36 protein-coding genes and 2 pseudogenes (1 of these 38 only partly in view) are annotated in these 41,809 nt (G+C 60.9%); 20 read left to right on the top strand and 18 right to left on the bottom strand.

Annotated features, from left to right (window positions below; translation table 11 throughout):
* The first annotated feature begins 421 nt into the window (after positions 1-421).
* The 5 genes from ACYQ47_RS06415 to ACYQ47_RS06395 all read left to right on the top strand — a co-directional run bounded on the left by ACYQ47_RS06415 (position 422) and on the right by ACYQ47_RS06395 (position 6,695).
* Positions 422-1,159, top strand: a complete 738-nt coding sequence (locus ACYQ47_RS06415; protein ID WP_250493007.1) for an SDR family NAD(P)-dependent oxidoreductase — start codon at positions 422-424, stop codon at positions 1,157-1,159.
* Between the two features lie 67 nt (positions 1,160-1,226).
* The gene (locus ACYQ47_RS06410; RefSeq protein ID WP_459904803.1) at positions 1,227-2,888 is read left to right on the top strand and encodes a rhodanese-like domain-containing protein; all 1,662 of its coding nucleotides are present in this window, start codon (positions 1,227-1,229) and stop codon (positions 2,886-2,888) included.
* Positions 2,885-4,096 carry an LLM class flavin-dependent oxidoreductase gene (locus ACYQ47_RS06405; protein WP_459904801.1) on the top strand — a complete coding sequence of 404 codons (1,212 nt, stop codon included), beginning with the start codon at positions 2,885-2,887 and terminating at the stop codon, positions 4,094-4,096. The genes ACYQ47_RS06410 and ACYQ47_RS06405 overlap by 4 nt, the downstream gene beginning before the upstream one ends.
* Positions 4,093-5,424 (top strand): LLM class flavin-dependent oxidoreductase, encoded by a 1,332-nt coding sequence (locus tag ACYQ47_RS06400; protein ID WP_459904799.1) that lies wholly within the window; start codon positions 4,093-4,095, stop codon positions 5,422-5,424. The genes ACYQ47_RS06405 and ACYQ47_RS06400 overlap by 4 nt, the downstream gene beginning before the upstream one ends.
* Before the next feature lie 32 nt (positions 5,425-5,456).
* Positions 5,457-6,695, top strand: a complete 1,239-nt coding sequence (locus ACYQ47_RS06395) for an SfnB family sulfur acquisition oxidoreductase (RefSeq protein ID WP_459904797.1) — start codon at positions 5,457-5,459, stop codon at positions 6,693-6,695.
* Positions 6,696-6,732: 37 nt separating this feature from the next.
* Here ACYQ47_RS06395 and ACYQ47_RS06390 read toward each other — a convergent pair whose 3' ends face one another.
* From ACYQ47_RS06390 to ACYQ47_RS06365, 6 genes are all read right to left on the bottom strand, one after another.
* On the bottom strand, positions 6,733-7,731 hold the full coding sequence (locus ACYQ47_RS06390; RefSeq protein WP_459904795.1) for an ABC transporter substrate-binding protein: 999 nt from the start codon (positions 7,729-7,731) through the stop codon (positions 6,733-6,735).
* Positions 7,732-7,761: 30 nt separating this feature from the next.
* Positions 7,762-8,541, bottom strand: coding sequence for an ABC transporter ATP-binding protein (locus tag ACYQ47_RS06385; RefSeq protein WP_250466340.1), 780 nt, complete (start codon positions 8,539-8,541; stop codon positions 7,762-7,764).
* On the bottom strand, positions 8,528-9,436 hold the full coding sequence (locus ACYQ47_RS06380) for an ABC transporter permease (RefSeq protein ID WP_250466342.1): 909 nt from the start codon (positions 9,434-9,436) through the stop codon (positions 8,528-8,530). The genes ACYQ47_RS06385 and ACYQ47_RS06380 overlap by 14 nt, the downstream gene beginning before the upstream one ends.
* Positions 9,437-9,562: 126 nt before the next feature.
* The gene (locus ACYQ47_RS06375) at positions 9,563-10,933 is read right to left on the bottom strand and encodes an LLM class flavin-dependent oxidoreductase (protein ID WP_459904793.1); all 1,371 of its coding nucleotides are present in this window, start codon (positions 10,931-10,933) and stop codon (positions 9,563-9,565) included.
* An 11-nt stretch (positions 10,934-10,944) separates the two neighbouring features.
* The gene (locus ACYQ47_RS06370; RefSeq protein WP_250493015.1) at positions 10,945-11,892 is read right to left on the bottom strand and encodes a TauD/TfdA dioxygenase family protein; all 948 of its coding nucleotides are present in this window, start codon (positions 11,890-11,892) and stop codon (positions 10,945-10,947) included.
* A gap of 45 nt (positions 11,893-11,937) precedes the next feature.
* Positions 11,938-12,954 carry an ABC transporter substrate-binding protein gene (locus ACYQ47_RS06365; RefSeq protein WP_459904791.1) on the bottom strand — a complete coding sequence of 339 codons (1,017 nt, stop codon included), beginning with the start codon at positions 12,952-12,954 and terminating at the stop codon, positions 11,938-11,940.
* A 260-nt stretch (positions 12,955-13,214) separates the two neighbouring features.
* Here ACYQ47_RS06365 and ACYQ47_RS06360 point away from each other — a divergent pair, with 260 nt between their 5' ends.
* On the top strand, positions 13,215-13,853 hold the full coding sequence (locus ACYQ47_RS06360; protein ID WP_459904789.1) for an NADPH-dependent FMN reductase: 639 nt from the start codon (positions 13,215-13,217) through the stop codon (positions 13,851-13,853).
* Positions 13,854-13,940: 87 nt separating this feature from the next.
* Here ACYQ47_RS06360 and ACYQ47_RS06355 read toward each other — a convergent pair whose 3' ends face one another.
* Both ACYQ47_RS06355 and ACYQ47_RS06350 read right to left on the bottom strand, forming a co-directional pair.
* Positions 13,941-14,534: a nitroreductase family protein gene (locus tag ACYQ47_RS06355; protein ID WP_459904787.1), complete on the bottom strand. Its 594-nt coding sequence runs from the start codon at positions 14,532-14,534 to the stop codon at positions 13,941-13,943.
* Positions 14,535-14,635: 101 nt separating this feature from the next.
* Entirely contained in the window at positions 14,636-15,865 is a 1,230-nt protein-coding gene (locus ACYQ47_RS06350) for a multidrug effflux MFS transporter (RefSeq protein WP_244828984.1), read from the bottom strand.
* Positions 15,866-16,022: 157 nt separating this feature from the next.
* Here ACYQ47_RS06350 and ACYQ47_RS06345 point away from each other — a divergent pair, with 157 nt between their 5' ends.
* The gene (locus ACYQ47_RS06345; RefSeq protein ID WP_244829738.1) at positions 16,023-16,259 is read left to right on the top strand and encodes a DUF1272 domain-containing protein; all 237 of its coding nucleotides are present in this window, start codon (positions 16,023-16,025) and stop codon (positions 16,257-16,259) included.
* A 35-nt stretch (positions 16,260-16,294) separates the two neighbouring features.
* Here ACYQ47_RS06345 and ACYQ47_RS06340 read toward each other — a convergent pair whose 3' ends face one another.
* Positions 16,295-16,813 (bottom strand): hypothetical protein, encoded by a 519-nt coding sequence (locus ACYQ47_RS06340; RefSeq protein WP_459904784.1) that lies wholly within the window; start codon positions 16,811-16,813, stop codon positions 16,295-16,297.
* 149 nt (positions 16,814-16,962) lie between these two features.
* Here ACYQ47_RS06340 and ACYQ47_RS06335 point away from each other — a divergent pair, with 149 nt between their 5' ends.
* The gene (locus tag ACYQ47_RS06335; protein WP_459904783.1) at positions 16,963-17,595 is read left to right on the top strand and encodes a YceI family protein; all 633 of its coding nucleotides are present in this window, start codon (positions 16,963-16,965) and stop codon (positions 17,593-17,595) included.
* An 11-nt stretch (positions 17,596-17,606) separates the two neighbouring features.
* On the opposite strand, the gene tdh is transcribed toward ACYQ47_RS06335, so the two are convergent.
* On the bottom strand, positions 17,607-18,638 hold the full coding sequence (gene tdh / locus ACYQ47_RS06330) for an L-threonine 3-dehydrogenase (RefSeq protein WP_250509749.1): 1,032 nt from the start codon (positions 18,636-18,638) through the stop codon (positions 17,607-17,609).
* A gap of 115 nt (positions 18,639-18,753) precedes the next feature.
* Positions 18,754-19,956, bottom strand: a complete 1,203-nt coding sequence (locus tag ACYQ47_RS06325) for a glycine C-acetyltransferase (protein ID WP_459904782.1) — start codon at positions 19,954-19,956, stop codon at positions 18,754-18,756.
* A gap of 158 nt (positions 19,957-20,114) precedes the next feature.
* On the opposite strand from ACYQ47_RS06325, the gene ACYQ47_RS06320 reads away from it, so the two are divergent.
* Positions 20,115-20,717, top strand: a complete 603-nt coding sequence (locus ACYQ47_RS06320) for a helix-turn-helix domain-containing protein (protein ID WP_250466360.1) — start codon at positions 20,115-20,117, stop codon at positions 20,715-20,717.
* A gap of 300 nt (positions 20,718-21,017) precedes the next feature.
* Entirely contained in the window at positions 21,018-21,374 is a 357-nt protein-coding gene (locus ACYQ47_RS06315; RefSeq protein ID WP_250493021.1) for a DUF2471 family protein, read from the top strand.
* A gap of 34 nt (positions 21,375-21,408) precedes the next feature.
* Here ACYQ47_RS06315 and ACYQ47_RS06310 read toward each other — a convergent pair whose 3' ends face one another.
* The gene (locus ACYQ47_RS06310; RefSeq protein ID WP_250509750.1) at positions 21,409-22,851 is read right to left on the bottom strand and encodes a DUF2252 domain-containing protein; all 1,443 of its coding nucleotides are present in this window, start codon (positions 22,849-22,851) and stop codon (positions 21,409-21,411) included.
* A 178-nt stretch (positions 22,852-23,029) separates the two neighbouring features.
* Here ACYQ47_RS06310 and ACYQ47_RS06305 point away from each other — a divergent pair, with 178 nt between their 5' ends.
* Complete coding sequence (locus ACYQ47_RS06305) at positions 23,030-24,058, top strand: tyrosine-type recombinase/integrase (protein ID WP_250466365.1); 1,029 nt, start codon at positions 23,030-23,032, stop codon at positions 24,056-24,058.
* Positions 24,059-24,079: 21 nt separating this feature from the next.
* On the opposite strand, the gene ACYQ47_RS06300 is transcribed toward ACYQ47_RS06305, so the two are convergent.
* On the bottom strand, positions 24,080-25,198 hold the full coding sequence (locus ACYQ47_RS06300; protein ID WP_459904780.1) for a DNA-binding protein: 1,119 nt from the start codon (positions 25,196-25,198) through the stop codon (positions 24,080-24,082).
* A 1,795-nt stretch (positions 25,199-26,993) separates the two neighbouring features.
* Here ACYQ47_RS06300 and ACYQ47_RS06295 point away from each other — a divergent pair.
* Positions 26,994-28,358, top strand: coding sequence for a RepB family plasmid replication initiator protein (locus ACYQ47_RS06295; protein WP_459904779.1), 1,365 nt, complete (start codon positions 26,994-26,996; stop codon positions 28,356-28,358).
* Positions 28,359-28,384: 26 nt separating this feature from the next.
* On the opposite strand, the pseudogene ACYQ47_RS06290 reads toward ACYQ47_RS06295, so the two are convergent.
* The 3 genes and pseudogenes from ACYQ47_RS06290 to parA form a co-directional block, all read right to left on the bottom strand.
* A pseudogene (locus tag ACYQ47_RS06290) lies at positions 28,385-29,257 on the bottom strand (ParB/RepB/Spo0J family partition protein); the annotation flags it as partial.
* An 83-nt stretch (positions 29,258-29,340) separates the two neighbouring features.
* Positions 29,341-29,446, bottom strand: a pseudogene (locus ACYQ47_RS06285) (ParB/RepB/Spo0J family partition protein); the annotation flags it as partial.
* A gap of 24 nt (positions 29,447-29,470) precedes the next feature.
* A complete protein-coding gene (gene parA, locus ACYQ47_RS06280; RefSeq protein ID WP_459904778.1) occupies positions 29,471-30,133 on the bottom strand; it encodes a ParA family partition ATPase in 663 nt (220 codons plus the stop codon).
* An 816-nt stretch (positions 30,134-30,949) separates the two neighbouring features.
* Here parA and ACYQ47_RS06275 point away from each other — a divergent pair.
* A complete protein-coding gene (locus ACYQ47_RS06275; protein WP_459904843.1) occupies positions 30,950-33,346 on the top strand; it encodes a bifunctional acetate--CoA ligase family protein/GNAT family N-acetyltransferase in 2,397 nt (798 codons plus the stop codon).
* Positions 33,347-33,360: 14 nt separating this feature from the next.
* Here the strand turns inward: ACYQ47_RS06275 and ACYQ47_RS06270 are convergent, their stop codons facing one another.
* Together ACYQ47_RS06270 and ACYQ47_RS06265 are read right to left on the bottom strand one after the other, a co-directional pair.
* Entirely contained in the window at positions 33,361-33,906 is a 546-nt protein-coding gene (locus tag ACYQ47_RS06270) for a hypothetical protein (protein WP_459904776.1), read from the bottom strand.
* 88 nt (positions 33,907-33,994) lie between these two features.
* The gene (locus tag ACYQ47_RS06265) at positions 33,995-34,783 is read right to left on the bottom strand and encodes an IclR family transcriptional regulator (RefSeq protein WP_250509754.1); all 789 of its coding nucleotides are present in this window, start codon (positions 34,781-34,783) and stop codon (positions 33,995-33,997) included.
* Between the two features lie 203 nt (positions 34,784-34,986).
* Here ACYQ47_RS06265 and ACYQ47_RS06260 point away from each other — a divergent pair, with 203 nt between their 5' ends.
* The 7 genes from ACYQ47_RS06260 to ACYQ47_RS06230 all read left to right on the top strand — a co-directional run.
* On the top strand, positions 34,987-36,018 hold the full coding sequence (locus tag ACYQ47_RS06260; protein WP_250526484.1) for a sugar ABC transporter substrate-binding protein: 1,032 nt from the start codon (positions 34,987-34,989) through the stop codon (positions 36,016-36,018).
* Positions 36,015-37,520 (top strand): sugar ABC transporter ATP-binding protein, encoded by a 1,506-nt coding sequence (locus ACYQ47_RS06255; RefSeq protein ID WP_459904773.1) that lies wholly within the window; start codon positions 36,015-36,017, stop codon positions 37,518-37,520. The genes ACYQ47_RS06260 and ACYQ47_RS06255 overlap by 4 nt, the downstream gene beginning before the upstream one ends.
* A complete protein-coding gene (locus ACYQ47_RS06250; RefSeq protein WP_244829002.1) occupies positions 37,510-38,532 on the top strand; it encodes an ABC transporter permease in 1,023 nt (340 codons plus the stop codon). Before ACYQ47_RS06255 ends, ACYQ47_RS06250 begins: the two co-directional genes overlap by 11 nt.
* Positions 38,533-38,675: 143 nt before the next feature.
* Complete coding sequence (locus ACYQ47_RS06245) at positions 38,676-39,005, top strand: UxaA family hydrolase (protein ID WP_244829003.1); 330 nt, start codon at positions 38,676-38,678, stop codon at positions 39,003-39,005.
* Between the two features lie 5 nt (positions 39,006-39,010).
* On the top strand, positions 39,011-40,303 hold the full coding sequence (locus ACYQ47_RS06240; protein WP_309850272.1) for a UxaA family hydrolase: 1,293 nt from the start codon (positions 39,011-39,013) through the stop codon (positions 40,301-40,303).
* A gap of 22 nt (positions 40,304-40,325) precedes the next feature.
* Positions 40,326-41,375: an aldo/keto reductase gene (locus tag ACYQ47_RS06235; protein WP_459904770.1), complete on the top strand. Its 1,050-nt coding sequence runs from the start codon at positions 40,326-40,328 to the stop codon at positions 41,373-41,375.
* A protein-coding gene (locus ACYQ47_RS06230) for an amidohydrolase family protein (RefSeq protein WP_459904768.1) crosses the window boundary here: on the top strand, positions 41,372-41,809 show its 5' portion. Its footprint extends 396 nt past the window's final position; 438 of the gene's 834 nt are visible here — the first part of the coding sequence; its start codon is at positions 41,372-41,374; its stop codon lies beyond the right edge, outside the window. Before ACYQ47_RS06235 ends, ACYQ47_RS06230 begins: the two co-directional genes overlap by 4 nt.

The following is a 41,809-nucleotide window of genomic DNA, read 5'->3' as shown; positions in this document are numbered from 1 at the left end:
TTTCACGATGCTGACATGGGCCAACAAGATGAGCATCGAAGTGCCGGCAAAGCTCAAAGCGTTCTACGAGCGCATGCGCGAGCGACCCGCTGTCAAGCTCGCCCTCGAACACGAAGGCATTTCGCTTTGAACCTGACCATCTAACCAAATACGAAATCAGGTAAGAAGCATCGTTGAAATGATCGGTTTGCGATGACCGCAAGCAAGGCGAAGATGGGCGACTCCGCTTTCGAAACACTTCGTCCATGCTCCTTTCCGCCATCGCCACCAACACACCGGGGCGGCGCGCATGAACGCGTTGCCCCGGCGCCTGCCCGCCTCGTTCCCTGACGTTTTCCGCGAATCTTCGGCCGGTCGCCTCGACAACCGGCTGTGTGGGCGCGCGCGCCGCGTACTTTCCAACCATTCATCGGAGTAAGCCATGAGCAGCACATTCAAGGACCAGGTTGTCTGGGTGACGGGCGCTTCCGGCGCGCTGGGCGCGGCCACCGCGCGCACGCTCGCCGATGCGGGCGCGACGGTCGTCGCATCGTCACGCAGCGTCGATGAGCGATTGTTCGCAGCGTCGCCGAACGTGGTCCCGCTCAAGGTCGACATCACCGATGACAAAAGCGTGAAGGCGGCGTTTGCGCAGATCGAAGAGCGCTTTGGGCGCCTCGATGGCCTCGTCACCAGCACCAACGTCTCCACTTTCGGCGACTTCCTCGAACTCACCGACGACGACTGGCAAAGCGTGATCGATGCCAAGCTGCTCGGCTCGGTGCGCCCGATTCGCGCCGCCTTGCCACTCTTCATCAAGCAAGGGCGCGGCGCGATCGTGGCGATCTCAGGACGCGGCGGCATTGCGCCGCCGCCGAATCATTTCCCCGGTTCGAGCGTAAACGCGGCTATCGATCTGCTCGTGCAAGGTCTCGGCCGCCGCTACGGTCCGCAAGGCGTGCGCGTGAATGCCGTCGCGCCCGGTCCGATCCGCTCGCCGCGCTTCGATGCGCTCGCCGGCGCGCAAAGTCAGAACGAGCCCACGCGCCTGACCGCGCTCGAAGGCCCCGGCACGCCGGAAGACGTCGCGGCCGCGGTCGCGTATCTGCTTTCGGACGATGCCCGTTTCGTCACCGGTTCGCGTCTCTATGTCGATGGCGGCGGGCCGCCCTACGCGTAACTCGTAACGCGTAACGCATAGCGCCCGATTCGCCGCGTCAACCGAAACCCATCCAAGGACCTTCTTCATGTCACGTTTCGTTTCTCCCGCGCAATTGCGCACCCTGATCGCTCAACACAATGAACTCGCGGTGCTCGACGTGCGCGAAGAAGGCGTGTCGTCGAAAAAACGCCTGTTCTATTCATCGGTCGCGCCGGTCGGACGCCTGGGTCTCGTGATCGATCGGCTCACTCCACGGCGCGGCACGCCCGTCGTTCTCGTCGATGCCGAAGGCGCCGAGGACGGCTATGCGCAACGCGCCGCCGCATTGCTGGCGCGCTGGGGCTACACGGACGTGTCGATTCTGGATGGCGGCGTGGAAGGCTGGGCGCGCGCCGGCTTCGAAATTTTCAGCGGCACCAACGTGCCGGGCAAGGCGTTCGGCGAACTGATCGAGCATCGGCTGCATACGCCCAACATCGACGCCGAAACGCTTAAGGCGCGTCAGGATGCGGGCGACGATCTGGTCGTGCTCGACTCGCGCCCCTTCGGCGAATTCAACAACTTCAATATTCCCGGCGGCATCGACTGCGCGGGCGCGGAGCTGGTGTATCGCGCGCTCGCGGCGGCGCCTTCGCCGGATACGCTGATCGTCGTCAATTGCGCCGGGCGCACGCGCAGTATTCTCGGCGCGCAATCGCTCATCAATGCGGGCGTGCCGAATCCGGTCGCCGCACTCACGGGCGGCTCGATGGCTTGGCTGCTCTCGGGCCTCGAACTCGAACACGGCGAGATTCGCACCGCACCGCGTCCCGAAGGCGCAAGCCTCGCGACCGCGCGCGAACTTGCGGCGGCCGCCGCGCGCAAGGCGAACGTGCCCGTGATCAACGGCGAAACGCTCGCGGCGCTCGAACGCGAAAGCGGCGAGCGCACGCTGTATCGCTTCGATGTGCGCGATCCGCTCGAATACGTGGCGGGGCATCCGGCAGGCTGGCGTTCGGCGCCGGGCGGTCAACTGGTGCAGGCGACCGACGAGTACATCGCCACGCTGCATGCACGCGTGGTACTGCGCGACGACGATGGCGTGCGCGCCCGCATGACCGCGTCGTGGCTCAAGCAACTCGGCTATCTCGATGTCCGCGTGCTCGACGATGCCGCCAGCGCCGCCCTCACCCACGACGCGCTCGAAGCCGGTCCCGAGCCGTTGCGCGTGCGTCCGCATGGCGCGCGCACGCGCTGGATCGAGCCGGATCATCTGCAACGCGCGCTCGATGCCGGCCGCGCGCAAGTGATCGATATCGACGCGAGCATTGCGTATCGCAAAGGCCATGTGCCGGGCGCGCGTTTCGTGGCGGCAAGCGCAGTGGAAGACCACCTGCGCTCGGGCGTTTTCAAGCGCGATGCGCCCGTCGTGCTGACTTCGGAAGATGGCTTGCTCGCCGGACTGGTCGCCGCCGAACTCGCGCCGCGCTGGCCGGAGATCGCCGCGCTCGTGGGCGGCACGGCGCGCTGGAGCGCGATTGGCTTGCCGCTCGAAACCGGCGACGCGCACAACCTGACTGGCGACGACGACGCGTGGTATAGCCCGTATCACGTCGAGAAGGAACGCGTGGCCGAGCAAATGAATGCGTACCTCGCGTGGGAGCTGCAACTGGTCGAACAGGTGGAGCGCGACGCGATTGCATCGATCAATGTGCTGGACTTCAAGACGGCCACGGACAAGCGCAGCCGCGAACGCCTGGCATCATGACTTCACCGACGATACGCCCTGTCTTCGACGGTTCGACGAGTCCCGCCGACATTCCCGGCAGCGCGCTTCACGGCGCGTTTCAGCAACCGTTGATGCTCGGCCTCTTCTTGCCGATTCAGAACGGCGGCTGGTCCATCTCGACCTTGCCGCGCTCGACCGACTGGCGCTTCGACTACAACTCGCGGCTCACGAAGACAGCGGAAGCGCTCGGCTTCGATCTGGTCTTCGGCCTCGCGCAATGGCTTGGCAAGAACGGGCATGGCGGCGCGCTCAAGTATCGTGAGCAATCGCTCGATGCGTTCATCGCGACGAGCGCGCTTGCCGCCGTCACCGAGCGCATTTTGCTGATCTCGACGGTGCATGCGCTCTATGGTCCGTGGCATCCGCTGCATCTCGCCAAGTTCGGCGCGACGCTCGACCATATCTCGGGCGGACGCTGGGGCATCAACCTGGTGACGGGTCACGTCAAAAGCGAATGGGCGATGTTCGGCCAGCCGATGATCGAGCACGACACGCGCTATGAACGCGCGGCCGAATTTGTCGCCGTGCTCGATTCGTTGTGGCGCAGCGATGCGAATCAGAACATCGATTCGCCGCACTGGCAGTTGCAGGACGCGTTCGTGAGTCCGCGACCGCGCTTTCATCGGCCGGTGCTCGTGAATGCGACCGGGTCGCCCGCGGGGATTGCGTACGCGGTGCGTCACTCGGACCTGATCTTCATCACGAGCCCCGCAGGCGCGGATTTCAACGACGCCATCGGCGCTCTGCCTGCGCATACCGCGACCATTCGCGAAGAGGCTGCGCGGGTGAAACGCAACGTGCGCACGCTCATCAATCCGACCATCGTATGCCGGCCGACCGAACGCGAGGCGCGCGAGTATCGCGATGCCATCGTCGCTCACGCCGATGAAGGCGCGCTCGATGGCTTCGTCGGCCAGCACGGCCGCAGCGACGCGAAGGCGTGGGCGAATCACAAGCGCGAGCAGCGCATTCTCGGCGGCAATCTGCATCTGATCGGCTCGCCCGAGCAGATCGTCGATCAGTTGCTTGCATTGAAGCGCGCCGGTTGCGATGGCGTGCAACTCACCTTCTTCGACTTCGAACCGGACCTCGCGTATTTCGGCGAGGCCGTGTTGCCGCTTCTCGTCGATGCGGGCTTGCGACTGCCCGTGCCCGCAGCGAACTCCTTACCTAGGACGACGTCATGACCAAACATCGCCAATTGCATCTGAACACCAACATCACGGGCGTCGGGCGGCATCCCGCTGGATGGCGCACATTGGACAACCCGCGCGCGATCATCGACTTCAAGTTCTTTAGGGAGATTGCAACGACAGCGGAGCGCGGCAAGCTCGACGCCGTGTTTCTCTCGGATGCGCTCGCCCTGCGCAATCACGCCGAAGGTCCGCAGCAATCGTTCGAACCCACGGTGCTCCTCACCGCGCTCGCGGGCGCGACCGAGCATGTCGGTCTCATCGGCACGGCATCGACCACGTTCAACGATCCGTTCAATCTGGCGCGGCGCTTCGCATCGGTCGATCACCTGAGCGGCGGGCGCGTCGCGTTCAATGCCGTGACGACCTACGACGCAGCCGCCGCCGCGAATTTCAGCTTCAACACGCCGCTTTCCACGGAAGAGCGCTATGCACGCGCGCAAGAATTCGTGGATGTGGTGACGAAGCTCTGGGATAGCTGGGAAGACGACGCGCTCGTCGCCGATCCGCCCACGGGACGTTATGCGGACCCGTCGCGCGTGCATGCCATCGAGCATCGCGGTCAGTACTTTTCGGTACGCGGCCCGCTCAATGTGCCGCGCAGTCCGCAAGGAAGGCCCGTGCTCGTGCAGGCGGGATCGTCCGAAGGCGGACGCGCGCTTGCCGCCCGTTTCGCCGATGCGGTCTTCACCGCGCAAACCACCTTGCCGAGCGCGCAGGCGTTCTACAAGGAGATGAAGGAACGCGTGGCGCGGCATGGGCGCAACCCCGATCACTTTCTGCTGTTGCCGGGCCTGTATCCGGTGGTCGGCGGAACCGAACAGGAAGCGCGCGCGCATAAAGCCGAACTCGATGCGCTGCTCGACACCGACCGGGAAGTCGCGCGCCTGGCAGGCGCGCTCGGGCTCTCGCCGGACGATCTGCATATCGACAAGCCGCTGCCTTATGAGCGCATCGAAAAGGTCGTGCGCTCGGACTTGCCGCGCGGCTTCATCGACTCGACGGTTGCGCTTGCCAAGGCCGAAAACCTGACCGTACGCGAGTTGCTCGATCGCAATCCGGGCGCGCATCGAATCATTGTCGGTACGCCCGAGCAGATTGCCAACGACATCGCGCAGTGGTTCGAGGAGCGTGGCGCGGATGGCTTCAATCTCAACGCGGATGTGTTTCCGAGCGGCCTTGCGGCGTTCGTCGATCACGTCGTGCCGCTCTTGCAGCGCAAAGGCATTTTCCGCACCGATTACGAAGGCACGACCTTGCGCGAACATTATGGTTTGCCGCGTCCCGACAGCCAGTATGCAAAGAGGCGCGAGGCCGCCTGATCTTTTATCGTCCGAGCCTCTAAGGGAGTTTCATGTCTTCTACTCTGGATCAACCGACTCGCGCGCAAGAAGCGCATCGCATTCGTACCGATGCAGAAGCGCTGGAAACGGCACAACGTCTCGAACATGCGTTCGCGCAGGAAGCGTCGGAGCGAGATCGCGAGCGGCGCTTGCCGCGTGAAGAACTCGAAGCGTTTAGCGCATCGGGACTGTGGGGCATCTCGGTTCCCAAGGCATTCGGCGGCGCGGATGTTTCCGTATGGACCATCGCGCAGGTCTTCGAACATATCTCGGCAGGCGATCCATCGCTCGGCCAGATTCCGCAGAATCACTTCGCCAATCTGGAACGCCTGCGGCACGACGGCACGCCTTCGCAGCAGGCGTTTTTCTTCGAACGCGCGCTTGCAGGCGAGCGACTCGGCAATGCGACGGCCGAACCCGGCGATCGCTTGCCGGGCTCGCATGAAACACGCGTGCGGCGCACGACGCGCGGGCTCGTCGTATCGGGCAAAAAGGTGTATTCCACAGGCGCGCTCTTCGCGCACTGGATACCCGTCGCCGCGCGCGATGACGATGGCTCGCCCGTGTTCGTCTACGTGCCGCGTCATGCGCGCGGCGTCGAAGTGATCGACGACTGGTCGGGCTTCGGGCAACGCACGACTGCAAGCGGTCGGGTGCATATCGACAATGTCGAAGTGGACGCGGTGCAAGTGGTGCGTCGCGAGCCAGGCGGCGAGATCGATACGGGCAACGCGGTTTCGCAGCTGATTCATGCGGCGATCGACTTGGGTATCGGCCGTGCCGCGCTCGATGAGACGAAGCGCTTCTTGCGCACGCTTGCGCATCCGGCACGAGGAAGTGGCGCCGCACATGCCACGGACGATCCGTTCACGTTGCGCGATATCGGCAAGCTGACCGTGGACCTGCACGCTGCGCGCGCGTTGACCGAGCGCGCAGCGGTGTTGATCGAAGCGGCGCGTGTGCCCGGTTCAGCGCGTGACAAAGTGAGCGCGGCCATCGTCGCGACGGCGGAAGCCAAGATTCTCACGACACACCTCGCGCTCGATGCATCGAACAAACTCTTCGAGCTTGCAGGCACGCAATCGACACGGGAAGAGCATAACCTCGACCGCCACTGGCGCAATGCGCGCACGCATACGTTGCATGACAGCGTGCGCTGGAAGTATCACGCGGTGGGGCAGTATGCGCTGAACGACTTGCTGTGCGATCCCTTCAGCTACGCGCATCCTTATACGGCGGTGAAGGAATGAACAAGCGGGCGTGTTCTGCGCACGCCCGCTTCAGGCATTATCGCGCGGCGACTGCTTGCGAATCGAATACCGGATTGAACTCGATATCCACCTTGATGTTGTTCTTGATATCGCCGGACTTGTAGAGCGTGTCCGCAATCTTCTGCTCGCGCGCGACAAGCGTCTTGTCGAGCGGATAAAACACGGAGCGTCCATTTTCCGCCGAGAACTTCGCTCGTGCCGGCGACTGCTTCATTTTCTCCGCATAGATCTTCTCGACGGCCGGCACGTTCTGCGCCCACCACGTCCACGAGCTCTTGAGACGTCCCAGGAAGTCACCGATGGCCTTGCTCTTCGCGGGATCGCGCAAGACATCGGTGCGGGCCGCGAACACCGAGAGCGCGGGGATATCCAGTTCGTCGCTCTTGACGATCACGCGTGCATCGCCCTTGTCGACCGCTTCCTTCACCGGACCAAAGCCGCCCGAATAAACCGACACCTGTCCCGCGTTGAAAGCGGAAGCCGACACGTTGCCATCGCCGAACTTGACCGCTTGGAAGTCCTTCGGCTTGAGATCGGCCTTCACATACGACAGCACGTATTGCAGATAATTGAAGCCGCCGAAGTTGTAGCCCCAGGTCTTGCCGCGCAGGTCCGCGAGCGTCTTCACGTTGGCTTCCTTGCGAACCACGGTGACGATAGGCGGATACGCGTTATCCGGGTTGCGCCATCCCGCGATGATCTGCAAGGGCGCGGTCTCCGGCGTCCATGTCTGACGCGCATTCCCCTGTTCGATGATGAGCGAGGTATCGCCCATCAGACCCACGTCGAGCACTTTCGAATAGAGCGCGGACAGTTGCGCGGCGGGTCCCGTGAGCACGGCCCACTTGACCTTGTACGGCGCGCCATCCAGCACGTGCGATGCCTCGACGATCAATGGCCACGCGGCATCCTGCGTGCCGATCTGAATGGTGAGCGGCTCTTCCGCGAACGCCGAAGTCGATAAAGCGAGGGAGCCCGTAATGAAGAGTGCGGTTAAGCTTTTCTTGATGCGCATGAAGTGAGTGGTCGGTTAAGGAAAGGAATGTCAGGCCGCGCTTGCTGTCGCGGCTCGTTGTGGTTCTTCTGTCGTCACGCCGAGCGCTTCGAGCAGTTTTGTTCTGAGTGCTATGGCGTTGGCGTCCGCACGCGAACGCGGCCGCGGAAAGTCCACGGTGAAGTCCGCGCTTATCTCGCCTTGCGACAACACGACAATGCGGTCCGACAAGAGAATGGCTTCGTCGATGTCATGCGTCACCAGCACGACCGCCGGCGTATGCGCGCGCCACAAGCGTGCGACGAGGTCGTACATGCGGATGCGGGTCAATGCATCGAGTGCGGCGAAGGGTTCATCGAGAAGCAAGAGACGCGGCTCGCGCACGAGCGCTCGGGCCAATGCGACGCGTTGCGCTTCGCCGCCCGAAAGCGTCTTTGGCCAGCCTTCCGCGTGACTTGCAAGACCCACTTCGTCGAGCGCGGCGAGTGCGTCGTTTTTTGCGGCGCCCAACCTGTCATGGCCGATGACGACGTTCTCCCACACGCGCCGCGCCGGCACGAGACGCGGTTCCTGAAACACGACGGAGCGCGCATTCGCCACGCGCACGCGTCCTTCATCGGCCTTGTCGAGGCCCGCGAGAATACGCAGTAGCGTGGTCTTGCCGGCGCCCGATGCGCCGAGCATCGATACGAATTGGCCGCGCCTTATGTTCAGCGATACGTCCTTGAGTACTGCACGTCCGCCGAAGCGACGGCTCACGCCTTGCAATTCGAGTGCGATTTCACGATGATCGCGTACGTTCTTCAAGGCATCGATATCAGGCGAGTTCAAAGCGCGGCCTCCACGGAAGCGCGACATGTTCGAGACCGCGCATGATGAGATCGGTGAGAATGCCGAGCGCCGCATAAACCAGAATGCCCGCGATGATGATGTCCGCGCGCTGGTTCTGGTTCGCATTGACGAGGATGTAGCCAATGCCGTTCTGTGCGTTGATCTGCTCCGCGACGACGAGCGCAAGCAGCGCCACGGCGGACGCATAGCGCAAGCCGACGAGTATGGAAGGCAGCGCGGTCGGCAGAATGATGCGCAACGCTACTTGCCGGCTCGATAGCCCGAACACGGTGGCCGCTTCGAGCAGCTTGGGATCGACACCGCGCACGCCCGCGTAGGTGTTGAGGTACATCGGGAAGATGGTCGCGGCGAGAATGACCGCGATCTTCGCGCCCTCGCCGATACCGAACCACGTGATGAAGAGCGGAATGAGCGCGATGAATGGAATCGTGCGCAACATCTGCAAGGGCGCATCGACGACTTCTTCGCCTACGCGCCACAGTCCCGCGAACAAGCCCGCAATCAGGCCGATCCCGCCGCCAATGGCAAGGCCGGTCGCCGCACGCGCAAGCGATACGCCGATAGCGCTCTGCAATTCGCCATCCGCGACGAGTTCCTTCAATGCAGCAAGAATGACGGTCGGCGGCGGCAGCGTTTCGGGCGCGATGAGTTGCAGCGACGACACGAGTTGCCACAGCACGACAATCGCAATGGGCACGCCCACGCGCAAACTGCGCGAGCGGATGAGCTTCCAGTTCAGTGTCGTGGTACGGGCACGTTCGCGTGTGGGCAGTTCGACCAGCGTCTGTGCGCCGGATGCGCGTGGCGCGGGCTGTTCGAGCGGCGTGCCCGGATCGAGCTCGAGTGTCGCCGAGGAAAAGCGAGGGGCATTCATGGGCATTCTTCGAGTGAGAAAGAGAACACCCGATACTACGTTCGTGTTTGCCCCACGCAAACCAACGGTTTGCCAGATGCTATCCAAGGATCGCGCAATATCGTTTTGCGCGCCGCTGGCTCACGTTCAGGCGAGATCCGTGCTGGCTTCCTCTTGCGTCACCGCATAGCGAGAGCGCGGTCTTTCGAGACCAAGATGATCGCGCAACGTGCGCCCTTCATAGCCGTGTCGGAAGAGCCCGCGCCGGCGCAATTCAGGCAGCACCAGTTCAATGAAATCATTCAGCGAATCGGGCAGCAACGCGGCCATGACGTTGAAACCATCCGCCCCGTAATTGACAAAGCGCTCTTCCAGCGCATCCGCAACCTGCACCGGCGTGCCGACGATTTGCCAATGACCGCGCGCGCCCGCAATGCGCAAATAGAGCTGACGTATGGTCAGATTCTCGCGGCGCGCCAGGTCGATCATCAAGCCCTGGCGGCTCTTGCTGGCATTCGTTTCCGGCAAATCGGGAATGGGTCCGTCGAGCGGATAGCCCGAGAGATCGAAGCCGCCCGTGAGCGTCGAGACCATCGCTAGGCCGACCACGGGATCGATCAATGCCTGCAGTGCGTCGAACTTTTCGCGTGCTTCTTCTTCCGTGCGTCCGACTATGGGCATGACGCCCGGCATGATCTTGAGCGATTCGGGACCACGTCCATATTGCGCCATGCGTCCCTTTACATCGGCATAGAACGCAACGGCATCTTCGAACGTCTGCTGCGCGGTGAAGATCACTTCGGCGGTGCGCGCGGCAAGCGCCCTGCCCGCTTCGGACGATCCCGCCTGCACCACGACCGGATGTCCCTGCGGCGCACGCGAAACGTTCAGCGGACCATGCACCTTGAAAAACTCGCCGCGATGGTCGAGCACGTGCCGCTTGTCGGGATCGAAATACCGGCCCGATGTTTTGTCGCGCACGAAGGCGTCGTCGTCCCAGCTATCCCACAGGCCCGTCACCACTTCGGCGAATTCCTCCGCGCGTTCGTAACGGTGTGCATGCGCGAGATGCTGATCGAGATTGAAGTTGCGCGCTTCATGCTCGCTCGACGAAGTGACGAGGTTCCAGCCCGCGCGGCCGCCGCTGATGTGATCCAGCGACGCGAACTTGCGCGCGATGTGATAAGGCTCGTTGAACGATGTCGATGCCGTACCGACCAACCCGATGCGCTCGGTCACGGCCGCGAGCGCGGACAACAGCGTAAGCGGCTCGAACTGCGCGACATAGCTGTGCGCGGTGCGGCTCAGGAACGCGGCATCGTCGCCGCGCGTGCCGGAGCCATCGGCGAGAAAGACGAGATCGAAGCTCGCCGCTTCCGCTGCCTGCGCGAGCGCTGTGTAATGCTTGAAGTTGACGCCGGCATCCGCGACGGCATGCGGATGACGCCACGCGGCAATGTGATGTCCCGTCGGATAAAGAAACGCGCCCAGGCGCAGTTGTCCGCTTCGTTTTGCCATGGCGTCGTCGATCAGTTGAGTGCGACAGCGGCCGCGGCACCCACCGGCGAGCCTTCGATTGCCACCGATGATTGACCGTCCGGTCCCACTGGAATATCGCCGACAAGCGTCGTGCGATATAGCTGTCGATCGAAATCCAGATCGAAGATATCGGTCGGCGCGAGATGCGCGGTCGTGCGGTTATCCCAGAACGCGATGCTGCCCGGCTCCCACTTGAAGCGCACGGTGAATTCCGGCCGCGTCACGTGTTCCCACAGCAGTTCGAGCAACGCCTGACTCTCGCGCGGCGCAAGACCCGCGATGTGCTTGAGAAAGCTCGGGCTTACATACAGCGCGCGTTCGCCGGTTTCAGGGTGCACACGCACGAGCGGATGCTCGCTCACGAGCGTGTGCTGGTCGACCGCTTTCGCGAAAGCATCGGTGCCGGCGGCGCCTTGCGGCGGCGCGAAGCGATGCACGCCACGCAGGCCATCGACGAATGCGCGCAGCGGCGCCGAGAGCTTTTGGTACGCGGCCACGAGGTTGGTCCATTGCGTATCGCCGCCATACGGCGGAATGGTCACGCCGCGCAAGATGGATGCATACGGCGGATTCACGGCAGCGGTGACGTCCGTATGCCAACCGGTCCACGGACGCAATACCGACTGCCCTTCGAAGCGCGTGGCCTTGCGGAACTTGGAGATCGAATAAATCTCGGGATGCCCGTCCACGTGACCGAAGACAGGGTGGCCCACCGTCAATTGGCCGAACTGCGCGGAAAACGCGACATGCTGTTCATGACTCAGGAATTGCTCGCGAAAGAACACCACGCGCCACTTCAGAAGCGCGTCGCGAATGGCCTTGACCTCGTCCTTCGACAAGGGCCGCGTAAGGTCGACACCGCTGATCTCCGCACCGATATGCGCGGACAACGGCTTCACTTCGACACGCGCTGCGTGTTCGATGACGGCTGCGTTCATATGCCTGTCTCCTGATTGATGTTGATGCCGGCGCGGATGCTCGCGTCAACTGCCTTGCGCATTTGCATCGTCCACGAAAAAGTAGTCGCACCAGGACTTCGGTTCATGATGAATCACGCCTACGCGATAAAGAAAAGCGCCTAATTGCAGCGTGTTTTGCGGCGTCGTCGTGAAGCTCACGTCTTTGTCGCCGAGAATGCGTGCGACGAAAGCGGGCGTGAGTTTCGACTCGTCCTGACGAAGATAGATGGCTGCGGCCTGTTGCTTGTCGCTCGTAACGAGCTTTGCGGCATCGACAAGTGCGGCGCGTACGGCTGCATAGGTCTTCGGATTGTCCTTGCGCCATTTCTCCGATGTCACGACCACGCTGCCCGTCGATGGACCGCCGAAAATGTCGGTCGAGCTGATGACCTTGTGGATCTTCGGATCGTCGAGCTCCTGATACTGATACGGCGCGTTCGAGAAATGCAGGTTGATGACCGAGTTGCCCGAGAGCATCGCGGTGGTTGCATCGGCATGCGGCATGTTCACTTCGAAGCGGTCGAGTTGCGCGTAGTTCGCGTCGCCGTATGCCTTGGCCGATGCCATCTGCAACAGCCTGCCCTGCTGCGAGACCGCGACGGAAACCACCGCGATGCGGTCCTTTTCGCCGATATCCTTGATGCTGCGAATGCGGGGGTCGTTCGAAACGAGCACGACCGGAACCGAGCTTTGCGCCGCGATTGCACGGAAATTCTGGTGACCTTGCGTGCGGTCCCAGATCGTCATGAGCGGTCCGATGCCGAGCGTGGCGATATCCGCCGCACGCGAAAGCAGCGCTTCGTTCACGGCCGCGCCGCCGGAGAGCGTGTGCCATTCCACGTCGATCTTGATTCCGGCGCGCTCGCCTTCCTTCTCGATGAGCTTCTGGTCCTTCACGACCTTCAGCAGCAGCGAGCCGATGCCGTATTGATCGGCGACTTTCACTTCGCCTTCAGCATGCGCGCATTCGAAGGGAAGCGCGATCGATGCGATCAGCGCGAGCGCGGCCATGCTGCGATTGCTTGAGCCTTTGATCGTCATGCGGGGATTTTTGCCGTGGATTCGTCGCGCCAAGACGATGAAATGTACAAGCCGTCTCGTCACGCGCGAACCAAGAAAACGCCATACGGTTATCTCCGTGCGAGATAAGGTGCGCGGCACGGCACTTGCACATGCTTACTGAATATCCTTAGCGCAAATCATGCGTTCCGATACGCACGTTCGCTGGCTATCATGTTTAGTCTGTCGGCTCGCCGTAAAACGAACGCGCGCGCTGCTTTACCTTTCATGGAGCGTTCACCTTGACTCGAAACACCTCATCGCGTCAGCCGCTGGTCGTCGGTATCGGCGGAACGACGCGGCCGGCATCGTCGACCGAGCGTGCGCTGGCTTTTTCGCTGCGCGGCGCACAGGAATCCGGCGCGCGCGTGCAGTTGTTCGGCGGCGCGTTCCTGCATAGCCTGCCGCACTACGCGCCTGAGCATCGCAATCTGACCGACGAGCAGCACGAACTCGTCGAGGCGGTGCGTATCGCCGACGCAGTGATCATCGCGACGCCGGGCTATCACGGCGGCATCTCGGGGCTGGTCAAGAACGCGCTGGATACGCTGGAAGAGCTGCGTGAGGACGAACGCCCTTATCTGGATGGGCGCGCAGTCGGCAGCATCGTGACCGCTTACGGATGGCAGGCAGCAGGCACCGTGCTGACGTCGCTGCGTTCGATCGTGCACGCGTTGCGCGGCTGGCCGACGCCTTTCGGTGCGACCGTCAACACGCTTGAAACGCGTTTTGAAACCGCCGATACGTGCTCCGACCCGAAGGTCGTCGAGCAGCTGCGCACCGTGGGCCGTCAAGCATCGAGCTTTGCGCTCGCATTCGCCGCGCACGATAGCGACGCTTATCACGATGTCGAACGACGCGTGGCCGTCGCGCAGAGTTAAACGACGTCGCCTTAACGAAAAAGCCTTCGCCGTGCGTGGCGAAGGCTTTTTTTCATGGGCGCTACGGCTTGTTCGCGCTCGCTATCACTAAGCCGATTCGGGCCATCCACCGAACTTGGCGATCTCGTCCAGCGCAAGGCGTGCACGTGGCGCCTGCTCACGTTCGGCAAGCGCTTCGGGCAACGCCTCTGCCTCGCCATGATGCGCGATGGAGATCATGCTCAAAGCCTGATAGCGCTCGGGAATGGCGAAGGTATCGCGCAATTTCGCTGCATCGAAGCCGCCCATCGCATGGGCGGCGAGGCCGAGTGCATGCGCCTGCAACAATACGGCAAGACCCGCGGCGCCCGCGTCGTAACTCGCGCTTGGATTGATGGTGCCTTTGGCCGTGAGCGTGTCCGCAAGAACGGCGATGAGCACCTGCGCATGCGCGTTCCACGACTGATTGAACGGCACGAGCGTGGCGAATGCGCGCTCGAACGCCGCTGCATCTTGCCCCTTCTCGAACACCACGAAACGCCACGGTTGAACGTTATAAGCGGACGGCGCCCAGCGTGCGGCTTCCAGAACCGCGACTACCTGTTCACGCGCTACGGGCTGTTCTGCATACGCGCGCGGACTCCAGCGCCCTGCAAGCAGCGGATGAATGTCGATATCGGTTGGGGCGGGACGATGTGTCATGCGTTTATCTTCGATGGATATGACCATGCTTCATATGCGAAGCTTGGCAGTCAAGGGAATGCATCAAGTGTCGCCGATGCGCGCGGCATGGACAAGTCGCTTCAGGCGTTCATCTGTTCGAGATGCGCGAGCAGCTTCGTCACCATCCACACGACGGTAAGTCCAAGCAACACGAAGAACGCTGCAAGGGGCGCGAGGATATGGACCGATACGAAGCCCGCGAGTCCCATCATCACCGCCGATACGAGCAGCAATGCGCAACCGAGTATCGCGCTCGTCAATCCAGCAATGTGGGGAAACAGCGAGTTGCCCTTGGCCATCAATGTCGGATACATGGCGCCTGCGCAGAAGCCCATTACGAGGACCGGTAGCGCAAGCGTCCACACTTGCAGACCTATCGTCAACGAAAGCAATAGCATCACGATGGATGCGCCCGCCATGATCCGCGAGCCATACTTGAGCCGTTGTTCTGCTGTCGGCAGACGCAGGCTGTGAATACGGTTGGACAGGCCGCCGAGAAAGTACATCAAGCCGATGCCAAGCGCGAGGTAACCGAAGTAAGTCGGCGGCTTATGCAACGTGTTCTGCACCATGAAAGGCCCGACGATGTTGAACACGAGCAGAATGCTGTAGCACAGTCCTTGCGCAAGAAAGCAGCTCTGAAAAACCGGGCTCGACAAGACCTTGCCCGTATTCGCGACGAGCGTACGCAATTCGAGTCGAACAGGCTTGGGTAATGTCTCGCGATAACGCCACACGAGCACCCACATGACGATCGAATACACGAGCAGAAACACGAGACAGGCCTTCCAGCCGAACCACTCCTGCAAGTGCGCACCGATCACGGGCGCAATGATCGGCGCGAGTCCCCAAGCAATCGACATGTAGGTGAATGCGTGCAGCAGCGCCTGGCCTTTGAATGAATCGGTGATGATTGCCTTGGCGAGCAGATTGGTGGCCGCAATGCCGAAGCCCTGCAAACAGCGCGCCAACAGGAATGTTTCGAGGCTCGGCGCGACGAGTGACAGCAGACAGCCGACCGTATAGACGACGAGTCCGAAGGCCAGCACTGGCTTGCGGCCGTATGCGTCCGCTATCGGACCAAATACGAGTTGGCCTAGCGCATAAGCGGCCATGTAACTGGATACGCTCGACTGGATCGCTTGCGGCGAGGTATCGAAGAAGCGCGCCATCGCGGGCAGCGCGGGAACATAGATGTCGATTGCGAGCTGCCCTGCCGAAGCGAACAGGCATACGAGAAACAACAGATAGCGCGGCGAATTCGATACGCGCGCGACGGTACTGGTGCGGCTGGGAATGTCGGATGGCATGGAGGCGTCGGGAAGCGGGTGGCGATGTGCGATGGCATCGCAACGTATTGTGCCTGCATGAGCGGGATTTGGCGTAAATGTCCACTGCACGCGCGGGGATTGGTACGATCTCAGGCTCGAGACCATGAATGCAGCACTGAGGAGAAAGGAGCAAAAAATGCTTGAATTACGGCCCGGTTGCGAATGTTGCGACAAGGACTTGTCGCCCGCTTCATCGGAGGCATTCATCTGCTCGTTCGAATGCACATTTTGCAGCGACTGCACCGAGCAAGTGCTAAAGGGCACGTGTCCGAACTGCGGCGGTGAACTGGTGAAGCGTCCGCGACGACCGGCGGAGAAACTGGAGAAGAACCCGGCATCGACGAAACGAGTCTTTAATCCAGCGTGCCGTTGATTAGTTCGGATGCCGTATAAAATCGAGTTTGACGGTCAAAACTTGACCTTGATCTGAAAGCCGAGCGTGAACGGCAAGTCGCTCGAAGGAATGGGCGGAATGAGGATGATGTTCGCGCCCACGCGCTTATAGTCCACCATGATGAGCGGCGCGGCCACGGGGCCAAGCGTGTGATTGTGCCCAATGCCCCAGCGGCCGTAGTCATAACCGGAGATCAAGCCACCCATGGCTGCGAGCCGCACGAAGCCCCAGTGAAGGAACTCGGGCGCCCAGACGCCGCCGCCGTAAAACGAAGGCTTCGAGAGCGAGTTGCGGAAATAGCCGCCGGTCACTGCCCATTGCGGCGAGACCCAGCATTCCACGCCAATGCCGGGATTGAACTGCTCGAAGTGCTTATCGGGATGAACGTGATGCGAGCCGATCATCGCATCGATCCAAACGCCGTCAGAGCACAGCGCGGCGTGCGCCGACGGCGTCCAAGATACCGTGATGGCAGCGAGCGCCGCCGCACACGCGGCGCGAGCGAATCGGAAACAGAGTGGCCATGAGCGCATGATTTAGGCGTCTTATTTTCGAGATGAAGGTCGTCGCGAACTCTACCTGATCGTGCCATTTTCGTGTGATGAACTGACACGCACGTGACGAATGCGCACTTTCCTTTTTCGGAGGAAACTCGTTTTTCGCGTCGAGGAGATACAGATCGATGAAAGTTTGGAAAATCTTGCAAAGCGTCGCGCTATTCGCGTTGATCGCAACGAGTGGATGCACGCCGCTTGCGGTCGTCACGCACAGTGTGTCCGCGAATGAATCGAGCGTGCCGCCCGGGATCTATCAGTTAGATGCACATCACTGGAATGTGAGCTTCGACGTCGATCATCTTCATTATTCGCGCTTTGTCATGCGTTTCGACAAGACGGCCGGACAGCTCGACTGGAGCGCGGATGGCATGACGGGGAGCACGGTACATGTGACTATCGACGCCGCGAGCGTCAATACGAATGTGCCGTTGCTCGACCGGATGGTGAAGGGCCCCGACATGTTCGATGTCGCGCGTTATCCGAACATCGAATTCGTCAGCACCGGCTTCACGCGTACGGGCAACGACAAGGGCACATTGGCAGGCAATCTCACGATTCGCGGAACGACACGACCCGTCACTCTGGATGTCACGTTCAACGGGCATTCGGTCGATCCACTGACCAAGCTGGAAACGTTAGGCTTCTCGGCCAACGGTCATTTCAGCCGCGCGCAGTTCGGACTGACGACGTGGTATCCGGCAGTCGGCGACGATGTTCACGTCGCCATTCAGGCCGAGTTCGCAAAAGAGAAGCAGTGAAGCGCTGACACTTACGCCGCGGTCCAGTCGAGCACGACCTTGCCGCTGTTGCCCGAAAGCATGGTGTCAAACGCGCGCTGGTAGTCGTCGACGGGGAATGTGTGCGTGAGGATCGGCGAAAGATCCAGACCACTTTGCAGCATTGCGACCATCTTGTACCAAGTCTCGAACATTTCGCGCCCGTAAATGCCTTTGATCTCAAGGCCTTTGAATATAACCTGATTCCAGTCGATCGCAGTTTGCGCGGGTGGAATGCCGAGCAGAGCGACTTTGCCGCCGTGGTTCATCGCTTCCAGCATGGCGGTGAAAGCGCTCGGTACGCCGGACATTTCCAGGCCGACGTCAAACCCCTCGGTCATGCCGAGTTCTTGCATGACATCGCGCAAATTTTCATTGGAAACGTTGACCGCTCGCGTTGCACCCATCTTGCGGGCAAGTTCGAGACGATATTCGTTGACGTCCGTAATGACGACATTACGCGCTCCGACGTGCTGCGCAATGGCGGCGGCCATTACACCGATGGGTCCGGCGCCGGTAATCAGCACGTCTTCGCCGACAAGGTTGAACGAAAGGGCAGTGTGCGTCGCATTGCCGAAGGGGTCAAAGATCGCGGCGAGGTCGTCGGAGATATCGGGCGGAATTTTGAACGCGTTGAAGGCAGGGATCACGAGGTATTCGGCAAACGCGCCTTCGCGATTCACGCCAACGCCAACGGTGTTGCGACACAAGTGACGGCGACCTGCGCGGCAATTGCGGCAGAAGCCGCATGTGATGTGACCTTCGCCGGAAACGCGATCGCCGATGGCAAAGCCGCGGACTTCCTGTCCCATCTCGACGATCTCACCGACATATTCATGGCCGACGTGCATCGGCACCGGTATCGTCTTCTGCGCCCAGTCATCCCACTTCCAGATGTGGATATCCGTACCGCAGATTGCAGTCTTACGGATGCGGATGAGGACATCGTTATGTCCGACTTCCGGCCGCTTGACGTGAGTCAAGGTAAGACCGGGGGCGCGTTCGAGTTTGGCAAGTGCTTTCATTGTTGGTGTTCCAGGCGGTTGTGTCGCGGCGCTGCTTGTGACCGCGCCGTGCATCTGAAGGTCGGGAGACGTGTCCTGACTTTATGCGCATAAAGGACCCTGCGAAGCGTGAGTCCTAACCGATCACACCAAGCGAGCGGCCCACGCGCGCGAAGGCATCGACTGCGCGGTCGATGTGTTCGGCGGTGTGGGCGGCGCTCATCTGCGTGCGGATGCGCGCGCGGCCCTTTGGCACGACAGGGTATGAAAATCCGATCACATAAACGCCTTCGTCGAGAAGCGCGTCGGCCATCTTCGAAGCGAGTTGTGCATCGCCAAGCATGACGGGAATGATCGGATGCTCGCCGGGCACTAGATCGAAACCTAAAGCGGTCATCGCTTGCCGAAACCGCGCGCCGTTTTCGCGGACGCGTCGCCGGAGCGCGGCGCCTTCATCGCTATCCAGCAACTCAAGCACTTTCAGCGACGCAGCCGCAATGCTCGGCGCAAGCGTGTTCGAGAACAGATACGGCCGGCTGCGCTGCCGCAACAAGTCGATGATCTCCTGATGCGCAGCCACATATCCGCCTGACGCACCACCAAGTGCCTTGCCGAGCGTACCCGTAATGATGTCGATTCGATCGAGCACGCCGCAATACTCGGGCGTCCCGCGTCCGTTCTCCCCGATGAATCCAACGGCATGCGAGTCGTCGACCATCACCAGCGCGCCATAGCGCTCAGCCAGATCGCAGATGCCAGCAAGATTGGCGATGATGCCGTCCATCGAGAACACGCCGTCAGTTGCGATCAATTTGAAGCGGGCGCCGGCTGCATCGGCTTCCTTCAAGCGCGCTTCGAGGTCTGCAAGATCGTTGTTCTTGTAGCGCAAGCGCTTTGCCTTGGAAAGACGCACGCCATCGATGATGCTCGCGTGGTTCAACTCATCGCTGATGATTGCATCATCCTCGGTCAGCAACGTCTCGAAGAGCCCGCCGTTCGCGTCAAAACAGCTTGAGTAAAGAATGGCGTCGTCGGAGTGGAGGAACTTCGCGACTTGTTGTTCCAGCGCTTTGTGTACCGTTTGTGTTCCGCAAATAAAGCGAACGGATGCCATGCCAAAGCCATCTGCTTCAAGTCCGGCTTTTGCGGCATCGACCAAGCGAGCGTCGTTCGCAAGACCGAGATAATTGTTCGCGCAAAAATTGAGGACGGTGCTCCCGTTGGCAAGGCGGATCTCCGAGGACTGCGGGCTAGCGATGACCCGCTCGCTTTTGTAAAACCCGGCGGCGCGAATCTCGTTAAGCATAGTTTGCAAATGGGAGAGGTATCGGTCTTTCATCGGCATCTTTCCAGTATCCGGCTGTTCGAGAGTAGATGCAGACCAGCCAAGCTCGGCCACACCTTTAGCCCTGTTATAGTTCATTCATTGCATTGGACAGGTTCGGTATTTCGAACCGATTTCCAATATATCGAACACTCTAAGGGAATGCAGCGTTCATGACAAGTTCTGTCACAAGCGGCAAGGCCGGTGATTCCTCAGCCAGCGGAACTGCGCCACCGCGCGTTGGCGAGCAGATTCAGCGTCTACGCAATGAAAGGAAATTGACACTCGATGACTTATCCAGGGCCGCTGGCGTTTCGAAATCGATGCTATCGGAGATCGAGCGGGACAAGGCCAATCCAACTATTGCCGTGGCGTGGCGGCTAACGAACGCACTGGGTATTAGCCTCGATCAGCTATTTGCGCAGCAGAAGGCCGGTGACGTCATACGCGTTGCAGGTCCGCATGAGATTCCGACGTTGAATGGTGATAACGGCGGCTATCAGCTTCGCGTGTGGGGACCGATTGAGCTGGCTGGAAAATTCGAATGGTACGAGCTCACGTTGCACGCGGGTGCGGCGCTCATCTCGGACGCGCATGAGCCAGGCACGCGGGAGCATTTGACCGTGTTAAATGGCGCGATCGAAATCGAAGCATCAGGTGCTGCGAAGCGACTGAAGGCGGGGGAAACCGCACGTTACGCTGCCGACGACGGTCATGTCATTAGGAATGTCGGGCGAGGCGAAGCAAAGGCTTTGCTCGTGGTTATACATGGGTAATGGCCCGACTCGCGAGTCTGCGGTTTTCCGCGAGCAGGTGCTCCGCCTCTCCTCCAGCGCACAGCAACGGTGGCATGGCACTTCTTTATGCGCATAAATTTCTGGCGCGTCCTGCGAAGACGTAGCATCCGTCTGCGTCGCGCGGCCGCCTTACGTGACTCGCCGCGCACTCCCACGCAGGACTGAACCGCCCATAAGCGAAACCGCACATACACGCAAGGCGACTGGCGAGACCCTACTTTCATGGCGGCAAGTACTGTATATTTATACAGTACAAAGACCAGTCGGAAGGGGCGAATCATGGAGTCGAACGGCGAGCATCTCAGCAGGAAGCAGTTTGCACGTGCGGTACAAGATCTGGACCGCATTACGCGACAGATTGCGGGCCGATACATCGATCTGGGCGTGCCGTTGACCTGGCGTTTGCTGCACGCCATCGAAGCGGAAGCCGTGGCGGACCTGGGCTTCGCTGGCCGGCACGAGGCTGCGTTGCGCGAACTTTTTGCCCGCCCCGACGACTTCCATTTCCCCGAAACCGACGACGTGGTCGATGTCGCCTCTTCCGACGCTTTGCCGGCAGTATTCGCATTCGCCGTCGACGCCTACGAATGCGCTGCACGACAAGGCCGACCGCAACTGGCCATCGCCGCACACTGACATGCGAGCGATGCACGCCGCACATCGCTAGTCATCAGGCGGCAAAGTCCGCCGCCATGTCCGCATCCGTGCGCGCCATAAGTCTGCCGCTGCGGCAGGCCAAGCGGAACGCGTCGTAATCTTTTTCGACTTGATCCGCATAGGAGCTCGCGTATCGGACGAGCACTTCCGCCATGCGATCACCAGAACCCAGATAGCCGGAAATCTCAAGCGCGCAGCCGCTTGCCTTGGCATGCGCGCGCGCGAGCGCCCAGCCGCATAGCGACGCGTATCCGCGAAAGGCCTCGCCGCTGAATGTTTCGAGGTCGGCGGATATTTTCATGTCGCGCAGTTGGCGAACATAAAGCGGGCGTCCAACCGGGCCTGACGCCCAGCCTAGAAAAGGATCGCTCGCCGCCTGCATCAGGCGTTGCCCGTGAACGATGCGATGCCCGTCGTGCGTATGTTTCGTCGCGCCGACGTAGCGCGCCACCACGGACGTCGATGCCTCTTTCAACTGCAGGAAGAGCGCCTTACCAAGATGATCGGTAAGCAACAACACGAAGCATCGCGTTCCGACACTTCCCACTCCAACCACTTTGAAAGCGATGTCCTGAAGCGCGAATTGCGACAAAAGCGCGGCGCGCTCGGATGTCAGCGTCGAAACGTAATCGCGTATGAGCGGAGTCAGGATCGTGTGCGAATCGCCTTCGAGCTTCATCCACTCGTCGTCCTCGTCGACGAGCGTGCTTGCGCCACGAATATGAAAGATCGCGGGCGGCGCGTCGCGAATTCGCCAGGCATCGCCCGATCGATCGGCGAGCTTCGGCAGCAGCTTTTCATGCGTGCGCCGGCTCGCGCGTTCGCTACCGCGCTTGATCCGACGTTTCACGTCTTCGTTTTGCACATCGTCGTACATCCTGTCGAACGTAATTCGTTCGTACCAAAGATCCAGCACGCCCATCTCGGCATACTCGCGCATGTGCTGCTGATAGCTCTGGGCCGCTTCGAAGCAGAGTGCTTCAGAGCCCGCACGCCCGTGGCCCAGATGCCTGCCCGCGACCGCCACGCTCGCGACGAGTCGCTTGACGTCCCATTCCCATGGACCTTGTGCGGTTTCGTCGAAATCGTTCAGATCGAATACGAGCGCACGCTCAGGCGTCGCGAACCCGCCGAAGTTTGATAGGTGGCAGTCACCGCAGATTTGAACGGTCAATCCACTCGAAGGTGTACTAGCCAGATCGTGCGCCTGAACAATCGCGCTGCCACGAAAAAAAGCAAAGGGCGATGCCAACATGCGGCCGTATCGCAGCGGAATCAGCGCAGGGACGCGACCCATGCTGCTTATTCGCAGCAACTCGATGGGATCGCGATCGATGTCGCCGACAGCCTCTTGCGTGCCTCGTGGTGTTCGCTGACGCGCGGCACGTCCGCTAGCCCGGCGTTCCTGCCACGTCGACGTCGATTGCCCCGAGTCTGATGCGAAGCCTTCGCCCATGGATCACCTCTCGTTATTATTCGAAGTACGTCACATCGAAAACAGTAGTCGACGATTGCAAACACCGCTACAAGACACTTCACCACACTTATCCTGAAGAGTGCCCTTGACGGAATCAGTCCGAAGTCCGACGCTGTTCGCAACGCAACATGACGCTTAGAAGCGCACTTTGAACACCATGCCGAACACTACCGATCTCTTCGACCAACAGCGCGCCGACTGGCAAGCGGACCCGCATGCTGCTTTCGATGCGTGGCTCGCGCAACAGCAGTTCCGGGCATCGTCGGCTGATGTCTATCGGGCGCAATGGGGCAACTTTCTTGAATGGCTCGCGGCCAGGCGCACAACGCTTCATACGGTGCAGCGACCGGTCATCGAGCAGTTCGTCTCTCAACTCGAGATTCGGCGGCCACAGCGCATGCGCTATCTACGCTTGATCGAACGCGTGCTGGATCACGTGCGCGAGATCGAATCGGCGTCGACGAATCCGGCTCGATTCATCGCGCAGGACGGCGAGGCGGCGTGGCGCAAGGCACGCGACAACGAGCCGACCGGCTTTCTCACGCATGACGAACGCGGCTTGCTGATCGCGCGACTCGATGCGCCGCTTGGCGCTTTGTCGAGTGTGCAGCGGTGGCGCGAGCTTCGCGATCGAGCGCTCGTCGCGGTGTTTCTAGGCGCAGGGGTGAAGACCGGTGAGGCGGCGCAACTCACTATCGATTGCTATGCGCGCGGCGCGCCGTATGTCACCGTCGACGCCTCGAATCCCATGCTGATCCGGCAGGCCCGGCTCGCGCCTTTTGCCGTCGATGTGCTGGATCGGTGGATCGACGAACGAAAGGTCGCCGGACTCTCGGGCGCGCTGCTCTTCCCGGCCGCGCCCGCCGGTCGGCCGATGCACAAAGCGACCATGCTGCGCGCCATCGATGCGGTGGTCGCAGCGGCGGGAATCGCCGAATCACGCGCCGCGCGCGCGAGCCCGCAAACGCTGCGCAATACCTATGCGGCCGAACTTTTCGAGAACGGCACGGACCCTGAACGCGTTGGACAATGGCTCGGATTCCAGCAGATGATCTCGGTTCATCGCCTGCATCGGGCGTGGCAGGACTGGATGGGTGAGCAAATACGGGAGCGCGATATGGCCGAGGCTTGCGGGCAAGACGGGATGGAAGATCGGTTCATCGATCCCGAAAACTCTCACCTTTGACCTTCGATACCCGCGTGCGGGCTAATCAGCCTTCAATCGCGGGGCTTCGATGAATCCTTCAATTGCGGCCAGCTTCGACGCGGCGGCGCCCGAAGTGCGCTCGCAATTCGGACAAGAGAGCTCGAACTCGTCTTCGTGACGCTGCAGTTCTGGCTCGCCGATTTCGCAGGCCGGGCACGCGGTGGGGGTCACGAAATACGCATCGACCTGGGTGCCGAGCGCCGCCAACTCTTCGGGGTTCAGTCGGCCGTCCTGGGCCATTGACGCCAGCAATTTGCCGATCTCGGCGCTCATGCCCGCTCTGACGCGATGCGCGTCTCGCTCGCGAACCAGGGCATCGATCTCGTCCGACTGCGTGCGGACCTGCGATTCCAGCCGATCCGCGCGGCCCCTCGCGGCGCTAAGTTGTTGAATGAATTCGAATTCTTTCTGACCTGCTTCTCGCGTGCCGGCCTGATACGTCGCCGCCATGCCGCGTAACGCATCCAGTTCGACGAGCATGGGCTTGACCCGGCGCTCCGCTTCCTTGACTGCATCCTTGATCTGCTGCGCGTAGTGCTCGCTATTTCGACGCGATTCGTCCTGAAGCGCATCGATGCGTTCGCGCAGCCGCGCGCCATGCGCTTGCTCTTGCAAAAGACGATCGGAAAGGGACCCGTTTTCCTTTTCCAATCGCGCGATGACTTCACGCAGGCCTGTCTGCGCATCGATCTGCTGCTCACGGGCCACTCTCAAGTCGGCTTCAAGATTTGCGATTTGCGCCATCGCCGTGTCGAGATGCGCTTTTGCTTGCTGATGCGCTAGCTCGATCGCTTCCCTCCGGATTTCGGCCTCGCGCGCTTGCATTTGAGCCGCGCTGACAGTGGCATCGACTTGCGTGCGCTCGGCATTCAGCTTCGAGCGGGCTTCTTCTTGCGCATGTACGAATAGTTCCGTGAGCAGCTCGCCAGCGCGCTCCTGTAAGGCTGCAGGCAGCCCGCCGGCATCGATTCGTACGCGCATCGACGAGCGCACGGTGGACCAGAACGCTTCAATGTCTTTGGGAATGTCGCCAGCGCTACCCGTCTGCGTGAACTCTCGGACCGTCGTAACTGACGGACGAACGCCAAGATCGAAAAACAGGCGCTTACACGCGTGCATGGACAAGTCCTGCCTGCGTGCGCCTGACGCCCTCATCTGTTCAATTTCTTCGCGCAAGGACTCGCGAGTCGCCATTTTCATATAAATTTCCAGCGCATTTGTATCGAACGGTACGTTTTACGTTTTGAGCGTTATACGGCAGCAGATCCACTCGAGTCAAGAGTTGTCGATGTGCGGTGGCACCGACTGAGTACTGCAAATCTTAGTGCTTTGAACATCAGAGCGTGAAACATCCTTAGCTTTTCCATCTATCATGTTGATATTCTTGAATAATTTCTGCTGCGACTGGCTTTTGCGAGGTTTCACGTCGTACAGAGCCGGGACGGATCGTTTTGTTTAGAGCCAGATGCTCGCGGGGCTCGTTTGAGAGTAATAAAAGTAAACACCTTTGAAACCTTGTTAACCCTGTTAACGCCTTGGCAAAGCCTTACTGCATAAGGCTTTCCAGGCCGTCGGGTGAGATGTTTCAGGATAGAAGGTGAAGCTATTCGGGACACTCTGGTGATGTCCTTCAGGGCCGTACGTGAGGACTCGCGGGAGGCTTGGTGAGCGGATTCAGGGAGCCCGTTTTTGATGTAGGTGAGATTTTCCGGGGGCCTAGTGCCTCAGTTCTCCCGCCATGGTTGGATTGTGGTCGAAATCCTCGATCAACCGAGGTGAGGCTTATCGGGATCGGCCGATTGGTGTTCGTCACCGGATAAAACGGGTCGATTTTACCGATAGGTGAGGTATTTCAGGCGCCAAAGTGTTCGTGCGGTGAGACTTTGCAGGACCAACAGCCATAAAACGAGCGAAATCGGACCCCGAAGCCTTGGAGGTGAGGCTTTACGGGGAGAGGTGAGGCCAGAGACACCGCCACGTTTTGTGGAATGCTTCCCTTGAAGCGGGCCAAAATAGGAGCGGTGAGCTTTTACGGGGGCCTATTCGTGCCAAAATCCAGCCTCATTCCCGCATTGGCTTGCTCGACGGAAAACAACTTCCTTTGTCCTACTCCGAAATAGCGTGACATCGCTGAACTCGGTTGAAACACCTCATCTTCAGAATACCTTCTTTAAACAATGAGTTAGCACAAGCGCATGGGTTATGCCGGCGTTAGGGTGAGAGTATTCGGGACCTCGACGCGATAAGGCAGCGCTCAAGGAATATCTTCTAGGGTGAGAATATTCGGGATCGGGCATTCGTCACGTAAGCCTTTCCAGCCGTCTTCGGAGCCTTATAGGGCGAGTCCCCAGCAGACGTAGACCGCAAAGGTGAGCTTTCTCAGGAGCTTCAAGTGAGCCTTTGCAGGACCGAAACGCGCCCCGAATTTTTTTTCAAGGTGAGCCCTTTCGGGATGCCAACACGCATGAACCAAGACGGCGTCTAGAGACGGCTTTGCTCACGTTTGTCCTATATTCCGCTTAAGGTGAGGTATTACAGGAGCGTTTTGAAGTTCGTCGACTTAAGGAGATCCACATATGCCCTTTTTCTGTTGCTTTTGGCGACGATCGTCATCCCAAATGAACGCGTCGTGCATGTGCGACACGCCATTTTTGGGGAAAATTTTTTTCGGTGAGATTTTTCGGGACCTGTGCCGCGATGCCGTGATGCCCCCTGGCGCTCGCCGCTCCCGTTTACCCGCGTGGCTTCTGGGGATGGCGCCTGACGCTCAAAGGTGAGTGGTGAGAGTTTACGGGACCGCACCGCAGTGAGCTTCCGTTCGTTCTCGTACTTCACCCCAAACGGTGAAGGCCACCCCGTAGACGTTGATCACCGCACTCGGTATGCTGCTGGCAATCCCGATACTGTCCGACGCATGGCAACCAAACGCGCAAAGAAAACCGATGTTGTCAGCCCGAGCTCGGCTGAGTTGCGCAAGGCGGTCGAAGCCATCGCGATTCAACCGAAGAGCGGCAAGATCACGCTGCTTACTCGCAAGCTCTTTAACGTTCTGCTCGCCGTGGCGCAGCAGGCGGACGAATCTGGCGACACCTACCGCGCGTTGCTGTCCGACATTGTCGCGAATTCCGCATTCGATTCAAACGATACTGCGCTGGTCAAGGAGCATCTGCGTCGCATGGTGTCGGTGCAGGTCGAGTGGAGCACGGGCACGTCGAGCCAGAAGCCCGGCCGCAAGTGGGGCATCTCGACGCTCATCGCCGACGCGGAAATTCTCGAGGACCCGACGACGCGCCGCGTATGGGTCGAATTTTCCTTCGCTCCAAAAATCAAAAAGAAGCTGCTCGATCCGGTGCAGTATGCGCGTCTGAGCCTGCAGTTCCAAAGCCAGTTGCGCAGCAGCGCGGGTCTTGCGCTTTATGAAATATGCGTGCGTTATCTGACCAACCCCAGCCATCTGACGATGCGCGAAACGTGGGAGTGGTGGCGGCCGATTCTATCCGGCACGCCAGATACCGAGGCTGGAGACGAGGCCAAGCGAGAGTACAAGTATTTCAAGCGCGACTATCTTCGTCCCGCAATCGCGGAAGTCAACGCCGTCACCAACATTTTCGTTGAACTGGTGGAACATCGAGAGGGTCGTCGCGTCGCCGAGATTCAGTTCCGCGTCACGGAGCGCAAGCAGCCGATGCTGGCGCTCGACGAACATCCGAACGTCTTCGATAGCACGCTGGTCGACAGGATGGTAAAGATCGGCATTCCGTTGAAAGAGGCGCAGACGCTGTACGCCGACAGCGAGGAAAATCGCATTCGGGCGGCGTTGCAGATGACCGAGCAACGGTTGCGCAGCACGACGCTTCCGCCTATCAGAAGCGCGGCAGCGCTGTTCAAGGACGCGCTCAAGAAGGGCTACGCGCCGCCGCTCGAAGCGCTACCGCCGGCAACGGCCAGCGGCGCGCCGCGGTCGACAGCGGGATCGGCATCCGGCGCCGATGATCTCAAGGCACGCTTGCTAGGCGAGTTTTCGGCATATAGAAGGAAGGAAGCGCGTGCGCTCTACGACGAGCAAGGTGAGCGGGAACGGGAGCTGGCGCGGCAGAGTTTCGAAGACGACGTGTTGCCGGAACTCGGCACGCATATGCGCGATGATTGGCGTAAGCGCGGCCTCGATTCGAAGCTGGCGGAAACGTCATTTTTCGACTGGCTGGCAAGGAAGACGTGGGGCGAGCCTACCGACGGGGATTTGCTCGCCTTCACACTTAGCCAGACGCGCGCTAACTGAACGCGTCTGGCAGTGGGCGGACGCTGTTATTTCTTCTCTTCGTTGAACTGAAGCATGGTTTCGATCTGACGCAGCAGTTCATCTCGTCGATCCCGCGACAAACCGCGCAACCGCAACTCAAGGCGATCCTCGCCATATGACTTGAGATCGCCGACCGCGACGCCGTCCAGTTTGATCTCCATTCGTTGGGCATAGCGTTGCCGACCGGGTGGCTTGGGCACTTCTTGTCCGCTTGCGCGTCCCTTCACGATATCCGCAACTTGTCGCGTGCTCAGATCATCCGACGTGATCTTGTTGATGAGGCGCAGCGTGGCATCGCTGCCACGCGCCGAGTGGTAGCGCGTGATTTGATAGGCCATGTTCGACCCGAATCGATCAGGCCGAGCGACCATTTCCTGCATGACGTTTTCAGGAAGCTTCGCAACCGATAGCGCGACTGCGATAGTAGATTCGTCTAGCCCAAGATGGTCGGCCAATTCTCGTTGGCTCTGGAAATGTTGCTCGTCCAGAAAGCGTCGCCAGACGACGGCATTATCGAAGACGGTTTGCGAATCCCGCTGAACGTTTAGATCGTAGCCAAGCTTGTAGCTTTGAATTCCAATAGGCAGGTCGACGACGATCGCTTTGACGGTTTCCTTGTTGGCTTCCTTGAGCGCACGGACGCGACGGCCACCGTCGCTTACGAAGAAGGTCCCAGCGTTATCGTAGTCGGGGATGACGTGGATGGCCTGCTGCTGTCCCTGCCTTGCAAGGTTGACGGCTAGCTCCGCGATTGATGCTTTCAGATAGAAATGGCGCGGATTAAACGGGCTTGCTTTGATCGCCTTTAGCGGCAACTCGATGACCTGCCCAGCCGTGTAGCGGTTCGCCCGTCGCCACGCGCGAAACTGCTCGGATTCGGTGCTGACCTCTGCGTCGGCCTGCTCGTCGGATACGAAAGCGCTTGCGCGTCCATTCGCGGCCTGTCCGACGCTTTGTATATCGACGATTCCATCGATGGCGTTCAGGCGATCCAGAGCGGTTCGCTTCTCGCTGCTTGTCGTATCGGGGCGGGCCTTGAAGCCTTTTGCCAGTTGGGACGGTTTCATTCAGGGTCCTTTATGCGCATAAAGTCAGGAGAGCATGCCGAGGATTTCATCGGCGCACGCGCGAATCTCGGCAGCAGCGAGGCGCGAGCCGCGGTCGGACATTTGCAAAACGGTTTGTCCCAGTGCCATGGCCTGCTTGTAGCACTCTCGGGTTGGGATCTGCGTTTTTAATAGCGGAAAGCCCAGTTCTTCAAGAGCGACCTTCAGCTCGCGCGTGAGCATCCGCTTCTCTTCGGTCTTGTTCAGCAGAAACACCGCGCGCAGATCTTCGTTCATCACCTGCGCTTGCTGAACCAGTTTGACAAGGCCGACGCTCGACCAATAATCGGCTGGCGATGATGAAGTCGGAATCACTGCCACGTTCGCGGCTAGCAGAACGACGCCTGACACCTTCTCTGTAATTGACGGCGGGCAGTCCACCACGATGATGTCGTAGTCATTCACGAACTTTCTGATTTCACGATGGATTTGTCCGCCCGCTTCCGAAAGATTCACGACAGGAAAGGGGATGCCGCTCGCTTCGTCTGACGCAGCGCTCGACCAGTGGATTAACGTGTTTTGGCCGTCTGCATCGACGACGAGCACGCGCTTCTTCTTTTCGTGAAAAGCTGCGCCCAGGTGCATTGCAATCGTGCTCTTGCCAACGCCGCCCTTCTGCTGCGTGATCGCTATGATTTCCGCCGCCACTTTAATGCTCCAGTTTTTGCAGGCGGTTGAATTTTACATTGAGGTTTAGTAATTTCAACTTCAATTCGACATTAAATGTGTCGTTAGCCATTTGGCATAGGGGTGAGCTTTAGTTGATTTTGTGAAAGCGCGGACGTGGGCCTGATGGATGCAGTTTTAAATCAAACATCATGCTCGACAGCAAGAAGCTAAGACGCGAGACCAATATCTCCCCGTCACGGCTTTAGGCGTCTTGGAAATCGTTAAGCGGTGCCGCGCGGCCGGACCAGCTTTATGCGCATAAAGTCACGGCAGCCCCGAAGCCCCGAAGCCCCGAGGCCCCGAGGCCCCGAAGCCCGAAGCCCGAAGCCCGAAGCCCACAGCCCGAAGCCCACAGCCCACAGCCCACAGCCCACAGCCCACAGCCCACAGCCCACAGCCCACAGCCCACAGCCCACAGCCCACAGCCCACAGCCCACAGCCCACAGCCCGAAGCCCGAAGCCCGAAGCCCGAAGCCCACAGCCCGAAGCCCACAGCCCGAAGCCCACAGCCCGAAGCCCGAAGCCCACAGCCCGAAGCCCGAAGCCCGAAGCCCACAGCCCGAAGCCCACAGCCCACAGCCCGAAGCCCGAAGCCCGAAGCCCGAAGCCCGAAGCCCGAAGCCCGAAGCCCGAAGCCCGAAGCCCACAGCCCGAAGCCCACAGCCCGAAGCCCACAGCCCGAAGCCCACAGCCCACAGCCCGAAGCGCACAGCCCGCAACGACACCGCACCCCCAAAATCGCCTATCCTAACCCTGCCTCAACCGCCAATCGCCGACCGAGTCCGGAGCTCCGTAATGACCGTTCGCAACCTGGACATCCTGTTCGCGCCGAAGTCAATTGCAGTGATCGGCGCATCGACGCGGCCGGGCAGCATCGGCGAAATGGTATGGGCCCGCGCCAACAGCGCTGGATTCAAAGGCCCAATCTGGCCAGTAAATCCAAAGCACCAAACCATAGGCGAACAGCCGAGCTTCGCCGACATAGCTCACCTCCCCGAAGCGCCGAGCGTTGCGGTGCTATGCACGCCCCCTAAAACCTGGCCTCAACTAGTTGAACAACTCGGAGACTGTGGGACCAAAGCTGTCGTCGTTATTGGAGAGGCAGCGAGACACTCCGCGAGAGCCGAATTCATCTCCAATGCAGAGTCCCACGAATGGACTGCCCGTACCCTTGCCGCCGCGCGTCCCTTCCTGCTGCGCGTGGTAGGACCAGGAAGTCTCGGCGTAGTGTCTCCCGCCGTCGGCGCATGCCTCGGGGCGCCAGCATGCAGCGTCAAATCGGGCGGCGTCGCTTGGGTATCAGGCTCGAATGCGCTAACCAATGGCGTGCTCGGCTGGGCCCGCGCGCGGGGCCTCGGCTTCTCACGCATCGTCGCGTTGGGCGATGAAGCCGACGTCGATTCCGGCGATATCCTCGACTTCCTCGCCACCGACGCATCGACCAAAGCGATTCTTCTTGCGATCGAAACTGTCCGGGCCGCACGCAAATTTATCTCCGCCGCGCGCGCCGCCTCGAGGAATAAGCCGGTACTCGTTTTACGAACCGGACACGACGACCCATTCGATCGCCTATACGGTGCAGCCTTCCGCCGTGCCGGACTTGTACGCGTGGATTCGCTCGACGATCTGCTCGACGAAATCGAAACCTTGGGCGTAGGAAGCGTCGCGGCCGGCGACGTGGCAACCGTCATCACCAGCGATCGCGGCGTCGCCACTTTGGCAAGAGATGCGTTCGGCAAAGCCGGCGATGATCTGGCGCAATGGCCACTCGCCGCACGCGACGCCGTCTCGCTCGCGTTACCCCGAGCCGAATCCGGTAATCCCCTTTTGCTCGGCGACGATGCATCGCCCGCCGATTTCGGCATCGCGGTGGAAACGCTGGCTCCGCATCGCGACACCGGCACCATCTTCGTCGTACACGCGCCGACGCATAGCGCGCCCGTCGCGGACGTCGCTCGCACATTGATAGCCGCGCGCCGCCATGCTCATCGCGGATTGCTCGCGTGTTTCTTCGGTTGCGTGGATGCCGCCACCCGCGACGCACTCCACGCAAATGGCATCCCGGTTCACACCACCCCGCAGCGGCTCGCGCGTGGCTTTGCACGCCTCGTCGATTTTCGTCAGGGACGCGAATTGTTGATGCAAACACCCGACGGACTTCCAACGGAAATTCCAGAAGAAATCGATAGCGCGCAAAACGAAATTCGAATCGCGTTGGAAAACGGCATTGCGGAGTTGAATGGTGAACGTGCGGCGCGCATCCTCGCCCGCTTCGGCATCACGGTGAAGCCGGGACCGCCCGATTCCTTTTCCGCCGATGCAGTCGAGATACAGGCGCGCCTGCTCAACCATCGCGTCTTTGGACCGGTGTTCGAATTCAAGGCCGAAGGCGCGCTCGGACTTGCCGATGCGCTTCATGAATTTGCGCTGCCTCCGCTCAACCCTGTCCTTGCGCGCGATCTCGTCATGCGTTCGCCGCGCTCGCGCGAGTTGCCCACCGACATGCTGTTGAACGCGCTGACCGCGCTGTCGCAAATGGTTTGTTATATAGAGGAGATCGTCGCACTGCGGCTGACGTTGCGTGTCACGCGCGATTCGGTTGCGGTGCACGAGCCGCAACTGACCTTAGGCGCGCACCGCAAGCAACTAGCAATCGTGCCGTATCCGCGATGCATGGATGAGACGCTCGACTGGCGCGGCATGCGTATTACCGTGCGGCCCATTCGTCCCGAGGATGAAGATGCGCATCGCGCGTTCGTATCGGCGAACACGGCCGAAGATTTGCGCTTGCGCTTTTTCGGTGCCGTGCGCAGTTTCGATCATTCGCAACTCGCGCGGATGACCCAGATCGACTACGACCGCGAAATGGCGTTGATCGTGACGCGGAGCATTGCGGAGGGCGCCACGGAAACGCTGGGCGTCGCACGCGCCATTTCCGATCCGGACAACGAGACTGCGGAGTTTGCCGTCGCCGCGCGCTCGGACATGAAAGGGAAGGGCTTGGGCTCGCTGCTGCTCACGCGAATCATCGACTATGCGCGAGAGCGCGGGACACGCTGGCTGGTGGGCGAGGCTTTGCGCGAGAACACGGGGATGATCGCGCTCGCGCGCAAAGCCGGTTTCGAATTGATCAGAACCGAAGATCCGAGCGTCGTTGGTTTTCGGATGCGGCTTGGTGAAAAATCGACCTAGCCGGCCGTTCGCAATTAGCCGGCCAATCGCCCGGACGCCTCGTCGATCTGCGCTCTCGTTATCGCCAACTCTTCGAGCAAAGCATCGGGATACGAACTTCCCGTTTCCTTTTCGAGTCTCGCGATCGTCAGCGCCGAGCGCGTTGAGTCTTTCGGCGTCGCGATGAACGACTTCACGGAATGTCCCGCCGAGAATGCTTCGAAGAGCGGTACACGAATCTCTTCCGGCAGCGCACGCGAAGTCCATTGATAAGGCTTGCCGTTATGCGTCAGTTGCGGCGGCAGTGTGCGTTCCTTCTTCGCGGCCGGAATAAGGCCGAAATTGCGCGCCGCTTCCGCGATCTGATCGGCGGAAAAAAGCTCGTCCGGCGTGATGTCGAACTGTGCGATATGCGCTTCGAGCGCTTGCATTGCAGCGGCGCGATCGTCGCGCTTCTTCTGTGCGCGCGCGACGATATCGCGCAATTCGTCGGCCTCGTCAGGCGTGATCGTAAAGCTCGCCTGTTTCTGTTGAAGTTCGGAAAAACGCTGGAATTCTGAATCGGAAAGGAGTTTTGCCATGAACCGTGAAGATAGAGCGCGGCGTGCGCGTGAACCGGCTGCCGCTTTTTAGGAGGGCCGCCATTCTAACGCGTGTATCAGCCGTGATTCAGTCTCGCGTCATCGAAAGCTCGCTCGCGGCGCCTCGCAAAAGCGCCGTCACTTCTTCGATGGAAGGTGCGACGTATTCGTCGATACGCCGCATGAAAGGGCAGGTCAGCGCCGCGATGGCTTGGCCCGACGGCCCGAGCAACGGAAAAGTCACATCTGTCACGCCGAAGGTCTGCTGGCTGTCCTTTTGTGAATAGCCGAGCTCGCCGATCTTTTCGTAGTCGGCATCGAGCACCGCGCGATCGAGCGCCAGTTCGCCTTTCACCTTCGTATGTTCCGCCAGCATGTGCTCGCGCTGCTCCTCGGTTTGAAACGCGAGCACCACGCGACCGGAGCCGGTGTCGATAAGGCCGACGCGTGACCCCAGCCGGACCGAAATTCCCCACGTGCCGGGACCGTCCACTTGCGCGATCACCAGCAGGTTGCCGCGATCGTAGACGACCAGGTGAACCGACTGCTCGGCGGCATCGGCGAAACGTTGCATCACGGGCAGAGCCTCGGCAATCAGCCGGTTCATCGGCGGATGCCGGTGCGCAAGCGCGTACAACTTCAGGCTCAGCGAATAACGGTCGCCCTCGGGCGAGCGCACGACGTATTGTCGCGCGACCAGCCGTTCCAGCATCCGATACATCTCGCTTGCATTGCGCCCGAGCATCTTCGTGATCTCGGCGCGCGTCAGTCCCGATTTCTGTTCCGAGAGTAATTCGAGAATGTCCAGTCCCTTGTCGAGCGCGGGCGCGCGATAGCGATCCGCGTCGCCATCGGTGTCGGTTACTTCAACGTCCATGTTGGGTATGCGTCGATTCATGAATTGGCGCCGAGTTTAAGCCTTTCGTCAGCAATAGCGTTGCCCGCGCTAGGGAAAGCACCAACTGACTTCTGATTGTCCGTATATGAATAATACGTTCACTGATAAATATGCGTATCGACAGTTTCCCGTAGTCACCCACACGGCCGTAGTCGCAAAAAACACAAGATCAGGAGACAAGCATGACGTCCTCAACTTCCTTTCGCCGCCTGGCCGTAAAAGCCGGCGTGGCGCTCGCCGTACTTTCGACCACCGGTGCAGCTGGCCTCGCGCAAGCCGCCGATGCCGGCAAGGTCGGCCTCGGTCTCCCGCTTCTGACTTCGCCGTTCTGGCAGTCGTACAACAACTATCTGCCGAAGTACGCGAAGGACATGGGCATAGACATCCTTGCGCCCGTCAACTCGAACGGCGATCCCGCGCAGCAGATCACCGACATGAACAACCTGCTGAACCTGGGCGCGAAGGGCATCGTGGTCGGCCCGCTGGATTCGGCCGCAATCAGCCGCGCGCTCGACGCCTCGGCGGCGAAGAACGTGCCGGTCGTCGCCGTCGATGTCGCGCCGACGCAAGGCAAGGTCGCGATGGTGGTACGCGCCGACAACCGCGCGTACGGTTCGAAGTCGTGCGAGTACATTGGCGAGCACGTAAAGTCGGGCAAGGTCGTGCAGATCATGGGCGATCTGGCATCGGTCAATGGCCGCGATCGTTCGGAAGCGTTTCGCGAGTGCCTGAAGAAATTCCCGTCGCTGAGCCTGCTCGAGATTCCCGCCGCATGGAAGGGCGAGGCCGCCGCGACCGCGCTCGACAGCCTGCTCACCGCGAACCCCGACGTGAAGGCGATCTATATGCAGGCGGGCGGCGTCTATCTGTCGCCGACGTTGCAGACCTTGCGCCGCAAGCAGTTGCTGGTGAAGGCGGGCGATCCGAAGCACATCGTGATCGTGAGCAATGACGGCATTCCGCAGGAATATGATGCGATCCGCCGTGGCGATATCGACGCGACCATCTCGCAGCCCGCCGATCTCTACGCAAAGTATGGCCTCTTCTATATCAAGGCGGCTCTGGCGGGACAAACCTTCAAACCGGGCCCGACGGATCACGGCAGCACGATCGTTCAGCGCGGTCCAGGCATTCTCGAAGATCAATTGCCCGCGCCGCTCGTGACGAAAGCCAATGTCGATGACAAAACACTTTGGGGCAACACCGTCAAATGAGCGCGCCCGTCGTTGAGACAGTTGGCCTGACGAAGCGCTATGGCTCGACGCCCGCACTCGCAGATGTGAGCATGCGCGTGCTGCCCGGCGAGTCGCATGCGCTAGTCGGACGCAACGGCGCGGGCAAATCGACGCTCGTGTCGATGATCACCGGCCTGAAGAAGCCGGACGCTGGCGAGATCCGCTTCAACGACGCGCCCGCGCCGCCGCTCGCCGACCGCGATGCATGGCGCGAGCGCGTCGCCTGCGTCTATCAGCATTCGACGATCATCCGCGAGTTGTCGGTGGCCGAGAATCTGTACATCAATCGGCAGCATCAGAAGGGCGGCGTGATCGACTGGCGCGCCATGCGCCGTGATGCCCGCGCGCTGCTCGACCACTGGAAGATCGACGTGCGCGAAGACGCACGCGCGGGCGATCTGACAGTGGAAGCGCGGCAGTTGGTGGAGATTGCGCGGGCGTTGTCGTACGGTGCGCGCTTCATCATTCTCGATGAACCGACTGCACAGTTGGACGGCGAGGAAATCAAGCGTCTCTTCAAGCGTATTGAAGAGTTACAGCGCGAAGGTGTTACTTTCCTGTTCATTTCGCATCACTTGCAAGAGGTGTACGAAATCTGTCAGGCAGTGACAGTTCTGCGCGACGCACGGCATATCGTCAGCGCGCCGGTTTCGGCATTGCCGCGCGACCGGCTCATCGAAGCGATGACGGGCGAGCAGGGGGGCCTTGCCGTCGCGGATGCCGCCGCGCGCGCGCCCCTGCCCGCTGATGCGCCGCAAGCGCTGCGTGTCGAAGCGTTACGCGGCGACGACTACGAGAACGTCACGTTGAGCGTTCGCAAGGGCGAAGTGATCGGCCTGACCGGCGCGACGACGAGCGGCCGGACGAGCGTCGCCGAAGCCATCGCCGGATTGAAGGCGCAACGCGCGGGCACGATCAGCGTCGATGGCCACGAGCTGCCGCCGGGCGACGTGCCCGCCGCGCTGGCGCATGGTGTCGGCTGCGTGCCGAAAGACCGGCATCGCGAAGGCTTGGTGCTGTCGCAATCCGTCGCGGAAAACGCGTCCATGACGATCGCGCGATTGCTCGGCCGCTTCGGTATTGCGACGCCCGCGAAAAAGAACGCCTTCGGACGCCGCATGATTGCCGCGCTCGGCATCAAGACGCAGGGCCCGGAACATATCGTGTCGGGCTTGTCGGGCGGCAATCAGCAAAAAGTGGTGATGGCGCGCGCACTCGCCACTGATCCGGACGTGCTCGTTCTGATCGATCCCACCGCTGGCGTCGATGTGAAGTCGAAGGAAGCGCTGCTCGGCGTCGTCGAACGCGTGCGCGAGGAAGGAAAGGCGGTGCTCGTCGTATCGGGCGAGCTGGACGACTTGCGCACGTGCGACCGCGTCCTGGTGATGTTTCGCGGCGCCATCGTCGCCGAATTCCCTGCCGGATGGCAGGACCATGAACTCATCGCATCCGTCGAAGGGGTGAATCTCCATGAAGCATGACGTACCCAACCCGGCGATGAACGGCGCGAGCATGGCCGTGGCGCGCCCGCGCATCGAACTGGCGCGTTTTCGCGACCTCGCATTGCTGCCCGCGCTGGCGCTCTTGCTTGCCATCGGCGCGTTCGTCAGCCCGAGCTTTCTCACGCAGGCAAATCTCATCAGCATCCTTGGGGCATCGGCGGCGCTTGCGCTTGTCGTGCTGGCCGAATCGCTGATCGTTCTGACAGGCAAATTCGATTTATCGCTCGAATCGACGGTCGGCATTGCGCCCGCTGTCGGCGCGATGCTCGTGATGCCGGCGGCGTCGGCGGGCTTCGGCTTCGAGTGGCCGGCGGCAGCGGGACTTGCGGCGATCGTCGTGGTCGGCGCGCTGATCGGCTTCTTCAACGGCTTTTTGGTCGTGCGGCTGCGGCTGAACGCGTTCATCGTCACGCTCGCAATGCTGATCGTGCTGCGCGGCATGCTCGTCGGCGCGACCAAGGGCGGCACGTTATTCGACATGCCGCCTTCGTTCTTCACGCTGGCCACGACACTCGTGCTCGGTCTGCCGATCTCGGTATGGCTCGCGGCGGCCGCGTTCGCCGTTGCCGCGTTCATGCTGCGTTACCACCGCCTCGGCCGCGCGCTTTACGCGATCGGCGGCAATCCCGAAGCGGCACGCGCGGCAGGCATTCGGGTGGAGCGCATCACGTGGGGCGTGTTCGTGCTCGGCAGCGTACTGGCGTCGATTGGCGGTTTGATCGTCACAGGCTACGTCGGCGCGATCAATGCGAACCAGGGCAATGGAATGATCTTCACGGTGTTCGCGGCGGCAGTGATCGGCGGCATTTCGTTGGATGGCGGCAAGGGCACGATGCTCGGCGCGCTATCGGGCGTGTTGCTGCTGGGCGTCGTGCAGAACTTGCTGACCTTGGCGCAGGTGCCATCGTTCTGGATTCAGGCGATTTACGGCGCGATCATCCTGGGTTCGCTGATGGTGGCGAGACTGGCGGGTGGAGATGCGCAGAACTGAGGCGGGGAGCGCAGCCGCACGCGTCTCGCGAAATCGGCTGACGCGTCCAGCGCCCGGACGACGAACGTCAGCAGGCGGTTGCTGAAGATGCCGCGAGCATACGGCTCAATGTCCACGACGACACGGATTTCAGAAGGAACGAGATGCCCGACACAGAGACAAAAACGACTGACCCCCGCCTGATCCTCTTGAGCAAAGAAGACAACTGTCTGATAGCAGCAGCCCGCCTAATCGCAGGCGAAACGCTTCAGATAGAAGGCGAGCCAGTCAAGCTGGAAACGACGATAGAACTGGCTCACAAAATAGCCCGCCGCGCGTTGAAGAAGGACGACAAAGTCCTGCGCTACGGCGCGATCATCGGCCACGTGAGCACAGACGTTCCCCGCGGCGCGCATCTCCACACTCACAATCTGGAGAGCGACTACATCCCCACCTACACGCACGACGCCGGCCACGCCTACGTGCAGCATTGAGAGCCATGAACACATCAACATTGCTGGGCTTCCCAAGATCCGATGGCCGCAAGGGCATCCGCAACATCGTCGCGGTGGCGTACATGGTCGAGTGCGCGCATCACGTTGCCCGCGAGATCGTCACGCACTTCCGCCCATCGTTCGACGCATTCGACGCCGCGCAAAACGAAGCGCCGCCCGTGCACCTGATCGGCTTCCCCGGCTGCTATCCGAATAGCTACGCCGAAAAGATGCTGGAGCGCATCTGCACGCATCCGAACGTAGGCGCGGTGCTGTTCGTGTCGCTTGGCTGCGAAAGCATGAACAAGCACTATCTCGCCGATGTCGTGCGCGCGAGCGGCCGCCCCGCCGCCGTCGTGACGATCCAGGAAAACGGCGGCACGCGCAGCACAATTCAGCACGGTCTCGACTGGGTACGCGAAGCGCGCGCGACGCTCGCCGCGCAAGAGAAAGTGCCGATGGCGCTCGATGAACTCGTCATCGGCACGATCTGCGGCGGCTCGGACGGCACGAGCGGCATCACGGCGAACCCGGCCGTGGGCCGCGCCTTCGACACCTTCATCGACGAAGGCGCGGCGTGCATCTTCGAGGAAACCGGCGAACTCGTCGGCTGCGAATTTCATATGAAGACACGCGCGGCGCGTCCCGAACTCGGCGATGAAATCGTCGCGTGCGTGGAAAAAGCCGCGCGCTATTACACGACGATGGGCCACGGTTCCTTCGCGGTCGGCAACGCGGACGGCGGGCTCACGACGCAGGAAGAGAAGTCGCTCGGCGCGTATGCGAAGAGCGGCGCGTCGCCTATCGTCGGCATCATCAAGCCGGGCGATGTCCCGCCGACCGGCGGCCTTTATCTGCTCGATGTCGTGCCCGACGGCGAGCCGCGCTTCGGCTTTCCGAACATCAGCGACAACGCTGAAATCGGCGAACTCATCGCGTGCGGCTCACACGTAATCCTCTTTACGACGGGGCGCGGCTCGGTGGTCGGCTCGGCGATATCGCCCGTCATCAAGGTCTGCGCGAATCCGGCGACGTATCGCAACCTGTCCGGCGACATGGACGTGGATGCCGGCCGCATCCTGGAAGGCCGCGCGACGCTCGACGAAGTAGGACGCGAAGTGTTCGATGTCACCGTGGCGGTAGCGGCGGGCGCTGCGTCGAAATCGGAGTCGCTGGGTCATCAGGAATTCATCCTGACTTACAAAACCTTCGAGCCCGTCGGCCCCGCGTGTTTGCCTGGCGGCGCGCAACGCGTTAGTGTTGCGTCTCGCGGCACCGCAGAAGTCGTTTCGAACTGAACAATCGACTGAGGGTTGCACAATGAACGGAGACACGCAGGAGGCCGTCACGCGCCGACGCAAGATCGGGCGGACGGATCTGGAGGTGACGGCACTTTCGCTCGGCACGGCGCCGCTAGGCGGGCTTTATCACGAACTGACGGAAGACGAGGCGCGCGCTACAGTCGATGCGGCGTGGCAAGCGGGCATCCGTTTCTTCGATACCGCACCACATTACGGACACACGAAGGCAGAACACCGTCTCGGCGATGCCCTGCGACGCCACGCGCGAAGCGACTACGTGCTCTCGACCAAAGTGGGCCGCCGCTTCGTGCCGCGCACCACGCCCGACGACGGCAGCGAAGGCTGGGCCGCGCCGCTACCGTTCCAGGCCATCTACGACTACACCTACGACGGCATCTTGCGCTCGTTCGAAGACAGCCAGCAGCGGCTCGGCATGATCGACATCGATATCGTGCTGATACACGACATCGGCCGTGTCACGCACGGCGAAAAAAACGCGCATTACTGGCGTCAGCTCACCAGCGAAGGCGGTTTTCGCGCGCTCGATGAACTCAAACAGTCGCGCGGCGTGAAAGCAGTTGGGCTCGGCGTAAACGAAGGCGCGGCGGTGCGCGAGGCAATGGCCGAATACGACATCGACTGCGCGTTGCTCGCTGGCCGCTACACGCTGCTCGAACAGAACACGCTCGACGATCTCTTGCCCGAGTGCGAACAGCGCGGTGTGAGCATCCTGCTTGGCGGCGCGTTCAATTCGGGCATTCTCGCGCGCGGTCTCGATGCCGACGCGCAAGGCGATCTCAAGTTCAACTACGGCGATGCGCCCAAAGAGATCGTCGATCGTGTGGCGAGGCTGGAACGCATCTGTCGCGAGTATGGCGTCGCGCTGTCGACAGCCGCCCTGCAGTTTCCTTATGCGCATAAAGTCGTCGCCACGGTGTTGATGGGCGCGCGCAAGCCCGAGGAAGTGCGTGAGAATGCGGCGTCATTCGCTACACCGGTTCCTTCGGCGTTGTGGGACGCTTTGCGTGCGGCTGGCTTGCTGCATGAGAAGGCGCCGACACCGCAATGAACATCGACGCTCATCAACATTATTGGGACCCGGCGCGTGGCGATTACGGTTGGCTCACGCCCGATCTCAAGCCGCTCTATCGCGTCTTCGGTTCCGATGATCTGGCGCCGCTCCGCAAGATCACGAATGTCAAGCAAACGGTCGTCGTGCAAGCGGCGGCGACCGTCGATGAAACGCGTTATCTGCTCGATCTAGCGCGCGATGACGAATCCATTGCGGGCGTCGTCGGCTGGGTTCCGCTCGATTCCGTCGACGCGGTAAAAATCATCGACGAATTTGCGCGCGACAAAAAATTCAAAGCCGTGCGGCCGATGCTGCAAGACCTGCCCGACGATACGTGGATAGACCACGCGCCGCGCCCGGAAGCCATCCAGCGTCTGATCGAGCTCGATCTTGCTTTCGACGCGCTCATCTTCGCGCGCCACGTGCCATCG

The sequence above is a fragment of the Caballeronia sp. HLA56 genome (assembly GCF_054655155.1).
This window is presented reverse-complemented; position numbering and strand designations above follow the sequence as displayed.

Coding starts and splice junctions, on each gene's coding strand:
- ACYQ47_RS06415 (WP_250493007.1), top strand. CDS start 422: ATGAGCAGCACATTCAAGGACCAGGTTGTCTGGGTGACGGGCGCTTCC.
- ACYQ47_RS06410 (WP_459904803.1), top strand. CDS start 1,227: ATGTCACGTTTCGTTTCTCCCGCGCAATTGCGCACCCTGATCGCTCAA.
- ACYQ47_RS06405 (WP_459904801.1), top strand. CDS start 2,885: ATGACTTCACCGACGATACGCCCTGTCTTCGACGGTTCGACGAGTCCC.
- ACYQ47_RS06400 (WP_459904799.1), top strand. CDS start 4,093: ATGACCAAACATCGCCAATTGCATCTGAACACCAACATCACGGGCGTC.
- ACYQ47_RS06395 (WP_459904797.1), top strand. CDS start 5,457: ATGTCTTCTACTCTGGATCAACCGACTCGCGCGCAAGAAGCGCATCGC.
- ACYQ47_RS06390 (WP_459904795.1), bottom strand. CDS start 7,731: ATGCGCATCAAGAAAAGCTTAACCGCACTCTTCATTACGGGCTCCCTC.
- ACYQ47_RS06380 (WP_250466342.1), bottom strand. CDS start 9,436: ATGAATGCCCCTCGCTTTTCCTCGGCGACACTCGAGCTCGATCCGGGC.
- ACYQ47_RS06375 (WP_459904793.1), bottom strand. CDS start 10,933: ATGGCAAAACGAAGCGGACAACTGCGCCTGGGCGCGTTTCTTTATCCG.
- ACYQ47_RS06370 (WP_250493015.1), bottom strand. CDS start 11,892: ATGAACGCAGCCGTCATCGAACACGCAGCGCGTGTCGAAGTGAAGCCG.
- ACYQ47_RS06365 (WP_459904791.1), bottom strand. CDS start 12,954: ATGACGATCAAAGGCTCAAGCAATCGCAGCATGGCCGCGCTCGCGCTG.
- ACYQ47_RS06355 (WP_459904787.1), bottom strand. CDS start 14,534: ATGACACATCGTCCCGCCCCAACCGATATCGACATTCATCCGCTGCTT.
- ACYQ47_RS06350 (WP_244828984.1), bottom strand. CDS start 15,865: ATGCCATCCGACATTCCCAGCCGCACCAGTACCGTCGCGCGCGTATCG.
- ACYQ47_RS06345 (WP_244829738.1), top strand. CDS start 16,023: ATGCTTGAATTACGGCCCGGTTGCGAATGTTGCGACAAGGACTTGTCG.
- ACYQ47_RS06340 (WP_459904784.1), bottom strand. CDS start 16,813: ATGCGCTCATGGCCACTCTGTTTCCGATTCGCTCGCGCCGCGTGTGCG.
- ACYQ47_RS06335 (WP_459904783.1), top strand. CDS start 16,963: ATGAAAGTTTGGAAAATCTTGCAAAGCGTCGCGCTATTCGCGTTGATC.
- tdh (WP_250509749.1), bottom strand. CDS start 18,638: ATGAAAGCACTTGCCAAACTCGAACGCGCCCCCGGTCTTACCTTGACT.
- ACYQ47_RS06325 (WP_459904782.1), bottom strand. CDS start 19,956: ATGAAAGACCGATACCTCTCCCATTTGCAAACTATGCTTAACGAGATT.
- ACYQ47_RS06320 (WP_250466360.1), top strand. CDS start 20,115: ATGACAAGTTCTGTCACAAGCGGCAAGGCCGGTGATTCCTCAGCCAGC.
- ACYQ47_RS06315 (WP_250493021.1), top strand. CDS start 21,018: ATGGAGTCGAACGGCGAGCATCTCAGCAGGAAGCAGTTTGCACGTGCG.
- ACYQ47_RS06310 (WP_250509750.1), bottom strand. CDS start 22,851: ATGGGCGAAGGCTTCGCATCAGACTCGGGGCAATCGACGTCGACGTGG.
- ACYQ47_RS06305 (WP_250466365.1), top strand. CDS start 23,030: ATGCCGAACACTACCGATCTCTTCGACCAACAGCGCGCCGACTGGCAA.
- ACYQ47_RS06300 (WP_459904780.1), bottom strand. CDS start 25,198: ATGCACGCGTGTAAGCGCCTGTTTTTCGATCTTGGCGTTCGTCCGTCA.
- ACYQ47_RS06295 (WP_459904779.1), top strand. CDS start 26,994: ATGGCAACCAAACGCGCAAAGAAAACCGATGTTGTCAGCCCGAGCTCG.
- ACYQ47_RS06275 (WP_459904843.1), top strand. CDS start 30,950: ATGACCGTTCGCAACCTGGACATCCTGTTCGCGCCGAAGTCAATTGCA.
- ACYQ47_RS06270 (WP_459904776.1), bottom strand. CDS start 33,906: ATGGCAAAACTCCTTTCCGATTCAGAATTCCAGCGTTTTTCCGAACTT.
- ACYQ47_RS06265 (WP_250509754.1), bottom strand. CDS start 34,783: ATGGACGTTGAAGTAACCGACACCGATGGCGACGCGGATCGCTATCGC.
- ACYQ47_RS06260 (WP_250526484.1), top strand. CDS start 34,987: ATGACGTCCTCAACTTCCTTTCGCCGCCTGGCCGTAAAAGCCGGCGTG.
- ACYQ47_RS06255 (WP_459904773.1), top strand. CDS start 36,015: ATGAGCGCGCCCGTCGTTGAGACAGTTGGCCTGACGAAGCGCTATGGC.
- ACYQ47_RS06250 (WP_244829002.1), top strand. CDS start 37,510: ATGAAGCATGACGTACCCAACCCGGCGATGAACGGCGCGAGCATGGCC.
- ACYQ47_RS06245 (WP_244829003.1), top strand. CDS start 38,676: ATGCCCGACACAGAGACAAAAACGACTGACCCCCGCCTGATCCTCTTG.
- ACYQ47_RS06240 (WP_309850272.1), top strand. CDS start 39,011: ATGAACACATCAACATTGCTGGGCTTCCCAAGATCCGATGGCCGCAAG.
- ACYQ47_RS06235 (WP_459904770.1), top strand. CDS start 40,326: ATGAACGGAGACACGCAGGAGGCCGTCACGCGCCGACGCAAGATCGGG.